The organism is Klebsiella michiganensis, assembly GCF_002925905.1.
In the GTDB taxonomy this organism is placed as follows: Bacteria; Pseudomonadota; Gammaproteobacteria; order Enterobacterales; family Enterobacteriaceae; genus Klebsiella; species Klebsiella michiganensis.
In genome coordinates this window covers 285,593-343,263 of the sequence record NZ_PRDB01000004.1, presented here as the reverse complement: position 1 = coordinate 343,263, position 57,671 = coordinate 285,593, and the positions used below count along the sequence as shown (strand labels likewise).

The 57,671-nt window shown below is 54.1% G+C and carries 49 protein-coding genes, 2 tRNA genes, 4 rRNA genes and 3 pseudogenes (2 of these 58 running past the window's edge); 36 read left to right on the top strand and 22 right to left on the bottom strand.

The features are described 5' to 3' along the window. The 3 genes in view from rsmB to def are tightly spaced (at most 51 nt apart) and all read right to left on the bottom strand, a layout consistent with a single transcriptional unit that may run on beyond the window. Positions 1–465, bottom strand: the 5' end (the start) of a protein-coding gene (gene rsmB, locus CDA56_RS12590) for a 16S rRNA (cytosine(967)-C(5))-methyltransferase RsmB (RefSeq protein WP_032751524.1). 825 nt of this gene lie to the left of the window's left edge; only the first 465 of its 1,290 coding nucleotides appear in the window; the start codon lies at positions 463–465; its stop codon lies off the left edge, out of view. Between the two features lie 51 nt (positions 466–516). Continuing rightward, complete coding sequence (gene fmt, locus CDA56_RS12585; protein WP_048263815.1) at positions 517–1,464, bottom strand: methionyl-tRNA formyltransferase; 948 nt, start codon at positions 1,462–1,464, stop codon at positions 517–519. Between the two features lie 14 nt (positions 1,465–1,478). After that, positions 1,479–1,988 (bottom strand): peptide deformylase, encoded by a 510-nt coding sequence (def, locus tag CDA56_RS12580; protein ID WP_004854751.1) that lies wholly within the window; start codon positions 1,986–1,988, stop codon positions 1,479–1,481. A 129-nt stretch (positions 1,989–2,117) separates the two neighbouring features. Between def and dprA the strand changes: the two genes are divergently transcribed. From dprA to CDA56_RS12550, 6 genes are read left to right on the top strand one after another with little or no spacing between them, the layout of a single operon-like run. Further along, positions 2,118–3,242, top strand: a complete 1,125-nt coding sequence (gene dprA / locus CDA56_RS12575; protein ID WP_014227031.1) for a DNA-protecting protein DprA — start codon at positions 2,118–2,120, stop codon at positions 3,240–3,242. Next, on the top strand, positions 3,214–3,687 hold the full coding sequence (gene smg, locus CDA56_RS12570) for a DUF494 family protein Smg (RefSeq protein ID WP_004125874.1): 474 nt from the start codon (positions 3,214–3,216) through the stop codon (positions 3,685–3,687). Before dprA ends, smg begins: the two co-directional genes overlap by 29 nt. A gap of 27 nt (positions 3,688–3,714) precedes the next feature. After that, a complete protein-coding gene (locus tag CDA56_RS12565; protein WP_014227029.1) occupies positions 3,715–4,257 on the top strand; it encodes a DNA topoisomerase family protein in 543 nt (180 codons plus the stop codon). A gap of 4 nt (positions 4,258–4,261) precedes the next feature. Beyond that, positions 4,262–4,834, top strand: coding sequence for an L-threonylcarbamoyladenylate synthase type 1 TsaC (gene tsaC, locus CDA56_RS12560; RefSeq protein ID WP_103815524.1), 573 nt, complete (start codon positions 4,262–4,264; stop codon positions 4,832–4,834). A gap of 3 nt (positions 4,835–4,837) precedes the next feature. Further along, on the top strand, positions 4,838–5,656 hold the full coding sequence (aroE, locus tag CDA56_RS12555) for a shikimate dehydrogenase (RefSeq protein WP_014227028.1): 819 nt from the start codon (positions 4,838–4,840) through the stop codon (positions 5,654–5,656). After that, on the top strand, positions 5,653–5,910 hold the full coding sequence (locus tag CDA56_RS12550; protein WP_102804053.1) for a DUF1488 family protein: 258 nt from the start codon (positions 5,653–5,655) through the stop codon (positions 5,908–5,910). Before aroE ends, CDA56_RS12550 begins: the two co-directional genes overlap by 4 nt. On the opposite strand, the gene CDA56_RS12545 is transcribed toward CDA56_RS12550, so the two are convergent. Beyond that, a complete protein-coding gene (locus tag CDA56_RS12545; RefSeq protein ID WP_014839658.1) occupies positions 5,886–6,440 on the bottom strand; it encodes a gamma carbonic anhydrase family protein in 555 nt (184 codons plus the stop codon). The two genes, CDA56_RS12550 and CDA56_RS12545, sit on opposite strands and share 25 nt — an antisense overlap. A 471-nt stretch (positions 6,441–6,911) precedes the next feature. On the opposite strand from CDA56_RS12545, the gene CDA56_RS12535 reads away from it, so the two are divergent. From CDA56_RS12535 to rrf (CDA56_RS12510), 6 genes are all read left to right on the top strand, one after another. After that, positions 6,912–8,451, top strand: a 16S ribosomal RNA gene (locus CDA56_RS12535). An 85-nt stretch (positions 8,452–8,536) separates the two neighbouring features. Further along, positions 8,537–8,612: transfer RNA gene (locus tag CDA56_RS12530), tRNA-Glu, on the top strand. A 190-nt stretch (positions 8,613–8,802) separates the two neighbouring features. Further along, positions 8,803–11,708 (top strand): 23S ribosomal RNA (locus CDA56_RS12525). 200 nt (positions 11,709–11,908) lie between these two features. Then, positions 11,909–12,024 (top strand): 5S ribosomal RNA (rrf, locus tag CDA56_RS12520). 14 nt (positions 12,025–12,038) lie between these two features. Then, positions 12,039–12,114, top strand: a tRNA-Thr gene (locus CDA56_RS12515). 38 nt (positions 12,115–12,152) lie between these two features. Continuing rightward, positions 12,153–12,268, top strand: a 5S ribosomal RNA gene (gene rrf / locus CDA56_RS12510). The 16S, 23S and 5S rRNA genes sit together here with 2 tRNA genes alongside, the layout of an rRNA operon. A 236-nt stretch (positions 12,269–12,504) precedes the next feature. On the opposite strand, the gene CDA56_RS12505 is transcribed toward rrf (CDA56_RS12510), so the two are convergent. From CDA56_RS12505 to CDA56_RS12495, 3 genes and pseudogenes are all read right to left on the bottom strand, one after another. Further along, the gene (locus CDA56_RS12505; RefSeq protein WP_032751522.1) at positions 12,505–12,726 is read right to left on the bottom strand and encodes a hypothetical protein; all 222 of its coding nucleotides are present in this window, start codon (positions 12,724–12,726) and stop codon (positions 12,505–12,507) included. A gap of 268 nt (positions 12,727–12,994) precedes the next feature. After that, positions 12,995–16,104, bottom strand: a pseudogene (locus tag CDA56_RS12500) (efflux RND transporter permease subunit). A gap of 13 nt (positions 16,105–16,117) precedes the next feature. Beyond that, positions 16,118–17,257 (bottom strand): efflux RND transporter periplasmic adaptor subunit, encoded by a 1,140-nt coding sequence (locus tag CDA56_RS12495; RefSeq protein WP_032751519.1) that lies wholly within the window; start codon positions 17,255–17,257, stop codon positions 16,118–16,120. A 378-nt stretch (positions 17,258–17,635) separates the two neighbouring features. Between CDA56_RS12495 and envR the strand changes: the two are divergent. After that, a pseudogene (gene envR, locus CDA56_RS12490) lies at positions 17,636–18,276 on the top strand (acrEF/envCD operon transcriptional regulator). A gap of 73 nt (positions 18,277–18,349) precedes the next feature. Here envR and fis read toward each other — a convergent pair. From fis to acuI, 11 genes and pseudogenes are all read right to left on the bottom strand, one after another. After that, complete coding sequence (fis, locus tag CDA56_RS12485; RefSeq protein WP_000462905.1) at positions 18,350–18,646, bottom strand: DNA-binding transcriptional regulator Fis; 297 nt, start codon at positions 18,644–18,646, stop codon at positions 18,350–18,352. Positions 18,647–18,670: 24 nt separating this feature from the next. Next, complete coding sequence (gene dusB, locus CDA56_RS12480) at positions 18,671–19,636, bottom strand: tRNA dihydrouridine synthase DusB (RefSeq protein ID WP_014227023.1); 966 nt, start codon at positions 19,634–19,636, stop codon at positions 18,671–18,673. 328 nt (positions 19,637–19,964) lie between these two features. Continuing rightward, entirely contained in the window at positions 19,965–20,705 is a 741-nt protein-coding gene (locus tag CDA56_RS12475) for a carbonic anhydrase (protein ID WP_004854712.1), read from the bottom strand. 136 nt (positions 20,706–20,841) lie between these two features. Continuing rightward, the gene (gene prmA / locus CDA56_RS12470) at positions 20,842–21,723 is read right to left on the bottom strand and encodes a 50S ribosomal protein L11 methyltransferase (protein WP_014227021.1); all 882 of its coding nucleotides are present in this window, start codon (positions 21,721–21,723) and stop codon (positions 20,842–20,844) included. Between the two features lie 11 nt (positions 21,724–21,734). Next, positions 21,735–23,186: a sodium/pantothenate symporter gene (gene panF, locus CDA56_RS12465; RefSeq protein ID WP_032751512.1), complete on the bottom strand. Its 1,452-nt coding sequence runs from the start codon at positions 23,184–23,186 to the stop codon at positions 21,735–21,737. Then, the gene (locus CDA56_RS12460; protein WP_064358922.1) at positions 23,176–23,418 is read right to left on the bottom strand and encodes a YhdT family protein; all 243 of its coding nucleotides are present in this window, start codon (positions 23,416–23,418) and stop codon (positions 23,176–23,178) included. Before CDA56_RS12460 ends, panF begins: the two co-directional genes overlap by 11 nt. Before the next feature lie 110 nt (positions 23,419–23,528). Further along, positions 23,529–24,878 carry an acetyl-CoA carboxylase biotin carboxylase subunit gene (gene accC, locus CDA56_RS12455; RefSeq protein ID WP_004125846.1) on the bottom strand — a complete coding sequence of 450 codons (1,350 nt, stop codon included), beginning with the start codon at positions 24,876–24,878 and terminating at the stop codon, positions 23,529–23,531. Between the two features lie 10 nt (positions 24,879–24,888). Continuing rightward, positions 24,889–25,362: an acetyl-CoA carboxylase biotin carboxyl carrier protein gene (gene accB / locus CDA56_RS12450; RefSeq protein WP_004125844.1), complete on the bottom strand. Its 474-nt coding sequence runs from the start codon at positions 25,360–25,362 to the stop codon at positions 24,889–24,891. A 393-nt stretch (positions 25,363–25,755) separates the two neighbouring features. Continuing rightward, a pseudogene (gene msrQ, locus CDA56_RS12435) lies at positions 25,756–26,354 on the bottom strand (protein-methionine-sulfoxide reductase heme-binding subunit MsrQ). Then, positions 26,354–27,355, bottom strand: coding sequence for a protein-methionine-sulfoxide reductase catalytic subunit MsrP (msrP, locus tag CDA56_RS12430; RefSeq protein ID WP_102803994.1), 1,002 nt, complete (start codon positions 27,353–27,355; stop codon positions 26,354–26,356). The pseudogene msrQ and the gene msrP overlap by 1 nt, the downstream one beginning before the upstream one ends. Positions 27,356–27,432: 77 nt before the next feature. After that, positions 27,433–28,407, bottom strand: coding sequence for an acrylyl-CoA reductase (NADPH) (acuI, locus tag CDA56_RS12425; RefSeq protein WP_048263765.1), 975 nt, complete (start codon positions 28,405–28,407; stop codon positions 27,433–27,435). Between the two features lie 219 nt (positions 28,408–28,626). Here acuI and csrD point away from each other — a divergent pair, with 219 nt between their 5' ends. The 9 genes from csrD (at position 28,627) to fucR (ending at position 41,738) form a co-directional block, all read left to right on the top strand. After that, positions 28,627–30,567, top strand: coding sequence for an RNase E specificity factor CsrD (gene csrD / locus CDA56_RS12420; RefSeq protein WP_103815442.1), 1,941 nt, complete (start codon positions 28,627–28,629; stop codon positions 30,565–30,567). Positions 30,568–30,872: 305 nt separating this feature from the next. Then, complete coding sequence (gene mreB / locus CDA56_RS12415; RefSeq protein WP_002918653.1) at positions 30,873–31,916, top strand: rod shape-determining protein MreB; 1,044 nt, start codon at positions 30,873–30,875, stop codon at positions 31,914–31,916. Between the two features lie 70 nt (positions 31,917–31,986). Beyond that, positions 31,987–32,973, top strand: coding sequence for a rod shape-determining protein MreC (mreC, locus tag CDA56_RS12410; protein WP_004106252.1), 987 nt, complete (start codon positions 31,987–31,989; stop codon positions 32,971–32,973). Further along, positions 32,973–33,461: a rod shape-determining protein MreD gene (gene mreD, locus CDA56_RS12405; RefSeq protein WP_004125830.1), complete on the top strand. Its 489-nt coding sequence runs from the start codon at positions 32,973–32,975 to the stop codon at positions 33,459–33,461. Before mreC ends, mreD begins: the two co-directional genes overlap by 1 nt. Before the next feature lie 7 nt (positions 33,462–33,468). Then, on the top strand, positions 33,469–34,050 hold the full coding sequence (locus CDA56_RS12400) for a Maf family protein (RefSeq protein ID WP_014839653.1): 582 nt from the start codon (positions 33,469–33,471) through the stop codon (positions 34,048–34,050). Between the two features lie 2 nt (positions 34,051–34,052). Next, positions 34,053–35,522: a ribonuclease G gene (gene rng, locus CDA56_RS12395; RefSeq protein WP_004125826.1), complete on the top strand. Its 1,470-nt coding sequence runs from the start codon at positions 34,053–34,055 to the stop codon at positions 35,520–35,522. Positions 35,523–35,601: 79 nt separating this feature from the next. Continuing rightward, on the top strand, positions 35,602–39,399 hold the full coding sequence (gene yhdP / locus CDA56_RS12390; protein WP_009651883.1) for an AsmA2 domain-containing protein YhdP: 3,798 nt from the start codon (positions 35,602–35,604) through the stop codon (positions 39,397–39,399). Positions 39,400–39,487: 88 nt separating this feature from the next. After that, complete coding sequence (gene tldD, locus CDA56_RS12385) at positions 39,488–40,933, top strand: metalloprotease TldD (RefSeq protein WP_004854666.1); 1,446 nt, start codon at positions 39,488–39,490, stop codon at positions 40,931–40,933. A 58-nt stretch (positions 40,934–40,991) separates the two neighbouring features. After that, positions 40,992–41,738 carry an L-fucose operon activator gene (gene fucR, locus CDA56_RS12380; protein WP_025108485.1) on the top strand — a complete coding sequence of 249 codons (747 nt, stop codon included), beginning with the start codon at positions 40,992–40,994 and terminating at the stop codon, positions 41,736–41,738. Here fucR and aaeR read toward each other — a convergent pair. Continuing rightward, positions 41,735–42,664, bottom strand: a complete 930-nt coding sequence (gene aaeR, locus CDA56_RS12375; protein WP_004854659.1) for an HTH-type transcriptional activator AaeR — start codon at positions 42,662–42,664, stop codon at positions 41,735–41,737. The genes fucR and aaeR overlap by 4 nt on opposite strands. Before the next feature lie 131 nt (positions 42,665–42,795). Here aaeR and aaeX point away from each other — a divergent pair, with 131 nt between their 5' ends. The 4 genes from aaeX to CDA56_RS12355 all read left to right on the top strand — a co-directional run bounded on the left by aaeX (position 42,796) and on the right by CDA56_RS12355 (position 46,327). After that, on the top strand, positions 42,796–42,999 hold the full coding sequence (aaeX, locus tag CDA56_RS12370; RefSeq protein ID WP_002918640.1) for a p-hydroxybenzoic acid efflux pump operon protein AaeX: 204 nt from the start codon (positions 42,796–42,798) through the stop codon (positions 42,997–42,999). 7 nt (positions 43,000–43,006) lie between these two features. Then, a complete protein-coding gene (aaeA, locus tag CDA56_RS12365; RefSeq protein ID WP_004854657.1) occupies positions 43,007–43,939 on the top strand; it encodes a p-hydroxybenzoic acid efflux pump subunit AaeA in 933 nt (310 codons plus the stop codon). Between the two features lie 5 nt (positions 43,940–43,944). Beyond that, on the top strand, positions 43,945–45,912 hold the full coding sequence (aaeB, locus tag CDA56_RS12360; RefSeq protein ID WP_032720724.1) for a p-hydroxybenzoic acid efflux pump subunit AaeB: 1,968 nt from the start codon (positions 43,945–43,947) through the stop codon (positions 45,910–45,912). A 139-nt stretch (positions 45,913–46,051) separates the two neighbouring features. After that, a complete protein-coding gene (locus tag CDA56_RS12355) occupies positions 46,052–46,327 on the top strand; it encodes a barstar family protein (protein WP_004854654.1) in 276 nt (91 codons plus the stop codon). 50 nt (positions 46,328–46,377) lie between these two features. Here CDA56_RS12355 and yhcN-B read toward each other — a convergent pair whose 3' ends face one another. From yhcN-B to argR, 3 genes are all read right to left on the bottom strand, one after another. Next, positions 46,378–46,644, bottom strand: coding sequence for a DUF1471 family stress response protein YhcN-B (yhcN-B, locus tag CDA56_RS12350; protein WP_004106229.1), 267 nt, complete (start codon positions 46,642–46,644; stop codon positions 46,378–46,380). Positions 46,645–46,746: 102 nt separating this feature from the next. Continuing rightward, a complete protein-coding gene (gene yhcN / locus CDA56_RS12345) occupies positions 46,747–47,010 on the bottom strand; it encodes a peroxide/acid stress response protein YhcN (protein WP_004106226.1) in 264 nt (87 codons plus the stop codon). Positions 47,011–47,364: 354 nt separating this feature from the next. Further along, positions 47,365–47,835 carry a transcriptional regulator ArgR gene (gene argR, locus CDA56_RS12340; protein WP_004106225.1) on the bottom strand — a complete coding sequence of 157 codons (471 nt, stop codon included), beginning with the start codon at positions 47,833–47,835 and terminating at the stop codon, positions 47,365–47,367. A 413-nt stretch (positions 47,836–48,248) separates the two neighbouring features. Between argR and mdh the strand changes: the two genes are divergently transcribed. The 10 genes from mdh to CDA56_RS12280 form a co-directional block, all read left to right on the top strand. Beyond that, positions 48,249–49,187, top strand: a complete 939-nt coding sequence (mdh, locus tag CDA56_RS12335; RefSeq protein WP_004854646.1) for a malate dehydrogenase — start codon at positions 48,249–48,251, stop codon at positions 49,185–49,187. A 131-nt stretch (positions 49,188–49,318) separates the two neighbouring features. Continuing rightward, positions 49,319–49,963 (top strand): GntR family transcriptional regulator, encoded by a 645-nt coding sequence (locus CDA56_RS12330; protein WP_025108483.1) that lies wholly within the window; start codon positions 49,319–49,321, stop codon positions 49,961–49,963. Continuing rightward, entirely contained in the window at positions 49,935–50,600 is a 666-nt protein-coding gene (locus CDA56_RS12325) for a GntR family transcriptional regulator (RefSeq protein WP_014227009.1), read from the top strand. The genes CDA56_RS12330 and CDA56_RS12325 overlap by 29 nt, the downstream gene beginning before the upstream one ends. A 210-nt stretch (positions 50,601–50,810) precedes the next feature. Further along, positions 50,811–52,079 (top strand): SLC13 family permease, encoded by a 1,269-nt coding sequence (locus tag CDA56_RS12320; protein ID WP_025108482.1) that lies wholly within the window; start codon positions 50,811–50,813, stop codon positions 52,077–52,079. Between the two features lie 32 nt (positions 52,080–52,111). Then, a complete protein-coding gene (ttdA, locus tag CDA56_RS12315; protein ID WP_025108481.1) occupies positions 52,112–53,011 on the top strand; it encodes a L(+)-tartrate dehydratase subunit alpha in 900 nt (299 codons plus the stop codon). Beyond that, positions 53,011–53,628, top strand: a complete 618-nt coding sequence (gene ttdB / locus CDA56_RS12310; protein WP_014227006.1) for a L(+)-tartrate dehydratase subunit beta — start codon at positions 53,011–53,013, stop codon at positions 53,626–53,628. The genes ttdA and ttdB overlap by 1 nt, the downstream gene beginning before the upstream one ends. A gap of 346 nt (positions 53,629–53,974) precedes the next feature. Continuing rightward, a complete protein-coding gene (locus tag CDA56_RS12295) occupies positions 53,975–54,226 on the top strand; it encodes an oxaloacetate decarboxylase subunit gamma (protein ID WP_104011368.1) in 252 nt (83 codons plus the stop codon). Positions 54,227–54,241: 15 nt separating this feature from the next. Then, entirely contained in the window at positions 54,242–56,011 is a 1,770-nt protein-coding gene (gene oadA, locus CDA56_RS12290) for a sodium-extruding oxaloacetate decarboxylase subunit alpha (protein ID WP_103815606.1), read from the top strand. A 15-nt stretch (positions 56,012–56,026) separates the two neighbouring features. Continuing rightward, positions 56,027–57,328 carry an oxaloacetate decarboxylase subunit beta gene (locus CDA56_RS12285; protein WP_014839646.1) on the top strand — a complete coding sequence of 434 codons (1,302 nt, stop codon included), beginning with the start codon at positions 56,027–56,029 and terminating at the stop codon, positions 57,326–57,328. 213 nt (positions 57,329–57,541) lie between these two features. Next, a protein-coding gene (locus CDA56_RS12280; RefSeq protein WP_103814299.1) for a triphosphoribosyl-dephospho-CoA synthase crosses the window boundary here: on the top strand, positions 57,542–57,671 show its start. It continues 575 nt past the right edge of the window; only the first 130 of its 705 coding nucleotides appear in the window; the start codon lies at positions 57,542–57,544; its stop codon lies off the right edge, out of view.

The window sequence follows — 57,671 nt, the reverse complement described above, 5'->3', positions numbered from 1 at the left end:
TTTCTGCAGACGTTTCAACAACCAGGACGGATGTAAAAAGCGAATTTCGCTACGAGAAAATTCAGATAACAGTTCTTCCTGCTGGCGCTGAAACTGGCGCAATACGCCGTTAATCAACCCTTTGAGCTGCGGGCGCTTAATCGCTACTGCGCCTTCAACCGTTTCCGCCAATGCAGCATGAGGAGGAATCCGTGTGTACAGCAGTTGGTAAATGCCGACCATAATGAGGTAGTGCACAACACGCTGTTTACCCGTCATCGGCCGGGACATGAGCTTGCCGATCAGCCAATCTAACTGGGAAAGGGTACGTAGCACGCCAAAGCAGAGTTCCTGAAGCAGCGCTTTGTCTTTATCGGATACTTTTTGTTGCAGCGGGGGCAGAACGTTGCTCAGGGATTGCCCTTTTTCGAGGACCTGTTCAACGGCCTGCGCTGCCAGGCTGCGTAAATTGAGTTGTTTTTTCATAAGCACAAAATAAAAATGCCCGGCAACACCGGGCGTATTAAGAAGGGCGCGTCAGACCAGACGGTTGCCAGGAGCGAACCATTCCCGCCGCGAGTTTAATAGATCCTGAGCACTCATTGCTTTTTTCCCGGCAGGCTGTAGCGAGAGTAAATTCAGCACGCCGTCGCTGGTCGCCACCTGAATCCCCTGTTTTGTCGCTTCAATGATGGTCCCCGGTTCGGCTGTAGTGGTCACATCGATAACCGACGCCTGCCAGACTTTTACCGGCTGGCCATCAATTTCTATCCAGCTCATTGGCCACGGGTTAAAGGCGCGAATGCAGCGTTCTAACTGAGCGGCTGGAAGAGACCAGTCGATACGCGCTTCTTCTTTGCTGAGTTTTTGCGCATGGGTAACCAGCGCTTCATCCTGTGCAACCGGTTTCGCGGTACCTGCAGCAAGCTGCTTGAGGGTTTCGATCAGCCCCTGCGGCCCCAGGTTAGCCAGCTTGTCGTACAGCGTTCCGCTGGTGTCTTCGGCCGTGATTGGGCACGCAAGTTTATAGAGCATATCACCCGTATCGAGACCGACATCCATCTGCATGATGGTGACACCGGTCTCGGTATCGCCAGCCCACAGCGAACGCTGAATGGGCGCCGCGCCGCGCCAGCGCGGAAGCAACGAACCGTGAACGTTAATGCAGCCCAGGCGCGGCATATCCAGCACGGCTTTTGGTAGAAGGAGCCCATAGGCTACGACGACCATGACGTCTGCACGCAGATCGGAGACGAGCTGCTGATTTTCCTGCGGACGTAGTGAAGCTGGCTGGAATACCGGTATGCCTTTTTCTTCAGCAAGAACTTTCACCGGGCTGGGCATGAGTTTTTTACCACGACCTGCCGGACGGTCCGGTTGGGTGAAGACGCCAACAACGTTGTGTCCAGAGGACAGCAGCGCGTCGAGATGACGTGCTGCAAAGTCAGGGGTGCCGGCAAAAATAATACGTAGTGAGTCTGACACGTTTATTCTCGTCCTTAAGCTCGAGCATTCAGGCGGTCAAGTTTCTCAACTTTTTGACGAATGCGTTGTTGCTTGAGCGGTGACAGGTAATCGATGAACAGCTTACCGACGAGGTGATCCATCTCGTGCTGAATGCAGATGGCCAGCAGACCGTCGGCTTCAAGCTCAAAAGGTTTGCCTTCGCGATCGAGCGCGCGGATTTTCACTTTTTCTGCACGCGGCACTAAAGCACGCTGTTCAGGAATAGAGAGGCAGCCCTCTTCAATGCCTGTTTCTCCGCTTTTTTCCAGCAGCTCAGGGTTAATTAATACCAGCTGCTCTTCACGATTTTCTGATACATCAATAACAATAATTCGCTGGTGAATATCCACCTGCGTTGCGGCCAGACCGATACCTTCTTCAGCATACATCGTCTCGAACATATCATCGACGATACGCTGAATTTCTGCATTTACTTCTTCTACCGGCTTTGCGACTTTGCGAAGGCGCTCGTCCGGAATATGTAACACTTGCAAAACTGACATAGTTATCCAGAGTTGTGTTCAGGAGTTGGAAAGATTATTACCTCTATTCTAGACAAAACCCCCTGCAATTGACAGTCTCGCTGTCCAATCGCAAAGATTGTTAAAGTCGCTTGTGGCAGGGGGATAGGGATGACGCCCAGGGAAATTTGGTTACGTTTGATGAGGGTGAGCAGCCTGTATGGCGAGAGTGCTATCAGTGCCGCCCGTCAGCTATGTGCATCTGCGACGTTAGGTCGAGAAGATTTGCGAGCCTGTGGCTTGAGTCTGGCGCAATCGAAGCATTTCCTCAGCGTTAACCAATGCGAGATAGATGCCACGCTGCAATGGCTGGAGCGACCAAATTGCTATCTACTGACTGCCGAAGATCCGCTTTACCCACCCCAGCTGCGGGCGATTGTCGACTTTCCTTGCGCTCTTTTAGTATGTGGAGACCCTGCGCTACTGAGCAGCCGGCAGCTGTCCGTCATTGGGAGCCGGGCGCATTCATGGTATGGCGCTCGTTGGGGGAAACTCTTTAGCGAAGCTTTAGCACGTTATGGTATTACGATCACGAGCGGCCTGGCCCTTGGCATTGATGGAATTGCTCATCGTGGTGCGCTGGAAGGGAAAGGTAAAACGGTTGCTGTTTTAGGGAATGGCTTAAGAGAGATCTATCCTCGCCGTCATCAGGCGCTAGCGGAGCAGATTACAAACAGCTGCGGAGCCATCATTTCTGAGTTTCCGCTGTTTACCCCGCCCCTGCCGGGCAACTTTCCTCGCCGTAACCGGATTATCAGTGGGCTAAGTGCCGGCGTGTTGGTTATTGAGGCGGCCCTGAAAAGCGGCTCATTAGTGACGGTTCGTTATGCTCTGGAGCAGGGAAGGGATGTGTTTGCCCTGCCAGGGCCGATTGGCAGCCCGGGTTCAGAAGGTCCCCACTGGCTTATCAAGCAGGGCGCGATTCCCGTGACAGCCCCGGAAGACATCGTCGAATACTGGCGGGATGAGCTGCCATATGTTCTTCCTGAACCAGATGACGCAAATAATTGCGGTAATCGGCCTTCTGTAGCATTGCCATTTCCAGAGCTCCTGGCTAACGTAGGAGATGAGGTAACACCTGTTGACGTTGTCGCTGAACGTGCCGGCCAATCTGTGCCAGTAACCGTAGCCCAGCTACTAGAACTGGAGTTAGCAGGCTGGATCGCAGCTGTACCCGGCGGCTATGTCCGATTAAGGAGGGCAAGCCATGTTCGACGTACTGATGTATCTGTTTGAAACTTACATCCATAACGAAGCAGAAATGCGCGTGGATCAGGACAAGCTGACTCGGGATCTGACCGATGCCGGTTTTGAACGAGAAGATATCTATAACGCCCTGATGTGGCTGGAGAAACTGGCTGATTACCAGGAGGGGCTTGTTGCGCCAATGCAGCTTGCTTCTGACCCACTCTCGTTACGAGTCTACACCGACGAGGAGTGCCAGCGTCTTGATGCAAGCTGCCGGGGATTCTTATTATTCCTTGAGCAAATTCAGGTGTTGAACCTCGAAACACGGGAAATGGTGATTGAGCGTGTACTGGCGCTGGATACGGCAGAGTTCGATCTGGAAGATCTCAAATGGGTGATCCTGATGGTGCTGTTCAATATTCCCGGTTGCGAAAATGCCTACCAGCAAATGGAAGAATTACTCTTTGAAGTAAATGAAGGTATGCTGCACTAACTTTTTTGCTGCGACATTAGAATTGTTATGACCAAAACAGCGCTGTTCTCGGTGCGTAAAAACGAACCCTGCCCGCAGTGTGGGGCTGAACTGGTAATACGCTCCGGGAAACACGGGCCTTTTCTCGGCTGCTCGCATTATCCTGACTGTGACTATGTCCGGCCCCTGAAAAATCAGGCGGACGGACATATTGTCAAAGTTCTGGAGGGGCAAACGTGCCCGTCTTGCGGCGCAGTGCTGGTACTACGCCAGGGGCGTTTTGGTATGTTTATCGGTTGTAGCAGCTATCCAGATTGCGAACATACTGAACTTATCGATAAGCCGGATGAAACCGCAATTGCCTGCCCACAGTGCGGGCAAGGGCATTTGGTTCAGCGCCGCTCACGTTTTGGAAAAAACTTCCATTCCTGCGATCGTTACCCCGATTGCCAGTTCGTCATAAACTTCAGGCCAGTGGCGGGCGAGTGTCCAGAGTGTCATTACCCGTTGCTAATCGAAAAGAAAACGGCGCAGGGCGTTAAACGCTTCTGTGCCAGCAAACAATGTGGAAAGCCGATACCGGCGGAATAAATCTGTGAATAATAACCTGCCCTCAGAAGCCATCGCACGTGCTGTGGCGCTTCTGAATAATGAACATGTCATCGCCTATCCAACAGAAGCCGTTTTTGGCGTCGGTTGCGATCCCGATAGCGAAAAGGCCGTCATGAGCCTGCTTGCACTTAAACAGCGTCCCGTTGAAAAGGGGCTGATCCTGATTGCGGCGAACTTCGAGCAACTCAAACCCTATATTGACGATACGCAACTTAGCGATGAGCAGCTGGAGACGATTTTTTCTTGCTGGCCAGGGCCTGTGACATTTGTCTTCCCCGCTTGCGCTTCAACGCCGCGTTGGTTGACGGGGCGCTTCAATTCACTGGCTGTGCGAGTCACGGACCATCCGCTGGTGGTCGAACTGTGTAATGCTTACGGAAAACCGCTGGTTTCAACCAGCGCAAATTTGTCTGGCCAGCCTCCTTGCCGCACGACGGCAGAAGTTTATGCGCAGTTTGGCGCTGATTTCCCGGTCGTTGACGGGGCTACGGGAGGGCGTCAAAACCCATCTGAAATACGTGATGCCTTGACGGGCGAACTCTTCCGCCAGGGGTAACTCATGGAAACTTATGCCGTCTTCGGACACCCTATTGCCCATAGCAAGTCGCCATCTATTCATCGGCTTTTTGCTCAGCAGTTGCAAATTACGCATCCCTATGGCCGTATCCTGGCTCCGCTCGATGATTTCGTTACGACGCTCGATACCTTCTTTAATGAAGGCGGTAAGGGAGCGAACGTCACCGTGCCTTTTAAAGAAGAGGCCTTCGCGCGAGCAGATGAGCTAACCGAACGCGCAGCGCTGGCCGGTGCGGTCAATACGCTTAAACGGTTGGAGGATGGCCGCCTGCTGGGGGACAATACCGATGGTATTGGACTACTGAGCGATCTGGAACGGCTGGGTTTTATTAAACCAGGATTCCGGGTATTGCTTATTGGCGCAGGTGGGGCTTCACGCGGCGTTTTGCTTCCTCTCCTGTCGCTGGATTGTGCCGTGACTATTGTTAATCGTACCTATTCTCGCGCCCATGAACTGGCTACGCTTTTTGCTCATACCGGCAGCGTCCGCGCTTTGGATATAGAAGCATTAGGCGGTCAGGAATTTGATCTCATTATTAATGCGACATCCAGCGGTATTGACGGCGGTGTTCCCGCGATCCCTGTTACCTTAATAAATCCCCATGTCTGTTGTTATGACATGTTTTACCAGAAAGGTAGTACGCCATTTTTATCCTTATGCCAGCAACACGGTGCGACAAAATGCGCTGATGGGTTGGGAATGCTGGTGGCGCAGGCTGCTCATGCGGTGCTGTTGTGGCACGGCGTTCTGCCAGAAATTACGCCAGTCATTGCGGCTTTGCAGAAGGAACTGAATGCATGAACCAGGCAATTCAGTTTCCAGACAGAGAGGTATGGGATGAAGCGCATCAATGTATCGCTTTTCCTGCATTAGTTAACGGCATGCAGCTTACCTGCGCCTTAACGCTAACGGTGCTCAAGAAGCGTTTTGGCGGTGAAGAGCCGGCGCAATGGCTGGCCGCTTTTCGTGAACATCGCTGGGATCTGGAAGATGAAGCCCAGGATCTCATTCTCGACCAGCAAGAAGATGCTCAAGGTTGGATCTGGTTTTCCTGAGCCAGGTAATCACCTTTCCACTTTACATAGTTGTTCGCTGAATATTGTAGCCCGGCAATTTCCGCTTCTGTCAGGGGGCGTATCTGTTTTACCGGGTTACCAAAGTAAAGATAGCCACTCTTGAGACGTTTGTTCTGAGGCACCAGACTGCCAGCCCCAATCATTATATCGTCTTCAACAATCACGCCATCCAACAAAATCGAACCCATACCGACCAGGACCCGGTTACCAATAGTGCAGCCGTGTAGCATCACCTTATGACCGACGGTAACATCATCGCCAATGATAAGTGGATTGCCGTGTGGATTAGATGAAGACTTATGCGTGACATGTAAGACGCTACCGTCCTGAATGTTAGTGCGGGCGCCTATTTCCACATAGTTCACATCACCGCGAATGGCGACCAAAGGCCAGATACTGACATCGTCAGCTATTCTGACATCGCCGATCACCACGCTGCTGCTGTCGATCATCACGCGTAGGCCCGTTTTAGGGAATAAATCTTTATAACGACGCAAGCTGGTGGTCATGGTTACCTCAATAAAAGAAGGGAGTGCAGAGACTTTGGTTGCTTTTCTGGCCGTCTGCAACCCCTTATTGTGGTAAAAATTGAGCGGATTGAGCAAGAACGCCGCGAAGCGGCTGAAAAACCATCATTTGGAAAAAAAGATCGAAAAAAGGCTTGTGCAAAAAAATGGGATCCCTATAATGCGCTCCCACTGACACGGCAGATGTGAATCACTTCACAAACAACCGGGTCGGTTGAAGAGAAAAAATCCTGAAATAACGGGTTGACTCTGAAAGAGGAAAGCGTAATATACGCCACCTCGCAACGGTGAGCGAAAGCCGCGTTGCACTGCTCTTTAACAATTTATCAGACAATCTGTGTGGGCACTCAAAGTGACATGGATTCTTAACGTCCTCGGACGAAAAATGAATACCAAGTCTCTGAGTGAACATACGTAATTCATTACGAAGTTTAATTCACGAGCATCAAACTTAAATTGAAGAGTTTGATCATGGCTCAGATTGAACGCTGGCGGCAGGCCTAACACATGCAAGTCGAACGGTAGCACAGAGAGCTTGCTCTCGGGTGACGAGTGGCGGACGGGTGAGTAATGTCTGGGAAACTGCCTGATGGAGGGGGATAACTACTGGAAACGATAGCTAATACCGCATAACGTCGCAAGACCAAAGAGGGGGACCTTCGGGCCTCTTGCCATCAGATGTGCCCAGATGGGATTAGCTAGTAGGTGGGGTAACGGCTCACCTAGGCGACGATCCCTAGCTGGTCTGAGAGGATGACCAGCCACACTGGAACTGAGACACGGTCCAGACTCCTACGGGAGGCAGCAGTGGGGAATATTGCACAATGGGCGCAAGCCTGATGCAGCCATGCCGCGTGTATGAAGAAGGCCTTCGGGTTGTAAAGTACTTTCAGCGGGGAGGAAGGCGATAAGGTTAATAACCTTGTCGATTGACGTTACCCGCAGAAGAAGCACCGGCTAACTCCGTGCCAGCAGCCGCGGTAATACGGAGGGTGCAAGCGTTAATCGGAATTACTGGGCGTAAAGCGCACGCAGGCGGTCTGTCAAGTCGGATGTGAAATCCCCGGGCTCAACCTGGGAACTGCATTCGAAACTGGCAGGCTGGAGTCTTGTAGAGGGGGGTAGAATTCCAGGTGTAGCGGTGAAATGCGTAGAGATCTGGAGGAATACCGGTGGCGAAGGCGGCCCCCTGGACAAAGACTGACGCTCAGGTGCGAAAGCGTGGGGAGCAAACAGGATTAGATACCCTGGTAGTCCACGCTGTAAACGATGTCGACTTGGAGGTTGTTCCCTTGAGGAGTGGCTTCCGGAGCTAACGCGTTAAGTCGACCGCCTGGGGAGTACGGCCGCAAGGTTAAAACTCAAATGAATTGACGGGGGCCCGCACAAGCGGTGGAGCATGTGGTTTAATTCGATGCAACGCGAAGAACCTTACCTACTCTTGACATCCAGAGAACTTAGCAGAGATGCTTTGGTGCCTTCGGGAACTCTGAGACAGGTGCTGCATGGCTGTCGTCAGCTCGTGTTGTGAAATGTTGGGTTAAGTCCCGCAACGAGCGCAACCCTTATCCTTTGTTGCCAGCGGTCCGGCCGGGAACTCAAAGGAGACTGCCAGTGATAAACTGGAGGAAGGTGGGGATGACGTCAAGTCATCATGGCCCTTACGAGTAGGGCTACACACGTGCTACAATGGCATATACAAAGAGAAGCGACCTCGCGAGAGCAAGCGGACCTCATAAAGTATGTCGTAGTCCGGATTGGAGTCTGCAACTCGACTCCATGAAGTCGGAATCGCTAGTAATCGTGGATCAGAATGCCACGGTGAATACGTTCCCGGGCCTTGTACACACCGCCCGTCACACCATGGGAGTGGGTTGCAAAAGAAGTAGGTAGCTTAACCTTCGGGAGGGCGCTTACCACTTTGTGATTCATGACTGGGGTGAAGTCGTAACAAGGTAACCGTAGGGGAACCTGCGGTTGGATCACCTCCTTACCTTAAAGAACCTGCCTTTGTAGTGTCCACACAGATTGTCTGATGAAAAGTAAATAGCAAGGCGTCTTGCGATTGAGACTTCAGTGTCCCCTTCGTCTAGAGGCCCAGGACACCGCCCTTTCACGGCGGTAACAGGGGTTCGAATCCCCTAGGGGACGCCACTTGCTGGTTGGTGAGTGAAAGTCACCTGCCTTAATATCTCAAAACTCATCTTCGGGTGACGTTTGAGATATTTGCTCTTTAAAAATCTGGATCAAGCTGAAAATTGAAACGACACACTGTTTAAGTGTGTTCGAGTCTCTCAAATTTTCGCGACACGACGATGTTTTACGAAACATCTTCGGGTTGTGAGGTTAAGCGACTAAGCGTACACGGTGGATGCCCTGGCAGTCAGAGGCGATGAAGGACGTGCTAATCTGCGAAAAGCGTCGGTAAGGTGATATGAACCGTTATAGCCGGCGATGTCCGAATGGGGAAACCCAGTGCAATTCGTTGCACTATCGTTTGATGAATACATAGTCAAACGAGGCGAACCGGGGGAACTGAAACATCTAAGTACCCCGAGGAAAAGAAATCAACCGAGATTCCCCCAGTAGCGGCGAGCGAACGGGGAGCAGCCCGGAGTCTGAATCAGCTTGTGTGTTAGTGGAAGCGTCTGGAAAGTCGCAGGGTACAGGGTGATACTCCCGTACACTAAAACGCACAGGTTGTGAACTCGAAGAGTAGGGCGGGACACGTGGTATCCTGTCTGAATATGGGGGGACCATCCTCCAAGGCTAAATACTCCTGACTGACCGATAGTGAACCAGTACCGTGAGGGAAAGGCGAAAAGAACCCCGGCGAGGGGAGTGAAAAAGAACCTGAAACCGTGTACGTACAAGCAGTAGGAGCCCACTTGTTGGGTGACTGCGTACCTTTTGTATAATGGGTCAGCGACTTATATTCTGTAGCAAGGTTAACCGTATAGGGGAGCCGCAGGGAAACCGAGTCTTAACTGGGCGTTAAGTTGCAGGGTATAGACCCGAAACCCGGTGATCTAGCCATGGGCAGGTTGAAGGTTGGGTAACACTAACTGGAGGACCGAACCGACTAATGTTGAAAAATTAGCGGATGACTTGTGGCTGGGGGTGAAAGGCCAATCAAACCGGGAGATAGCTGGTTCTCCCCGAAAGCTATTTAGGTAGCGCCTCGTGAACTCATCTTCGGGGGTAGAGCACTGTTTCGGCTAGGGGGTCATCCCGACTTACCAACCCGATGCAAACTACGAATACCGAAGAATGTTATCACGGGAGACACACGGCGGGTGCTAACGTCCGTCGTGAAGAGGGAAACAACCCAGACCGCCAGCTAAGGTCCCAAAGTCATGGTTAAGTGGGAAACGATGTGGGAAGGCCCAGACAGCCAGGATGTTGGCTTAGAAGCAGCCATCATTTAAAGAAAGCGTAATAGCTCACTGGTCGAGTCGGCCTGCGCGGAAGATGTAACGGGGCTAAACCATGCACCGAAGCTGCGGCAGCGACACTATGTGTTGTTGGGTAGGGGAGCGTTCTGTAAGCCGTTGAAGGTGGCCTGTGAGGGTTGCTGGAGGTATCAGAAGTGCGAATGCTGACATAAGTAACGATAATGCGGGTGAAAAACCCGCACGCCGGAAGACCAAGGGTTCCTGTCCAACGTTAATCGGGGCAGGGTGAGTCGACCCCTAAGGCGAGGCCGAGAGGCGTAGTCGATGGGAAACAGGTTAATATTCCTGTACTCGGTGTTACTGCGAAGGGGGGACGGAGAAGGCTATGTTGGCCGGGCGACGGTTGTCCCGGTTTAAGCATGTAGGCGGATGTTCCAGGTAAATCCGGAACGTCACTAACGCTGAGGTGTGATGACGAGGCACTACGGTGCTGAAGTGACAAATGCCCTGCTTCCAGGAAAAGCCTCTAAGCATCAGGTAACATCAAATCGTACCCCAAACCGACACAGGTGGTCAGGTAGAGAATACCAAGGCGCTTGAGAGAACTCGGGTGAAGGAACTAGGCAAAATGGTGCCGTAACTTCGGGAGAAGGCACGCTGATGGTAGGTGAAGCGACTTGCTCGTGGAGCTGAAATCAGTCGAAGATACCAGCTGGCTGCAACTGTTTATTAAAAACACAGCACTGTGCAAACACGAAAGTGGACGTATACGGTGTGACGCCTGCCCGGTGCCGGAAGGTTAATTGATGGGGTTATCCGTAAGGAGAAGCTCTTGATCGAAGCCCCGGTAAACGGCGGCCGTAACTATAACGGTCCTAAGGTAGCGAAATTCCTTGTCGGGTAAGTTCCGACCTGCACGAATGGCGTAATGATGGCCAGGCTGTCTCCACCCGAGACTCAGTGAAATTGAACTCGCTGTGAAGATGCAGTGTACCCGCGGCAAGACGGAAAGACCCCGTGAACCTTTACTATAGCTTGACACTGAACACTGGTCCTTGATGTGTAGGATAGGTGGGAGGCTTTGAAGTGTGGACGCCAGTCTGCATGGAGCCATCCTTGAAATACCACCCTTTAATGGCTGGTGTTCTAACGTGGGCCCCTGATCGGGGTTGCGGACAGTGTCTGGTGGGTAGTTTGACTGGGGCGGTCTCCTCCTAAAGAGTAACGGAGGAGCACGAAGGTCAGCTAATCCTGGTCGGACATCAGGAGGTTAGTGCAATGGCATAAGCTGGCTTGACTGCGAGCGTGACGGCGCGAGCAGGTGCGAAAGCAGGTCATAGTGATCCGGTGGTTCTGAATGGAAGGGCCATCGCTCAACGGATAAAAGGTACTCCGGGGATAACAGGCTGATACCGCCCAAGAGTTCATATCGACGGCGGTGTTTGGCACCTCGATGTCGGCTCATCACATCCTGGGGCTGAAGTAGGTCCCAAGGGTATGGCTGTTCGCCATTTAAAGTGGTACGCGAGCTGGGTTTAGAACGTCGTGAGACAGTTCGGTCCCTATCTGCCGTGGGCGCTGGAGAATTGAGGGGGGCTGCTCCTAGTACGAGAGGACCGGAGTGGACGCATCACTGGTGTTCGGGTTGTCATGCCAATGGCATTGCCCGGTAGCTAAATGCGGAAGAGATAAGTGCTGAAAGCATCTAAGCACGAAACTTGCCCCGAGATGAGTTCTCCCTGACTCCTTGAGAGTCCTGAAGGAACGTTGAAGACGACGACGTTGATAGGCCGGGTGTGTAAGCGCAGCGATGCGTTGAGCTAACCGGTACTAATGAACCGTGAGGCTTAACCTTACAACGCCGAAGATGTTTTGGCGGACTGAGAAGACAACAATTTCAGCTTAGATTCAGAGTTGAGTACGCAATAATTTGCGCAGCAGCAAGGCGACAAGCGAAGGAAAGGAAGGAGCATACTGAAGTATGTGACTGACTTTGCGAGCGCGGGCAACGCAGCTGATGCGATAAAGAATTGCGTACTGAGCACAAAGAATTTGCCTGGCGGCACTAGCGCGGTGGTCCCACCTGACCCCATGCCGAACTCAGAAGTGAAACGCCGTAGCGCCGATGGTAGTGTGGGGTCTCCCCATGTGAGAGTAGGGAACTGCCAGGCATCAAATTAAGTGTGCTGATATGGCTCAGTTGGTAGAGCGCACCCTTGGTAAGGGTGAGGTCCCCAGTTCGACTCTGGGTATCAGCACCAGTTTTTAGGTTAAAGTTCGGCGATTTGAAAAGAATTTGCCTGGCAACGATAGCGCGGTGGTCCCACCTGACCCCATGCCGAACTCAGAAGTGAAACGCCGTAGCGCCGATGGTAGTGTGGGGTCTCCCCATGTGAGAGTAGGGCATTGCCAGGCATCAAATAAGTGAAAAGCCCATCCGTCAGGATGGGCTTTTTGCGTTTATGCGGCTGAGAAAATATCCATTTATACCAGACCTGGCAATGACAATTTGCCCATTTGATCTTATCTAAAGGATCGTTTCCCGAGCTTCAGCTGCCGGTATTGCAGTTTAAGCATTGTGGAGCTTACCTTCGGGAAAAGCGGTGCCGGAGCTCGCTCCGGCACCTGTCATGGCAGAGAAAAGAAAGGAATTAACGAGTCAACGCCACGATGCCGAGCGTCAGGCCAGCGACGGCAGCTGCGCCCCCGGCAATCGCGCCGGCGGTTTCCCAGTTATCCTGGGTCGTTCCTTTCATACAGGTATTGGTGTGCACTAATCTGCCTTCAGAATCATAGACCGGTACACACGGAGAGTCATGTGCACAGCCGGCGAGTAGCGTTGCCAGCAATGCCACTAGAATAACTTTATTCATGATATTACCTCTAAATAATCCGCTTCGCTGTATTGGAGAACCCATACCTGCGCGGAACGGTTTATTTTATCATCAGCAATATGGGGTGCCGCTAGAGTAAATAATCTCAATTTATGAGTAACGTAAATATCATGAAGAAAACCAGATAACTATGGGGAAATAATGTGTATTGGTTACCGCAGCAATAAATATATTTAATATCATCAGGATAGTTATCGAAACGCAGACGAAAAAAAGGCACCTGAAAGGTGCCTTTAGAAAAACATATTTACTCTGCGTGTTTCGTAAAGCGGCGTCTTACCACGGCGAAGAAGACAGGAACAAAGAAGATCGCCAGTAATGTTGCCGTCAGCATTCCGCCCATAACGCCGGTACCGACCGCGTTTTGGGCGCCGCTGCCGGCTCCATGGCTAATAACCAGAGGCAGAACCCCGAGGATAAAGGCCAGCGAAGTCATCAGGATAGGGCGTAAACGCATACGCGATGCTTCAAGTGTGGCTTCGATAATTCCTTTGCCTTCTTTATCCATCAGGTCTTTCGCAAACTCCACGATAAGAATCGCGTTTTTCGCAGAGAGGCCGATAGTTGTTAATAAGCCCACCTGGAAATAAACGTCATTATTAAGCCCGCGTAACGACGCCGCCAGTAATGCACCAACTACCCCTAATGGAACGACGAGCATGACGGAGAAGGGAATAGACCAACTTTCATAAAGCGCCGCAAGACACAGAAAGACAACAATAAGCGAAATGGCGTAGAGCGCGGGCGCCTGATTACCGGATAAACGTTCTTGATAGGACATTCCCGTCCAGTCGTAACCAATACCGGCAGGAAGCTTGCTGGCTAACTGCTCCATTAAAATCATCGCATCGCCGGTACTTTTCCCCGGAGCAGCTTCACCCAAAACTTCCATAGAGGGTAAGCCATTATAGCGCTCCAGGCGCGGTGAACCATAAACCCAGCGTGAGGTGACAAAGGCGGAGAACGGAACCATTTCGCCATTCGCGCTGCGGACGTACATATTATTGATATCGCTCGGCAGCATACGGAATTTTGCATCGGCCTGAACGTAGACTTTTTTCACTCGTCCATGGTCAATAAAGTCGTTGACGTAGTAACCCCCTAGCGCCGCGGAAATGGTTTCATTGATATCGGATAGCGAAATCCCCAGAGCCTGAGCTTTCTCCTGATCAACATCCAGCTTGAATTGCGGCGTGTCTTCGAGCCCGTTGGGGCGAACGCGTACCAGCTGGCCGGGATGCTCTCTCACCATACCCAGAAGTTGATTACGGGCCAGGGTTAACGCGCTATGGCCAAGGTTACCCTGATCGATAAGCTCAAAGTCAAAACCGGTCGCCGTACCCAGTTCGATAATTGCCGGCAGATTGAAAGGAAAGACCATAGCATCTTTAATCTGACTGAAGGCAACGGTCGCACGTTTGATGATTGCCTCAACGCCATTCTCTGCGCCACTGCGTTCTTCCCATGGCTTCAGGCTGACAAACGCCATACCGGAGTTTTGACCCTGACCGCTAAAGCTAAAGCCGTTAACGGTAAAGACGCTTTCAACATTCGCCTTCTCTTTATGCAGATAGTAATCGGTAACCGTATCAAGAACCTTTTGCGTGCGTTCCTGCGTTGTGCCTGAAGGAAGCTGGATCATGGTCATAAATACCCCCTGATCCTCATCCGGCAAGAAGGAGGTGGGCAGGCGCATAAACAGGACGGCCATACCCACAACGATCAGCAAATAGATGATCAGGTAGCGTCCGGTACAGCGCAGGATCCCGCTAACGCTGTTAGTGTAGTGGTTCACGCTACGATCGAATTTCGCATTAAACCACCCAAAAAATCCTTTTTTCTCATGATGATCGGCTGATGCGGGTTTCAGTAATGTGGCACAAAGCGCGGGGGTCAGGATCAGCGCGACCAGGACGGACAGCGCCATGGCGGAGACGATGGTGATAGAAAATTGCCGATAGATCGCCCCCGTAGAGCCGCCAAAGAAGGCCATCGGGACAAACACTGCCGATAGCACCATGGCAATGCCGACCAGCGCCCCCTGAATTTGCGACATTGATTTTTCCGTCGCTTCTTTGGGGGAAGCTTCTCTTCTACCATGACGCGTTCGACGTTTTCCACCACCACGATAGCATCGTCGACCAGAAGGCCTATTGCCAGCACCATACCAAACATCGTTAGCGTATTGATGGAGTAACCGAACATTGCCAGTACGGCAAAGGTCCCGAGCAGGACGACCGGAACCGCAATGGTGGGGATCAGCGTGGCCCGGATATTCTGTAAGAACAGATACATCACCAGGAAGACGAGGATAATCGCTTCAAACAGCGTCTTCACAACCTCATGAATAGAGATTTTCACAAACGGCGTAGTGTCGTAGGGATAGACGACCTTCATCCCCTGCGGGAAGTACGGCTGCAGTTCGGCAAGCTTCGCTTTAATCGCGGCGGCGGTATCAAGGGCATTGGCGCCGGTAGCGAGCTTAATTCCCAGTCCTGAAGCCGGTTTTCCATTGATTTTTGCGACAACGTTGTAGTTTTCACCTCCCAGCTCAATACGTGCCACATCTTTCAGGTGCACCACTGAGCCATCCGCGTTCACGCGCAAAGTCACTTTGCCAAACTCTGCCGGATCCTTCAGTCGCGTCTGAGCAATAATGGATGCATTTAGCTGCTGGCCTTTAAGGGCCGGCGTACCGCCAAGCTGGCCTGCTGCAATCTGATCGTTCTGTACCTGCAGCTGGTTAATGACGTCGACAGGCGTGAGGTTGTACTTATTCAGGAGATTACCGTCCAGCCAGACGCGCATGGCATACTGCGCGCCGAAGAGCTGTACATCGCCGACGCCGTTAAGGCGGCTGATGGTATCTTTGACGTTCGATGCAACGTAGTCGGATATATCATCCTGAGTGGTGCTCGTGTTATCGGAGATGAATCCGGCAACCATCAGGAAACTACTGCTTGATTTCTCGACGCTAATCCCCTGCTGCTGTACTTCCTGAGGAAGAAGCGGCGTCGCCAGCTGCAGTTTATTCTGCACCTGAACTTGCGCAATATCCGGATCCGTACCTGATTTAAAGGTCAGGGTGATGGTAACGCCGCCTGCGGAATCGCTGGTTGAGGACATGTACATCAGATTATCGATACCGTTCATGTTCTGTTCGATAACCTGAGTCACCGTATCCTGAACGGTTTGTGCGTCCGCACCTGGATAGGTTGCGGAGATGGCCACCGCTGGCGGCGCGATAGTCGGGTATTGTGCAATCGGTAGCTGCATAATTGCGAGGCCACCGGCAATCATCATGATGATCGCCAGCACCCAGGCGAAGACCGGTCGATGGATAAAAAACTTAGACATAGGGATTCGTACCTTATTGCGCGACGGACGTCGCGGTATCCTCTTCGGCCTTCACGGTGACGCCGGGACGTACTTTCTGCAGACCGCTGACGATAACCTTTTCACCGGCTTTCAGACCGCTCGTGATTAACCACTTATCGCCAATCGCCTGTGAGGCTGTGACGGCTCGCGTTTCCACCTGGTTTTTATCATTAACGAGCATCACGCTGGCATCGCCGCGCGGCGTTCGGGTGACTCCCTGCTGAGGAACGAGAATGGCATCCGGTGAAACGCCCTCATCAATACGGGCGCGAACAAACATCCCTGGCAGCAGAGCGTGCTGTGGGTTGGGGAAGATGGCGCGAAGCGTAATAGAGCCGGTGCTCTCATCTACCGTGACGTCAGAGAACTGCAGCGTGCCCTGAAGCGCATAAGGTTTTCCGTTTTCCATAATCAACTGCACGCTTTTGGTGTCACTGCCGTGCTGCAGGCTTTCCTGTTTCAGGCGCATGAAATCATTACTGGATTCAGTGACATCCACATAAATGGGATCGAGCTGCTGTACCGTCGCCATCGCGTCAGCCTGACCATTTGTCACCAGGGCACCTTCGGTCACGCTGGATTTGCCGATGCGGCCGCTGATTGGCGACGTCACTTTTGTGTACGCCAGGTTAATACGCGCGCTTTCCACGGCTGCCTTTGCGGCAATAACATCGGCATCGGCCTGGCGCGCGGTCGCCACCGCCTGATCGTATTCTTGCTGGCTGATATATTTTGTGCCGAGAAGAGGCGCGTAGCGTTTTACCGTTAAGTGGGCGATAGCCGCCGCGGCTTCTGCTTTCGCTTCATCACCTTTTGTGCTGTTGTAAGCCGCCTGATAGGTCGCCGGATCGATTTGATAAAGAGACTGTCCAGCGGTGACATCGCTACCTTCGACAAAGTTACGTTGCAGGATAATCCCGCTGACCTGCGGGCGGACTTCCGCGACGCGGTAGGCAGATGTGCGGCCAGGTAGCTCCGTGGTGACGGACAGCGGCGCGCTGTGTACGACATAAACGGAGACCTGAGGTATCTGCGCATGCGGTTGCCGATCGCCTGAATTATCGCAACCGCTGAGCAGGATGGCCGGGATGATAAGGCTGGATAAAAGTGTAACCCTGACATGAGGTGTCATTGCTGTTCCTTATAGATTATGAGCCAGGCATGGCCACGAATCTGTGCAAGAAATAATGAATTAAAATGCGGTTTGTTATCCTACAAATAAAAAACGATGGATGTAAGACATAGTTATTTTTTAGCCATCAGCAAGGCACGTAAAAACAAAATATCAGGAATAATGTTTTTAGAATGAACTTAAATTAAAATTTGCTTACATTGATATTTAATATATGAATGTATTTATCTTAATTATTCTCGCGGTGTATTTATTGGAGAGCGTTTGAGATTTAACTCATCTGTATTTTTGCTAAACAATATTGATTGTCAGATGTTAGGTTTATAGGTATCCAGCGATTTCCCCACACTCTCAATCTGGCATTGAGTGGAGCACCGTATGCCCAGAAGAACGAAAGAAGATGCGTTAAAGACGCGGCAGCTTCTGATTGAGTCTGCCATTCAGCAGTTTGCCTTACGTGGCGTGACCAGCACGACCTTAGCCGATATCGCTGATGCTGCTGGCGTGACGCGCGGAGCGGTGTACTGGCACTTTGCAAGCAAAGCTGAGCTATTTAATGAAATGTGGCAACAGCAGCTGCCGCTACGCGACCTGCTTCAGCATGAATTTAACCTTAAAGACGATCAGGATCCGCTCAGCACGCTACGAGAGAAATTTATTATTGGCTTACAATATATCGCTAATAATCCCGTCAACGTGCCTTAATGCAAATTCTGTATCAGAAGTGTGAGTTTTCCAGCGACATGATGCCGGAAGCTGAGATTCGCAAGAGAATTGGTTTTAGCTATCCGGTTATTCGCAGCATTTTGCAGCTATGTATTCGTAACGGATTATTGCCAGTGGAAACCAATGTTGAAATTTCATTAATTGTATTACACAGCGCATTTACCGGTATTATTAAAAACTGGCTGGTGGAGCCCGGGCAATTCGATCTGTATCGCCAGGCACCCGCCCTGGTTGATAATATTATGTCGATCCTTTGCGGGGCTAATGGGCGGCAGACGATAGCCAGCCATTAAAATTCATGTAATAAAAAAGGCGCTTCCCCATGCCGAAGAGCGCCTTTTATATCAAACATTTAACTGATTAGTATCAGTTCATGCCGTATTTTTTCAATTTTTTACGCAGAGTACCACGGTTGATGCCCATCATCAGGGCAGCACGGGTCTGGTTACCGCGGGTGTATTGCATCACCATGTCCAACAGGGGCTGTTCTACTTCAGCCAGTACCAGCTCATACAGGTCATTAACATCCTGACCGTTCAGTTGAGCAAAATAGTTCTTCAGTGCCTGTTTAACCGAGTCACGCAGGGGCTTTTGAGTTACCTGATCCTGAGAGTTAACGGTAGAAACGGTCAGTACGTCAGAATTTACGCGTTGTTCGAACATAGTTCTGTCAGCTCTTTATTTCTATTACGCAAAATTTTCGAAGTATGCCTCCAACGCCTCCAGCTGTTCGCTGGAATCTTCTATGGCGTTGAATGTGCGCCGAAACTGGTCATCTGGAGCGTGTTCCTGCAGATACCAGGATACGTGTTTGCGTGCGATTCGGTACCCTTTTGCCTGGCCATAAAAGCCATGCAGTTCCCGAACGTGTGCACAAAGCAAGCGCTTAACCTCTGCCAACGGCAGCGGCGGCAGCAGCTCTCCAGTGTCCAGATAGTGCTGGATTTCCCGAAAGATCCAGGGTCTTCCCTGAGCTGCGCGGCCTATCATAAGGGCATCTGCCCCCGTATAGTCGAGCACAGCTCTGGCTTTAAGCGGGTCAGTAATGTCACCATTCGCGATAACCGGAATGGAAACTTTCTGCTTAACTGCCCGAATACTGTCGTACTCAGCATCTCCGTTAAACAAACAGGCGCGCGTGCGTCCGTGAATAGTCAGAGCCTGAATGCCACATTCTTCAGCCAGTTGGGCAATTTCTACACAGTTACGGTGTTCCGGTTCCCAACCGGTGCGAATCTTGAGAGTTACGGGAACGTCCACTGCTTTGACGACCGCCGTCAGGATAGACTTCACCTGCTCGGGGTACTGCAAGAGGGCTGAACCTGCAAGCTTTCGATTCACTTTTTTAGCCGGGCATCCCATATTGATATCAATAATTTGGGCGCCGCTTTCCACGTTAATACGGGCGGCTGCAGCCATCTCTTCCGGTACGCTACCGGCGATTTGCACGGTACGAATACCGGGCTCATCAACGTGCACCATCCGTAAGCGTGACTTGTCGCTCTCCCAAACCTGCGGGTTAGAGGACATCATCTCGGATACGGTCAATCCTGCTCCCATCTCGTAACACAACGTGCGGAATGGTCTGTCAGTAATGCCAGCCATAGGCGCTGCGATGAGTCGATTCCTGAGCTGGTAGTGTCCGATGCGCATGAGTTAAGAAATGACCATACTGTGACTGCAAGGCGGCGTATATTACGCATTTTTTGCACGAGATGAAAGGCCAAACTTTGAGCAATCCTCTGCGGTGGATCAAAGAATCGCCTTGCAGGTCAGTGTGCATGAATAATTAGCTATATAAATCATTGCATTAAAAACATGTGATGAATTTATCTACACATATAATTTTGTCTAACTTCTCATTTTTTCTTCCCGGCACAGGGAACGGGCAAGATAATCTGCTGAAGAAATCAGCAAATTACCTTGGCTTTATGTGAGTTGGCTCTCATTTCAGAACATCATCGTGAAGCACAGCTGATGTTTATTCTATGACCACGCGACCATTCAGCGGCTGTATCGGACGATTGTTATCGTGATGCATAGCGTGGCTAAATTTTGCCAGCTGCGCTGATGAAAGTGTCAGGGGATGTTTAAGCACAATCCAGGTTACCCCCTCGGAGCAAGGCGGCGTGGTCAGGGAGCCGCTGAAACGCCAGTATGTCTTGTCTGCGGGAAGAAGGGCGTTGAGATCCATTTGGGTGACGATTTTAGCCGTCTGATCGGCTTTCTCGGGCATGGTGGCCCACAGTTTGTTCAGTTCGCTATTTTCCGCGCCCTGGTCGAACATCACCGCCACGACGGCAACGGCGCCTTGAGCGCTTTTATGTACCAGATGCATCTCCATCGCATAGTGCTTACCGTGAACGGTGTTTTCGCTCGGGGCATGAAAATGGAACTGCTGAAGGGTAAATGGCGTACCGTCAATCGTAACGGTATCCGCTGTTGTGGTCTTTAACCCCGCCTGGATAGTGTGACCATTGTTGATGAGCGTAATGGGGCCATCAATGTAGTGCGTATCCAGCGGTGAAAGGTGTGTCTTAAACGTGGTATCGATGTTGATAGGGGATTGATTCATACCATTTTGACAGGTTTTGTACTCCTCGTTGAGCGCCCCCCAGTGTTCCGGCGAACCTTCGCCTTCATAGCTCCAGTGGGAAGCGAAAACCGTCACGGGCATCATGCTTAACGCCAGTAATGCCGCCTTGCCTAAAGTTGTTTTCATATCATTCGTCCAATGAATAAATTTATGATTTTATTGGTAACTACAATACGTTACCGCATCATCTTATTCTCATTGAGCGAATGATTTTGTACAGAAAACGCGAAAAGCGGTGGCCTGCGATGAGGCCACAGGGAGATTACTTTTTATAACCGGTGATCCGGCACCACTCCTCTTTCTCCACGACGGGATCGAGGTTAAAGAGATCGGCGTACGCTTCACAAACGCTTTCCGCCTGGCTGGCAAGGATGCCGGAAAGCCCCAGCAGACCGCCTGTAACCGGCAGCACGCTGATAAGCGGAGCCAGTTCGCGTAATGGGCCTGCCAGAATGTTTGCGACCACCACATCGGCTTTCATCGCCTCTGGCTGATCTTTAGGCAGATAGAGTTCCAGGCGTTCAGAAACCCCGTTACGCTCGGCATTATCGCGGCTGGCCTGAATGGCCTGCGGGTCGATATCAATACCGATAGCTTTCGCGGCGCCCAGCTTTAATGCCGCAATGGCCAGAATGCCTGAGCCGCAGCCAAAATCGATAATCGTTTTGCCCGCGAGATCGAGGCCATCCAGCCACTGCAGGCACATTGCCGTGGTGGGATGTGTACCGGTACCAAACGCCAGGCCCGGGTCGAGCATCACGTTAACGGCGTTTTCATCCGGCACATCGCGCCAGCTCGGGCAGATCCACAGGCGTTTACCGAAGCACATAGGGTGGAAGTTATCCATCCATTCGCGCTCCCAGTCCTTGTCTTCCAGTTGTTCGATTTTATGCACGAAACCGGCGCCCAGCAGCGGATTCTGCTCCAGCATCGCAATCACTTCTTTCATATCGGTCTCGGCGTCAAACAGGCCGATAACGTCAGTATCGCCCCACAGACGGGTTTCGCCCGGCAGAGGTTCGAATACCGGCGTGTCGTGCGTATCCTGGAAAGTAATGGAAACGGAACCCGCTTCCATTAACGCATCGCTCAGCTCTTCCGCGTTCGCGCCGGTAGTGTTCAGTTTCAGTTGGATCCATGGCATGGCAAAACTCTTTATTTATCAGTAGTCAATACGGCGGCTTGCGGGGCGGAGGTACCGAACCGGTTTCCGACCAGGAAAGCCAATAAGCTTAACAGCAACGCGGGCACTATCGGATGGAAGCCCAGGTACTGCAGATTAAAAGTGGCGAGTATGGCATAGAGTACGCCGCCGACGATCATCGCGCTCAACGCCCCTTTCGCGTTCGCGCGTTCCCAGTACAGGCCCAGCACCAGCGGCCATAAGAACACGGCCTCCAGGCCGCCGAACGCCAGCAGGTTGAGCCAGATAATCATCTCAGGCGGACGCCAGGCTGCCAGCAGCAGTAAAGCGCCCAGCAGCAAGGTGATCGTTGCCGACATCCGCTTCAACCGGGCTTCATTTGTTATCTGCTCGGGGCGCAGATTCAGATACAGATCTTTAATGATCGTAGCGGAACTTTGCAGCAGCTGGGCGTTGATCGTCGACATAATGGCGGCCATCGGCGCGGCGAGGAAGATCCCGGCGGCAAAGGGCGGCAAGACTTTCACCATGAGCGTCGGGATGACCAGATCCGGCACCGTCAGATCCGGGATCACCGCCCGGCCTAACGCACCCGCAAGATGCATCCCAAACATCAGGATCGCCACCACGATGGTGCCAATGATAATTCCCCGGTGCACCGCTTTGCTGTCTTTATAGGAGATGCAGCGAACGGCGGTGTGCGGGAGGCCAATCACCCCGAAGCAGACCAGCACCCAGAAGGAGGTCATAAAGGTGGGGGAAAGAATGTCATCAGCCCCCTGCGGGGAAACCAGCTTAGGATCGATGGTTTGCAGGGTTTCTACCGCATTATGTAGCCCGCCCGCCGCATGAACGACGCCAACCAGCAGGACGATAGTGCCGACCAGCATCACCATTCCCTGGAGCGTGTCGTTGAGGACGCTGGCACGAAAACCGCCGAACGCGGTATAGAGCGCGATACTCACGCCAAAAATCAGCAGACCGGTTTCGTAGGGAATACCCGCTGCGGTTTCCAGCAACCGCGCCCCGCCGATGAACTGCACCGTCATTGCCCCGACAAACGCCACCAGAAGGCTCAGGCTCGCGAGCCAGACCAGCAGACGGCTTTGGTAGCGGGCAAAGAGCATATCGTTCAGGGTTACGGCATTATAGCGGCGCGCCAGAATGGCGAATTTCTTACCCAAAATCCCCAAAGAAAGCCAGATCGCCGGAAGTTGGATCATCGCCAGAAGCACCCAGCCGAGGCCATATTTATAGGCCGCGCCGGGGCCGCCTATAAACGAACTGGCGCTGATATAGGTAGCGGTAAGCGTCATGGCTAATACAATGCCGCCCATCGAGCGGCTGCCGAGAAAATATTCGTTCAGGAAGGAACCCGTTGCGCGCTTACGCATTGCATAGATGGAGAGAGCAAACACCACCAGCAGGTAGGCGATAAGCGGCAGTATGACTTCAAGCTGCATCGTCATCCTCCAGAGGAATATCGCGATAGATAACTTTTACCATCGCCCAGCACAGCAGAATAAACACCAGCGGTACCAGCAGGCAGGCCATTTCGAACCAGTACGGCAGGCCGGTTAGGCCAATACCGACACCCGGCAGATAGGCGGCAGCCAGCCAGGCCGCAAGATAGAGAAGGGTTAGCCACAGCGCCCAGCGCGCCTCTTTATGGGCCTGAACAAAGCGTTTGTCCATTTTTTGTCCCTTGAGGATAAAGAAAGCGGGGATTGTACCGCATGGAAAAGAGGAGAGGAGAGAAAAAGAAAAAAGGCCGGATTATCCGGCCTTTTGCAGCGATGGCAGAATTACTTCTCCTGCAATCCGAGTTTTTTCTCCAGATAGTGGATATTGGTGCCACCATTCTGGAAATGCTCGTCGTTCATGATGCGAATCTGCAGATCAACGTTGGTTTTGATGCCATCGATAATCAGCTCCTGCAGCGCATTTTTCATGCGGGCAATCGCGACATCACGGTTTTCGCCATAGCAGATCAGCTTACCGATCATTGAGTCATAGTACGGAGGCACGGTGTAGCCCGCGTAGATATGAGACTCCCAGCGCACGCCAAAACCGCCCGGCGCGTGGAAGCGGGTAATTTTACCCGGGCTCGGCAGGAAGGTGTTCGGGTCTTCGGCGTTGATACGGCATTCCACCGCATGGCCTTTAACCACAACTTCTTCCTGCTTGATGGACAGCGGCTGGCCGGCTGCGATGCGCAGCTGCTCTTTAATCAGGTCGACGCCGGTGATCATTTCGGTTACCGGGTGTTCAACCTGAATACGGGTGTTCATTTCGATGAAATAGAACTCGCCGTTTTCGAACAGGAACTCAAAAGTACCCGCGCCGCGATAGCCGATATCGACGCACGCTTTGGAGCAACGCTCGCCGATATAGCGACGCAGTTCCGGCGTAATGCCCGGCGCTGGCGCCTCTTCGACCACTTTCTGGTGACGACGCTGCATGGAGCAGTCGCGCTCAGCCAGATAGATAGCGTTACCCTGACCGTCAGCCAGTACCTGGATCTCGATGTGACGAGGATTCTCCAGGTATTTCTCCATATACACCATGTCGTTGTTAAACGCGGCTTTGGCTTCCGCTTTGGTCATGGAGATGGATTGCGCCAGCTCAGCATCGCTGCGCACAACGCGCATACCGCGACCGCCGCCGCCGCCGGAGGCTTTGATAATCACCGGGTAGCCAATGCGTTTTGCATGGGCGCGGTTAACGTCCATATCTTCGCCCAGCGGGCCATCAGAGCCCGGTACGGTCGGAACGCCCGCTTTCTTCATCGCGGTGATCGCAGACACTTTGTCGCCCATCAGGCGGATTGTGTCAGCTTTCGGGCCGATAAAGATAAAGCCGGAACGCTCAACCTGCTCAGCGAAGTTTGCGTTTTCGGACAAAAATCCGTAACCCGGGTGAATAGCCACCGCGCCGGTGATTTCAGCAGCGCTGATAATCGCCGGGATATTGAGGTAGCTTTTTACGGACGGAGCCGGGCCGATACAGACCGTCTCATCCGCTAACAATACGTGTTTTAAATCGCGATCCGCCGTTGAGTGCACAGCAACGGTCTTGATGCCCAGTTCTTTACAGGCACGCAGGATACGCAATGCAATCTCGCCGCGGTTGGCGATAACAATTTTATCCAGCATGTTCGCCTCGTTATTCGATGACGACCAGTGGCTCGTCAAATTCTACCGGTTGACCACTTTCGACCAGAATGGCTTTCACCACGCCGGATTTATCGGCTTCGATCTGGTTCATCATTTTCATGGCTTCAACGATGCACAGGGTATCGCCCGCGTTAACTTTCTGACCGATTTCGATGAAGGCTTTCGCGTCCGGGCTCGGGGTGCGGTAGAAAGTACCAACCATTGGGGAACGTACGATGTGGCCACTGATTTCCGCTGCCGCAGGGGCTTCCATTGCTGGCGTTGCCGCAGAGGCGACTGCGTTAGACAGCGCTGGCTGTTGCTGCATCATCGGTGCGGCGTAAGCCTGTTGCATCACCGGGAAACCTGCGTTTGGCGCGGCACGGCTGATGCGTACAGACTCTTCGCCTTCAGAAATTTCCAGTTCGGAGATGCCTGATTCTTCAACCAGCTCGATCAGTTTTTTAATCTTACGAATATCCATGAGTGGGTTCCGTACTCTTTGTTTAGTGTGATTGTGACAGGCGTGTTAGCACCGTCTGTAAAGCATATGAATTACTGCTGTTGCAAGACGCCGCGCTTCTTCAGAAGCCGACAGGTTAAGCCTCCGATGCTCGAAAGCAAAAAACGAAACTTATCGGCCAATATGCGGCTATCTTCTGCCATTCTCGGGTAAAAAACAAAATATACCTTCGATGCGCGATTGTCACCTTTTCGGGACTCAAAAAGCCCGTCAGGAAAACCAAAGTCGCACATTATAACGATTTCGTAGCATTTGGCAGCTAAATACTGGTCTTATCAGGGAAGATTATCAACCGCTATCGTGTAAAGAGTGGCGGTTGATAAAAGAACTGCGGGAAACTGCACATATCCGGAATTAGCGCCACCACTGGCGGAACTTCTTATATCGCCATGCTAAAAGCAGGATCGCCAGCAGCGCATAAATGAGCGGTTGGGGGATAAAATCTTCACCGACCACAGGTAGTGAATGGGGGCGAGGATCGCGACAACATAGACGAAGTTATGCAATGTTTGCCAGCGACGACCCAATCTTCGCTGCATCGCTTGCGTTGACGTCGCCGCCAGCGCCAGCAGAATCAGCCAGCTGATTAACCCCAGCGTCAGATAAGGGCGGGTGAGGACTTCTGTACCCAATAGCGCCAGATTGTTAATCCCAAGTTCGAGCAGCGTATAGCTGGTCAAATGCAGCGTAGCCCAGGCAAAGCACCATAAACCAAGTAAGCGCCGGGTGCGTATCAATAACAGCTGTTTAGCGTAGCGCGCCAGCGGCGAAACAAGCAAGGTAGCCAGCAGGAATTTAAGAGCCATCCTACCGGTAAAGTGCTGGATATCCTTTGCCGGGTCGGCGCTGAAATACCCCTGATGTCCGGCCCAGAAGAGCCAGACAAAAGGCAAAAATCCGGCCAGATGGAGAAACACTTTCAGCCAGGTAATCTGCTTTACAGTCAGGCGCACTAGTAATTCTCCCGCAAATTCAGGCCCCGGTAGAGCGAAGCCACTTCGTCAGCATAGCCGTTGAAGAGCAGTGTTGGCTGGCGTTTGACGTCGAGTACGCCGCCTGCGCCGATAAAGCGCTCAGTTGCCTGCGACCAGCGGGGGTGATCGACGTGCGGATTGACGTTGGCGTAGAAGCCATACTCCTCAGGTCCGGCGAGGTTCCAGGTCGTGGGGGGACGTTCACGCGTCAGTTCGATACTGACGATAGACTTAATCCCTTTGAAACCGTACTTCCAGGGCACGGTGAGTCGGACCGGCGCACCGTTTTGCGGAGGTAGCGCTTTGCCATACACGCCTACGCTAAGCAGCGTCAGAGGATGCATGGCCTCGTCAAGCCGCAGCCCTTCGACATAGGGATACGCCAGCCCGCCGCCGATAAAACGGTCTTTTTGACCCGGCATCTGCTCAGGCGCATAAAGCGTTTTAAACGCGACGTAGTGCGCATTGCTGGTGGGCTCGACCAGCGATAACAATTTATGCAGCGGGAAGCCGACCCAGGGAATCACCATCGACCAGGCTTCGACGCAGCGCATCCGGTAAATTCGCTCTTCCAGCGGAAATCGGCTGGTCAGGTCGTCATGATCGAGCGTAAGGGGTTTTGCCACTTCGCCGCCAATCGTCAGCGTCCAGGGATCAGTGCGCAGGCTTCCGGCATTGGCCGCCGGATCGGCTTTATCCAGGCCGAACTCATAAAAGTTGTTGTAGCCTGATACCTTATCTTCCGGCGTGAGCGTGAGAGTGTTTTGCCATTGCGCCGGTTTATCGAACGTCAGCGCTTTACCTGCCGGCGCCGGCGGGCGGTCGTTGCCTTTAAACCAATCCAGCAGGTCAGCTTGCGCGGAGGGTGAGAGGGAAAGGGCGGTGGCGCTAATTCCCAACATTTTCAGGATCTGGCGACGCTGCAGCATAAAAACGGATTCTGCCGTTACGTCGGCTTCCGTCAGTTTTTTGGATTTCATGGCATCCTCCGTCGTGCGTTTTTCTTAGCATGACGGAGGCGGAGCGTTATTGCGAATATGTCACGAAAAATTGCAGATTAGGCGATTTTAACCAGCGTGCGCCCCTGAATCTTATTGGTCATGATCTTATCGGCAAATTCAGGGGCTTCGGCGAGGGAGATTTCCGTCGCGCTTTGCGCATAGAAGGATTCCGGCAGATCGCGCACCAGACGCTGCCAGGCCTCGGCCCGGCGCGCGGCTGGCGTCATTACCGAATCAACGCCCTGCAGGCGCACGTTACGCAGAATAAACGGCATCACGGTCGTGGGCAGGGCAAAGCCGCCTGCCAGACCGCAGGCCGCCACGCAGCCGCCGTAGTTCATCTGCGCCAGCACTTTTGCCAGCACCTTATCGCCAACGGTATCAACGGCACCGGCCCACAGCTGTTTTTCCAGCGGGCGGGTTTCGGCGAACTCATCGCGGCTAAGAATGCGCTGCGCGCCGAGGTTTTTAAGATATTCATGGGTGCTTTCGCGCCCGGAAACCGCCGCCACCTTGTACCCGAGATGATGCAGCAAAGCGACCGCGGTGCTGCCGACGCCGCCGCTGGCCCCGGTGACCACGACTTCGCCATCTTCCGGACTAACCCCGGCGTCTTCCAGCGCCATCACGCACAGCATCGCGGTGAAACCAGCGGTCCCAATGACCATGGCTTTACGACCATCCAGGCCTTGCGGCATCGCCACCAGCCAGTCGCCTTTAACGCGAGCGCGCTCCGCCAGTCCGCCCCAGTGGTTTTCCCCCACGCCCCATCCGGTCAGCAGGACTTGCTGGCCGGCGTGGAAACGCGGATCCTCGCTGCTGTGGACAAAACCAGCAAAATCGATGCCAGGAATCATCGGAAAGTTGCGGATAATTTTTCCTTTACCGGTGATGGCCAGCGCATCTTTATAGTTAAGGCTGGACCAGTGGATATCCACTGTCACATCCCCCTGCGGCAGCTGGCTGGCGTCAATGGTTTGCACCGAAGAGAGAGTTTTGCCATCCTGCTGTTCTAAGATTAAAGCCTGCATGCGCCGGTCCTCATAGGTTGGATGATTGGAAAATTTTTTCTGCAGACTATACTCGCTAACGGCATTATTACACCGATGTAACGCAATAAATTGCCAGATGCGCCAGCTTTGATAGTATGCGTCGCTCTTTAGAAAGTTAGTGCTTACTTTAGTTTAGGCGCCAGCACAGGAGCCCGGATGTTTATCGGGTAGTCATTCACACGCGGAGTTAACACAGGGATGCGATTAACGACGAAATTCTCAGCGTTTGTCACGTTACTCACCAGCCTGACGATCTTTGTCACGCTGATTGGCGCTTCGCTGAGTTTTTACAACGGCATTCAGCTAAAAATGACCAACCGCGTTCAGGCGGTGGCGACCATGCTGGATAACCGTCTGGTCTCTATGTCTTTTGACCAGATTGAACCGCAGATGGATGAGCTGATGACGCCGATCGACGCGACGCGCGTTGACTTTCAGCTTAATGGCAAATCGGTCTATAGCCATTCCCGCACCGATAACTATCGTCCTTTAGGTAGCAGCAATCAGTTTCGCGATATCACGGTACCGTCGCTCAAGCAGCCCGGTATGGCAATCCATCTGGTGTACCTGGATCCGATGGCCAATTACTTCCGTTCACTGCACATCACCGCGCCGCTCTCCATCGCCATTGGTTTTATGGTGCTGATTATCTTTTTTTCCGTACGCTGGATCCGTCGCCAGCTGGCGGGCCAGGAGCTACTGGAACTCCGCACTGCGCGTATTCTTAATGGCGAACGCGGACCGCAGGTGCGAGGGTCGGTACACGAGTGGCCAGCGAATACCAGTAGCGCGCTGGATATGCTGCTATCCGAACTTCAGTTCGCCAGCGATCAGCGAAGCCGTATGGATACTCTGATCCGTTCCTATGTCGCGCAGGATTCAAAAACCGGGCTGAGTAACCGATTATTTTTTGATAATCAGCTGTCGACGCTGCTTGAAGATCAGGAGAAAGTGGGGTCATACGGCATCGTAATGATGATCCGCCTGCCGGATTTCGACCTGCTGCGCGATAACTGGGGACGCGCAGCGACCGAAGAGCACTACTTTACGCTGATCAATATGCTTTCCACTTTTATTATGCGCTACCCTGGCGCACTGCTGGCTCGCTACCACCGCAGCGATTTTGCCGTCCTGCTTCCGCATCGCACGTTGAAAGAGGCGGACAGCATTGCCGGGTTACTCCTGAAAGCCATGGATGCCCTGCCGCCGACGCGAATTCTCGATCGTGACGATATGATGCATATCGGGATCTGCGCTTTCCGCAGCGGACAAACGGCGGCCCAGGTAATGGGGCATGCGGAAGCGGCCACGCGTAATGCGGTGCTGCAGGGCAGCAACAGCTGGGCCGTCTATGACGATTCTCTGCCGGAGAAAGGGCGTGGCAACGTGCGCTGGCGTACGCTTATCGAGCAAATGCTTAGCCGCGGCGGCCCGCGACTTTACCAGAAACCCGCCGTCACTCGTGATGGTCGCGTACATCATCGTGAGCTAATGTGCCGTCTTTATGATGGTAAGGAAGAGGTGATTGCGGCCGAATATATGCCGATGGTGCTGCAGTTTGGCCTGGCGGAGGAGTATGACCGTTTGCAAATTACGCGATTTCTGCCGTTTTTAGGCTTTTGGCCGGAAGAAAACCTCGCGCTGCAGGTGACGGTCGAGTCCTTGATCCGCCCTCGATTCCAGCGCTGGCTGCGCGATACTTTGATGCAATGCGAAAAATCGCACCGTCGACGTATTATTTTTGAACTTGCAGAGGCGGATGTTTGTCAATATATCGGCCGCCTGCAGCCGGTTATGCGGTTGGTTAACGCTTTAGGTATTCGAATTGCCGTGGTTCAGGCCGGTTTGACGCTGGTTGGAACCAGCTGGATCAAGCAGCTCGATGTTGAAGTGATTAAGCTGCATTCGGGGTTATCGCGCAATATAGAAAAACGCAGTGAAAATCAGCTGCTGGTGCAGAGCCTGGTAGAAGCCTGTAAAGGAATGCCGGTTCAGGTTTTCGCAACCGGCGTACTCAGCCGAAGCGAGTGGCAGGTGCTGTCTCAATGCGGTGTTACCGGTGGCCAGGGGGAATTTTTTGCCGCCTCACAGCCACTTGACACAAATGTGAAAAAATATTCGCAAAGATACTCTGTTTGATCTGCCGTTTAGCGTGATTTCACGTAGAATAATGCGCGCCATAGTGATGGGGGTGTGCTTGTCTACCTGCCGGATTGTCGCAATGTAAATGCCAGTGAATGACCTTTGACAGGTTGCAGATTCAAGCGCGGAGCGCTGCTGAAGATTTCTGCGTTGGACGGACTCAGTCAAATTTGTAACAAAGGTAACGAACTGCACTAATTTTCACCGCAGCAGATGATTTTTGCGCCTTGTCGCTGCTGCGCGTGGTTGGTAAAGTAAGCGGATTTTGTTTTCCGCCCCAGCTTTCAGGATTATCCCTTAGTATGTTAAAAAAATTTCGTGGCATGTTTTCCAATGACCTGTCCATTGACCTGGGTACCGCGAATACCCTGATTTATGTAAAAGGACAAGGCATCGTATTGAATGAGCCTTCCGTTGTGGCCATTCGTCAGGATCGTGCCGGATCGCCGAAAAGCGTCGCCGCTGTGGGTCATGAAGCGAAGCAGATGCTTGGGCGTACACCGGGCAACATTGCAGCTATTCGCCCAATGAAAGACGGCGTTATCGCCGACTTCTTCGTTACCGAAAAAATGCTCCAGCACTTTATTAAACAGGTGCACAGCAATAGCTTTATGCGTCCGAGTCCGCGCGTGCTGGTCTGCGTGCCGGTTGGTGCGACCCAGGTTGAACGTCGCGCGATTCGTGAGTCCGCACAGGGCGCTGGCGCCCGTGAAGTCTTCCTGATTGAAGAGCCGATGGCGGCTGCGATCGGCGCAGGCCTGCCGGTCTCCGAAGCAACCGGTTCAATGGTTGTGGACATCGGCGGCGGTACCACTGAAGTGGCGGTCATCTCCCTTAACGGCGTGGTTTACTCCTCTTCTGTCCGTATCGGCGGCGACCGTTTTGACGAAGCCGTCATTAATTATGTCCGTCGTAACTATGGCTCCCTGATCGGCGAAGCGACCGCAGAACGCATTAAGCATGAAATCGGCTCCGCTTATCCGGGTGATGAAGTCCGCGAAATCGAAGTTCGCGGGCGTAACCTTGCTGAAGGCGTTCCGCGCGGCTTTACTCTGAACTCCAACGAAATCCTCGAAGCGCTGCAGGAACCGTTGACCGGTATCGTCAGCGCGGTGATGGTCGCGCTGGAACAGTGCCCACCGGAGCTGGCTTCCGATATCTCCGAACGCGGGATGGTTCTGACCGGCGGCGGTGCTCTGCTTCGCAACCTTGACCGTCTGTTAATGGAAGAGACAGGAATCCCTGTCGTAGTTGCAGAAGATCCACTGACCTGCGTCGCTCGTGGCGGCGGTAAGGCACTGGAAATGATCGATATGCACGGCGGCGACTTGTTCAGCGAAGAGTAGTCAGCCTGAGATCCGGGTAGCTGGCCTACGGCTGCCCCGATCTTAACTGACACGAGAATACGCATAGCCTATGAAGCCAATTTTTAGCCGTGGCCCGTCGCTACAGATTCGCCTTATTCTGGCGGTTTTGGTGGCGCTTGGCGTGATAATCGCCGACAGCCGCCTGGGTACGTTCAGCCAAATTCGAACGTATATGGATACAGCCGTCAGCCCTTTCTACTTTGTCTCTAATGGTCCCCGGGAGCTGCTGGATAGCGTTTCGCAAACGCTGGCCACCCGCGATCAGCTCGAACTGGAAAATCGCGCGCTGCGTCAGGAGTTGCTGCTCAAGAACAGCGACTTACTGATGCTGGGTCAGTACAAACAGGAGAACGCGCGTCTGCGCGAGCTGCTGGGCTCTCCGCTGCGCCAGGACGAGCAAAAAATGGTGACCCAGGTCATCTCAACGGTTAACGACCCCTATAGCGATCAGGTGGTTATCGATAAAGGCAGCGTTAACGGCGTCTATGAAGGCCAGCCGGTTATCAGCGATAAAGGCGTTGTGGGTCAGGTGGTCGCGGTCGCGAAACTGACCAGCCGCGTGCTGCTGATTTGCGATGCCACGCATGCGTTACCGATTCAGGTACTGCGTAACGATATTCGCGTCATTGCCGCAGGCAACGGTTGTACTGACGATTTACAGCTGGAACATCTGCCGGCCAATACCGATATTCGCGTCGGCGACGTGCTGGTCACTTCGGGTCTCGGCGGCCGCTTCCCTGAAGGGTATCCGGTCGGGGTGGTTTCGTCCGTTAAGCTGGATACGCAGCGTGCGTATACGGTGATTCAGGCGCGTCCGACTGCCGGTCTGCAGCGCTTGCGTTATCTGCTGCTGCTGTGGGGAGCCGATCGCAACGGCGCGAATCCGATGACGCCGGAAGAGGTTCATCGCGTAGCGAATGAACGCCTGATGCAGATGATGCCGCAGGTTCTGCCTGCGCCGGATGCGATGGGGCCGCAGATGCCCGCGCCGGCAACCGGTATGCCACAGCAGCCTCTGCCAGCAGGAGGGCAATAGTGGCAAGTTACCGTAGCCAGGGACGCTGGGTTATCTGGCTCTCGTTTCTTATCGCACTATTGCTGCAGATTATGCCCTGGCCGGCGGACATTAGCGTCTACCGGCCAAACTGGGTATTGCTTATCCTGTTGTACTGGATCCTCGCGCTACCCCACCGGGTTAACGTTGGCACAGGCTTTGTGATGGGCGCGATCCTCGATCTCATCAGCGGGTCGACGCTTGGCGTTCGCGCACTATCATTAAGTATTGTGGCTTATCTGGTTGCGCTGAAGTATCAACTGTTCCGCAACCTGGCGCTTTGGCAACAGGCGCTGGTGGTGGTCATGTTATCCCTCTCCGTGGATATCATTGTTTTCTGGGCAGAGTTTTTAGTGATCAACGTCTCTTTCCGTCCGGAAGTGTTCTGGAGTAGTGTAGTAAACGGTGTGCTCTGGCCATGGATTTTCCTGCTGATGCGTAAAGTGCGCCAGCAGTTTGCGGTGCAATAAGGTTGATATGACGACTCTGTATCTTGCTTCAGGTTCTCCGCGTCGGCAGGAACTGCTGACACAGCTTGGCCTCGCTTTTGAGCGCGTGGTTCCCGGTATTGAGGAACAGCGCCGCCCGCAGGAGAGCGCCCAGCAGTATGTGGTCCGGCTGGCGCGCGAAAAGGCCCAGGCTGGCGTCGCGCTGGCACCGCGCGATCTCCCGGTTTTAGGCGCGGATACCATTGTCATCCTTAACGGTGAAGTGCTGGAAAAACCGCGCGATGGCGGGCACGCCGCCGAGATGCTACGCATGCTTTCCGGAAAGACTCATCAGGTGATGACCGCCGTGGCGCTGGCTGATAAGCGGCAGACGCTGGATTGTCTGGTGGTCACGGAGGTCACTTTCCGCGTGCTCTCAGGGCAGGATATCGCCGATTATGTCGCCAGCGGCGAACCTTTAGATAAAGCAGGTGCATACGGTATTCAGGGGTTGGGTGGCTGTTTCGTCAGGAAGATAAATGGCAGCTATCACGCCGTCGTTGGCTTACCGCTGGTGGAAACGTATGAGTTGCTAAGTAACTTTAACTCACTGCGTGAAGAAAAGGGATAAAGATGACTGCTGAATTATTAGTTAACGTAACGCCATCAGAAACGCGCGTCGCTTACATTGATGGCGGTATTCTTCAGGAAATTCATATTGAGCGTGAAGCGCGACGCGGAATAGTAGGCAATATCTACAAGGGTCGTGTCAGTCGGGTGCTGCCGGGAATGCAGGCGGCTTTTGTAGATATTGGCCTGGATAAGGCCGCGTTTCTGCACGCTTCCGATATTATGCCGCACACCGAGTGCGTGGCGGGCGAAGAGCAAAAGCAGTTCGCCGTCCGCGATATCTCAGAGCTGGTGCGTCAGGGGCAGGATTTAATGGTGCAGGTGGTGAAAGATCCCCTCGGCACCAAAGGCGCCCGCCTGACCACCGATATCACCATTCCCTCTCGCTATCTGGTCTTTATGCCCGGCGCTTCGCACGTCGGCGTCTCTCAGCGTATTGAAAGCGAAGCGGAACGTGAACGCCTGAAAAAAGTGGTCTCTGAATACTGTGACGAGCAGGGCGGATTCATTATCCGTACCGCGGCGGAAGGCGTTCATGAGCAGGAGATGGCAGCAGATGCCGCCTATCTCAAGCGCGTCTGGACAAAAGTGATGGAACGCAAAAAGCGCCAGCAGACCCGATATCAAATGTACGGCGAACTGGCGCTGGCGCAGCGCGTGCTGCGTGATTTCGCCGATGCGCATCTTGACCGGATTCGCGTTGACTCTCGTCTGACTTACGAATCGCTGCTGGAGTTTACCGCCGAATATATTCCGGAGATGACCAGCAAGCTGGAGCACTACAGCGGCCGTCAGCCGATTTTCGATCTCTTTGACGTGGAAAATGAAATCCAGCGCGCTCTGGAACGCAAAGTTGAGCTGAAATCAGGTGGTTATCTGATCATTGACCAAACGGAAGCGATGACCACCGTTGATATCAACACCGGGGCATTCGTCGGTCACCGTAATCTTGACGATACTATCTTTAATACCAATATTGAGGCGACCCAGGCGATTGCCCGCCAGCTGCGGCTGCGCAATCTCGGTGGGATTATCATCATCGATTTCATTGATATGAACAATGAAGATCACCGCCGTCGGGTGCTGCACTCTCTTGAGCAGGCGCTGAGCAAAGACCGGGTTAAAACCAGCATCAACGGCTTCTCCCAGCTTGGGCTGGTAGAGATGACCCGCAAGCGTACTCGCGAAAGCGTGGAGCATGTGCTGTGTAATGAGTGCCCTACCTGCCACGGTCGCGGTACGGTGAAAACGGTGGAAACGGTGTGCTATGAAATCATGCGCGAAATCGTGCGCGTGCACCATGCCTACGATTCCGACCGGTTCCTGGTCTATGCTTCTCCTGCGGTAGCGGAAACGCTGAAAGGGGAAGAGTCGCACGCGCTGGCAGAAGTCGAGATCTTTGTCGGTAAGCAGGTCAAAGTGCAAATTGAACCGCTCTATAATCAAGAGCAGTTTGATGTAGTAATGATGTAATCATCCGTTTTGCTTGCTGATGTCGGGATAAAGAGGCGGGCAAAAGGATGACGCGTAACAGGCTGACAAGGAGAGATGCGTGAGGCGACTGCCCGGGATATTACTGCTCACCGTGGCAACATTGATTGTTGTCGTCGCACTGCTGGTGAGCGGTCTGCGTCTCGTTCTGCCGCAGTTAAACAGCTGGCGTCCGCAGGTGCTGGAAAAAGTCTCCGCGATGGCCGGCGTACCGGTCGATGCTTCAAATATTGTCGCCAGCTGGCAGACTTTTGGCCCGACGCTTGATGTCCGCGATGTTAAGGCCGGCCTGAATGATGGCGGCGAGCTTTCCGCTAAACGCGTCACCCTGGCGCTCGACGTCTGGCAAAGCCTGCTGCATATGCGCTGGCAGTTTCGCGATCTGACCTTCTGGCAGCTGCAGGTTCATACCAATACCCCCATTCAAACGAATAATAGCGGTGAAGGGCTGAAAACCGACCGTATCAGCGATCTTTTCCTCCGCCAGTTCGATCACTTTATTCTTCGCGATAGCCATCTGAGCTTTCTGACCATCTCCGGCCAGCGTGCGGAGCTCACCATTCCGCAGCTTACCTGGCTGAACGGTAAAAATCGCCATCGCGCGGAGGGGCAGCTTAGTCTCAGCAGCCTGACCGGCCAGCACGGCGTGATGCAGGTGCGAATGGACCTGCGCGATGAAGACGGCCTGCTCAATAAGGGGCGCGTCTGGCTTCAGGCGGATGATATCGACGTTAAGCCGTGGCTTGGGCGCTGGATGCAGGACAACATCGCCCTGCAGAGCGCGCGGTTTAGCCTGGAAGGCTGGATGACTATCGACAAAGGCGATGTCGCCAGCGGCGATGTATGGCTTAAAAAAGGCGGCGCCAGCTGGCAGGGCGATAAAGAGAAGCACCATCTGTCGGTTGATAATCTGACGGCTCACATCTATCGCGATAATCAAAGCTGGGGCTTTCACATCCCTGATACGCGCATCTCGATGGATGACAAACCCTGGCCGCGCGGCGCGCTGTCGATGGCGTGGATCCCGGCTCAGGATGTGGGCGGAAAAAATGGTCAACGCAGCGATGAGCTGCGCATTCGCGCCAGCAACCTTAACCTTAGCGGTCTGACCGGGCTGCAGCCGATGGCGGATAAACTGGCTCCGTCGCTGGGCGAAATCTGGCGTACGACGCAGCCGGACGGCAAAATCAATCTTCTGGCGCTGGATATTCCACTGCAAATGGCGGAAAAAACGCGCTTCCGGGCGGACTGGAGCGACATGTCCTGGAAGCAGTGGAAGCTGCTGCCAGGGGCTGAGCATTTCTCCGGCAACATTGCCGGGAGCGTAGAAAACGGTACTCTGCATGCCAGCATGACGCAGGCGAAAATGCCCTATGAAACGGTCTTTCGTGCGCCGCTGGAGATCGCCAAAGGCGATGCGACCCTCAGTTGGGTGAAGAATGACAAGGGTTTTATGCTCGATGGTCGCGATATTGATGTACAGGCTACCGGCGTTCGCGCTCGCGGTGGGTTCCGCTATCTGCAGCCGCAGGGCGACGAACCCTGGCTCGGTATTCTGGCCGGTATCAGTACCAACGATGGCGGACAGGCCTGGCGCTACTTCCCGGAAAATCTGATGGGCAAAGCGCTGGTGGATTACCTCAGCGGAGCCATTAAAGGCGGTCAGGCCACCGATGCTACGCTGGCTTATGGCGGTAACCCGCATCTTTTCCCGTACAAGCATAATGAGGGGCAATTCCAGGTCACGGTGCCGCTCAAGAACGCCACCTTTGCCTTTCAGCCTGACTGGCCCGCGCTTACCGGGCTTAATATCGACCTTAACTTTATCAATGATGGGCTATGGATGAAGGCCGATAAGGCGATGCTCGGCAACGTGACCGCCAGCAATCTCGATGCGGTGATTCCCGACTATTCGCGAGAAAAGCTGCTGATTGATGCCGACGTTAACGGCCCGGGTAAAGAGGTTGGCCCTTATTTTAACGAGACGCCGCTGAAAGAGACGCTGGGCGCGGCGCTGGATGAGCTCCAGCTGGACGGTAATGTTAGCGCTCGCTTACATCTTGATATCCCCCTGGATGGCGAGATGACCACCGCTAAAGGTGATGTCCGGTTGAACAATAACAGCTTGTTTATCAAGCCTATCGATACCACATTGCAGAACCTGAGCGGTAAATTCAGCTTTGTAAACGGCGACCTGAAAAGCGAACCGATGAGCGCGAGCTGGTTTAATCAGCCGCTGAATCTTGATTTCTCGACCACCGAAGGCGCGAAAGCATTTCTCGTGAACGTCGGGATGAACGCCAGCTGGCAGCCTGCGCGTACCGGTTTATTGCCGAAATCCCTGGACGGCACCCTGAGCGGCAGCGTGCCCTGGGACGGAAAAGTCGCGATTGAGCTTCCGTATCGCGGTAGCGCGGCCTATAAGGTTGACCTCAACGCTGACCTGAAGAGTGTAAGTAGTCACTTACCTGCACCGTTAGATAAGCAGGCCGGGGAGCCGTTGCCGGTAAAAATTAAGGTCGATGGCGGCTTAAGCAGTTTTAATCTGGCCGGCTCCATGGGGGCGAAGAACCATATTAATAGCCGCTGGCTGCTGGGTCATAAGCTGACCCTGGACCGCGCTATTTTAACCACGGACAGTAAAGCCGTTTCTCCGCTTCCCGAGCAGCCAGGCGTGGAGCTGAATATGCCGCCGATGGATGGCGCGCAGTGGCTGGCGCTGTTCCAGGGCGGAGCGGCGAATGACGTCAGCAGTAATCTCGTCTTCCCGGAGCAGGTCACGCTGCGAACGCCAGCGTTAACGATGGCGGGGCAGAGCTGGAATAACGTTAGCCTTGTCTCCCGGCCCGATGCCGGGGGAACGAAGATCGAAGCCCAGGGGCGTGAAGTCAACGCAACCCTGACGATGCGGAAGAACGCCCCGTGGCTGGCGGCCATTCGCTATCTCTACTACAACCCAACGGCGGCGAAAAGCCGCGGTACAGAAAAAAGCAGCGCCCCGCTGGCCGATACCAACATTGATTTCCACGGCTGGCCGGACCTTCAGCTTCGCTGCGCCGAGTGCTGGCTGTGGGGGCAAAAATATGGCCGTATCGAAGGGGATTTTGATATTCGCGGCGATACCCTGACGCTGGCGAACGGACTGGTCGATACCGGTTTTGGCCGTCTGACGACCGATGGCGTATGGGTGAGCGCGCCGGCGGGCGTACGAACCTCTTTGAAAGGTAAGCTGCACGGCAATAAAACCGACGATTTCGTGAACTTCTTCGGCGTCTCCACGCCGGTAAAAGGTTCGTCGTTTGATATTGATTATGACCTGCACTGGCGTGCGCCGCCGTGGCAGCCAGACGTTGCCTCGCTTAACGGGATCCTCAAAAGCCGTCTTGGAAAAGGCGAATTTACCGACCTCAGCACCGGTCATGCCGGCCAGCTTCTGCGTTTGTTGAGCGTTGACGCGCTGCTGCGCAAGCTGCGCTTCGACTTTAGCGATACGTTCAGCGAAGGGTTCTACTTTGATTCCATTCGCAGTACGGCGTGGATTAAAGACGGCGTTCTGCATACCGACGATACGCTGGTCGATGGTCTGGAAGCGGATATCGCCATGAAGGGGTCGGTGGATCTCGTGCGTCGTCAGCTGGATATGCAGGCCGTGGTCGCGCCGGAGATTTCTGCGACCGTGGGCGTCGCCGCGGCCTTTGCCGTTAACCCGATTATCGGCGCCGCGGTCTTTGCTGCCAGTAAGGTACTGGGGCCGCTGTGGAACAAGGTCTCTATTTTGCGCTATCGCATCACCGGTCCTATCGATCAGCCGCAAATTAACGAAGTGCTGCGCCAGGCGCGGAGCGACAAAAAGCAATGATTTGACGATTGTGCGTAATTACCGCACTCTCAATAGATAGCCTTTTTTATTTCCGCCCCTGAGGCGGCAACAAACGAGTAGCAAAACGATGAGTCTGAACCTGGTAAGTGAACAATTACTGTCGGCAAACGGCCTGAATCATCAGGATCTGTTTACCATTCTTGGCCAGCTGGCCGAGCGCCGTCTGGATTACGGCGATCTCTATTTTCAGTCGAGCTATCACGAGTCCTGGGTTCTTGAAGACAGCATCATTAAAGATGGTTCGTACAATATCGACCAGGGCGTTGGCGTCCGCGCGGTGAGCGGGGAAAAAACCGGCTTTGCCTATGCTGACCAGATTAGTCGACTGGCGCTGGAACAGAGCGCACAGGCGGCCCGCACCATTGTACGCGACCATGGGGATGGTAAAGTGCATACCCTTGGCGGGGTGGAACATCGTTCCCTCTATACCAGCATCGATCCGCTGCAAAGTATGAGCCGGGAAGAGAAGCTGGATATTCTGCGCCGGGTAGATAAAACCGCCCGCGCGGCCGATAAGCGGGTGCAGGAAGTTTCCGCCAGCCTGACCGGCGTCTACGAGTTAATTCTTGTCGCCGCCACCGACGGCACGCTGGCGGCGGACGTTCGCCCGCTGGTTCGCCTTTCCGTCAGCGTGCTGGTGGAAGAGGATGGCAAACGCGAGCGCGGCGCCAGCGGCGGCGGCGGCCGCTTTGGCTACGACTATTTCCTGGACTCGCAGGATGGCGACGTTCGCGCGGATGTTTGGGCGAGAGAAGCCGTGCGTATGGCGCTGGTCAACCTGACCGCCGTCGCGGCGCCTGCCGGGATGCTGCCGGTTGTGCTGGGCGCGGGCTGGCCTGGCGTCCTGCTGCATGAAGCCGTCGGTCACGGCCTGGAAGGTGACTTTAACCGTCGCGGGACGTCGGTATTCAGCGGCCATATGGGCGAACTGGTGGCCTCTGAGCTGTGCACCGTAGTGGATGATGGCACCATTGCTCACCGTCGCGGCTCCCTTGCCATTGATGATGAAGGCACGCCGGGCCAGTATAACGTTTTGATCGAAAACGGCATTCTCAAAGGCTATATGCAGGACAAGCTCAACGCCAGGCTGATGGGCGTGGCGCCAACCGGTAACGGTCGTCGCGAATCCTACGCGCACCTGCCTATGCCGCGTATGACCAACACCTACATGCTGGCGGGGAAATCTACGCCGCAGGAGATTATCGAATCGGTCGATTACGGCATCTACGCGCCGAACTTCGGCGGCGGTCAGGTGGATATCACCTCCGGGAAATTTGTCTTCTCCACGTCTGAAGCCTACCTGATTGAAAAAGGTAAAGTGACCAAAGCGGTGAAGGGCGCGACGCTTATCGGTTCAGGTATCGAAGCGATGCAGCAGATTTCGATGGTGGGGAACGATCTTAAGCTGGACAGCGGCGTCGGCGTTTGCGGCAAAGAGGGCCAGAGCGTACCGGTTGGCGTCGGTCAGCCAACGCTCAAAGTGGATAAACTCACCGTCGGCGGTACCGCCTGATACTTCTCAAGGCGCTTTCGCCCGCGGCGAAAGCGCAAATCACCTCCGCGGAGTCGCGATGAAAGCCGCGCGTCAGCAGCAGATAGTCGAACTACTCAACCAGCATCACACCTTAACCACCGAAGCGTTGTCCCATCTGCTGCAGGTCAGTATCGAGACCATTCGTCGCGATTTGAGCGAGCTGCAGAAGCAGGGGCGTCTTCAGCGTAGCCACGGGCAGGCGCGCGTTCTCCAGCGTAACAATCACAACGGCGAGAAGCCTTTTCATAGCCGCGTGAAAAGCCATTATGCCCATAAATCTGATATCGCGCGTACGGCGCTGGCGTGGATTGATGAAGGAATGACGATCGCCCTGGATGCCAGCTCAACCTGCTGGTTTCTGGCGCGTCAGCTACCGAATATGACCCTGACGGTGTTTACCAATAGCCATCCGGTCTGCGTAGAGCTGGGCCGCCGTGAGCGGATCCAGCTGATCAGCGCCGGGGGGCAGCTCCTGCGTCAGTATGGTTATTACGTTAATCCGGCGCTGTTCTCTCAGGTCAAATCGCTGGAGATCGATCTGTTTATTTTTTCCTGCGAGGGGATCGATAACGATGGCGTACTCTGGGATTCCAGCGCCAATAATGCCGCCTACAAATCGCTGCTTCTGAAACGGGCGGCACAGTCGCTATTATTAATCGACAAAAGCAAATTTGATCGTTCCGGCGAGGTGCGTATCGGCAATCTCCGCGACGTAACGCAGATTATTTCCGATGCCGGGCCCGATAATCTGTTCTTACCCTCTGTGGCGGGCTCGGGCCGCTAGCGGGCAATCCCCCGGCCGTGCATCCCCTGGTAAATCTTCGCCACCCCGACGAAATACTCAGTCAGGTAATTAATGCATACCTGTACCTTAAGCGGCAGCTTATCTTTCTCGGTATACAGCGCGTATACCGGTCGCGGATCGGACTGGTAGCTCGGCAGCAGGATCTCCAGTTCGCCGCGGTTGATCTCTTCGATCGCCCACATCAGCGGAACGTAAGCCACGCCGACGCCTGCCGTCAGCCAGCGCACCAGCGTCATCGGATCGTTGGTGACGAATCTGCCCTGAGGGATCAGCTTGGTTGAAATCCCTTCCGGAGCGATGATTTCAAATTCGTTATCCGGCCGGACGCTGTATTCCAGCCACGAGTGGCTGGCGAGATCCGCCGGTTTTTCCGGACATCCGGCGTGCTGAAGGTAGCTTTTTGCCGCGCAGAGCACCATCGGCATGGAGCCCAGGCGGCGGGAAAAGAGGCTGGAATCCTGCAGCGCTCCCACGCGAATAACCACATCCAGGCCGTCCGCAATCAGGTCCGGCGCGGGAATGCCTGTGACCAGATTGATTGAGAGACCGGGGTGCTCTTTGAGCATATCGGCGGTTATGCGAGCCAGGACATTCTGTGCCATAGTTGAAGAACAGCCGATGCGCAGCGTACCGATGGGCGTATTGTTAAACGCGTACAGCTGCTCATGGACATCCTGGACTTCGAACAGCATTCGCCGACAGCCTTGATAATATATTTTTCCCGCTTCTGTTAAGCCAAGGCTGCGCGTACTGCGGTTGAGTAGCTTAACCTGCAGTTCATCTTCCAGTTTGGCTACCGTCTGGCTGATGGAAGAAACGCTCATCTGGAGCTGGCGGGCCGCGGCGGTGAATGAACCTAATTCGACCACTCTGGCAAAAACGGACATGCGTTTTAATCGTTCCATTATTCACTCTGGCTTAAAAGTGATTTAGATCACACATTATAGATAAGACCGCAATTGTTACGTTACTATATAGTTAGCTTAATAATAAACGCATCGCGCATATCACCTGTACGCTTCTTATCAAGGTCATCATGAGTCTGTTTCCTGTCATTGTGATTTTCGGCTTGTCGTTTCCGCCGATCTTCTTTGAATTGCTATTGTCGCTAGCCATCTTCTGGCTGGTGCACCGCCTGCTGGTTCCAACGGGCATCTATGATTTTGTCTGGCACCCGGCACTGTTTAATACCGCGCTATATTGCTGCCTGTTTTATCTGATATCACGTTTGTTCGTTTGAGGTTGATGTGAAAACACTAACAAGAAATATCCTCCGTACCGCAATCACTGTGATACTGGTTATCCTTGCATTTATGGCGATTTTTCGCGCATGGGTGTATTACACCGCCTCGCCCTGGACGCGCGATGCGCGTTTTAGTGCGGATATTGTGGCCATCGCTCCCGATGTCTCCGGCCTGATTTCGCAGGTGAATATCAAGGATAACCAACTGGTTAAGAAAGACCAGGTTTTGTTCGTCATTGACCAGCCGCGTTACCAGAAGGCGTTAGCCGAGGCTGAAGCCGATGTCTCCTACTATCAGACTCTGGCGCAGGAGAAGCGCGTCGAAGCCGGCCGTCGTAACCGCCTTGGCGTCCAGGCCATGTCCCGGGAAGAGATAGACCAGGCGAATAACGTTCTGCAAACCGTTGAGCATCAATTAGCCAAAGCGACGGCAAGTCGCGACCTGGCGAAGCTTGACCTTGAACGTACGGTGATTCGCGCCCCGGCCGACGGCTGGGTGACCAACCTGAACGTTTACCGCGGCGAGTTTATCACCCGAGGCTCCACCGCGGTTGCGCTGGTGAAGCAGAATACCTTCTACGTTATGGCCTATCTTGAAGAGACCAAGCTTGAGGGCGTGCGCCCCGGTTTTCGTGCTGAAATTACCCCGCTGGGAAGCGTACACACCCTCAGGGGCACCGTCGACAGCATTGCTGCAGGCGTCACCAATGCCAGCAGCAGCAGCGATTCAAAAGGGCTGGCCTCTATTGATTCTAACCTTGAATGGGTACGTCTGGCACAGCGGGTGCCGGTACGTATTCGCCTCGATCAACAGCAGGGCAATCTCTGGCCTGCGGGTACCACCGCGACGGTGGTGATTACCGGTAAAGAGGATCGCGATACTCGCCAGGCAAACTTCTTCCAGAAACTGGCGATGCGCCTGCGTGAGTTCGGTTAATCGCCATGGGGATCTTCACCATCGAACTCCGGCATCTCCGCTTCGCCGTTAAGTTAGCCTGCGCGGTGGTGCTGGCGTTATTCGTCGGTTTTCATTTTCAGCTGGAAACGCCGCGCTGGGCGGTGCTTACCGCCGCCATCGTTGCTGCCGGCCCGGCGTTTGCCGCAGGCGGGGAGCCTTACTCCGGGGCGATCCGCTATCGCGGGATGCTGCGTATCGCCGGCACCTTTATCGGCTGTATCGCCGCGCTGGCGATCATCATCCTGATGATCCGCGCCCCGCTGCTGATGGTGCTGGTATGCTGCCTGTGGGCCGGATTCTGCACCTGGATCTCCTCGCTGGTGCGGGTTGAGAACTCCTATGCCTGGGGCCTGGCGGGCTATACCGCGCTTATCATTATTATCACTATTCATGAAGAGCCGATGCTGGCGCCGCAGTTCGCCGTTGAGCGATGCAGTGAGATTGTCATCGGTATCGTCAGCGCCATTGTGGCCGACCTGCTGTTTTCTCCGCGTTCGATTAAAAAAGAGATCGACCTTGAACTGGATAATCTGCTGATCGATCACTATCGCCTGATGCAGCTTTGCGTGGCGCATGGTGATAAAGATGACGTCGATAAGGCCTGGAGCGCGCTGGTGCGTCGTACCAACGCGCTGGAAGGGATGCGCGGCAACTTGATCATGGAGTCATCGCGCTGGGCAAAAGTGAATCAGCGGCTGAAGGCGATCAATACCCTCTCTCTGACCTTAATTACTCAGGCCTGTGAAACATATTTGATTCAGAATACCCGGCCTGAGATGGTGACGGATGATTACCGCGAGCTGTTTGCTGAACCGGTCGAGACCGTGCAGGACGTGCACCGCCAGCTAAAGCGGATGCGCCGCTTCTTGACCTGGAAGGGAGAGCACAATACGCCGGTAACAATCTACAGCTGGGTAGGCGCTGCGACGCGCTATCTGCTTTTGAAGCGGGGCGTGGTCGGCAATACCAAAATCAGCCGTATTGAAGAAGAAGTGCTGCAAGGCGAAGTGGTGGTGAAGGCGGAATCCGCCGAGCGGCACCATGCGATGGTCAACTTTTGGCGTACGTCTATCTCCTGTATCCTCGGTACGCTGTTCTGGCTGTGGACCGGCTGGACTTCAGGAAGCGGGGCGATGGTCATGATTGCGGTTGTCACGGCCTTAGCGATGCGTTTACCTAATCCGCGGATGGTAGCTATCGATTTCCTCTACGGCACGCTGGCGGCGTTACCGCTGGGGGCGCTGTTTTTCCTCGTGATTATGCCCGCGACGCAGCAAAGTATGCTGCTGCTGTGTATCAGCCTGGCGGTGATGGCCTTTTTTATCGGCATCGAGGTACAAAAGCGGCGGCTCGGTTCGCTGGGGGCGCTGGCCAGCACCATTAATATTCTGGTGCTCGACAATCCGATGAAGTTTGAATTCAACCAGTTTCTTGATAGTGCCCTGGGCCAGATTGTCGGATGCTTCCTTGCGCTGATGGTGATCCTGCTGGTGCGTGATAATTCGCAGGCCCGCACCGGCCGCGTGCTGCTCAACCAGTTTGTCTCGGCGGCGGTATCATCGCTGACCACCAATATGGCGCGACGTAAAGAGAACCACTTGCCGGCCCTGTATCGTCAGCTCTTTTTGTTGCTGAATAAATTCCCTGGCGATATCGCCCGCTTTCGTCTGGCGCTGACCCTGATTATCGCGCATCAGCGTCTGCGCGATGCGCCGGTACCGATAAATGACGATCTGTCGGCCTTTCACCGGCAGCTGCGACGTACCGCGGATCGCGTCATTTCAGCCAGTAGTGATGATAAGCGCCGCTACTATTTTGCCCGCTTGCTTGATGAACTGGATATCTACCAGCAAAAATTACAGCACTGGGAAGCCTCTCCGCAGGTGACCGAGCCGGTACGAAGGCTGGTGGAGATGCTGCATAAGTACCAGCATGTGTTAACCAACAGCTAACCGCCAGAACCGACGCCGAAGCGTCGGTTTTTTTATCGCTATACTTAACGCTCAGAGTATGAATTCCTCCGTCAGAGTGGAACTACACGCCGGGATGACCGGGCTATGAAAAGTTGCAGGTGTGGACGGGATGCGGGCAATGACTACCTATACCTTTGATTTTGATGAAATAGCTGAGCAGCAGGATTTTTATCGTGAGTTTTCTCGTACCTTTGCTTTAGCGCGTGAGAAAGTGAATAACCTGGATTCTCTGTGGGAAGCCGTGACCGCCGGGCTGTTACCCTTACCGCTGGAGATTGAGTTTATTCATTTAAGCGATAATCAGCGCCGGCGTTTCGGCGCGTTAATTCTGCTCTTTGATGAGGCGGAAGAGGAGCTGGAAGGGGAGCTGCGTTTTAATGTGCGGCAGTCATAAAAAAGCCCCCGACGGAGCGGGGGCAAGTCGTCGGATAAGACGACGAGGGTTTATTTGTACAGCTCAGCCGTAGCGTGCCAGTTATCGCCGGTACGGGCCTCAATAATACGGTAGCTGCTGGCGCCTTCTTTCTCAGCTTTAGCCGCCAGTTCCTGACGCATATCCATCGGCGCGCTGCCTACCTGAGAAACGGAAACGGTGCCCATGGACTGCAGATTTTGCGCCTGTTCGGCGTTCACTTGATTAACGGCGGCGTTTGCGCCGAAAGAGAGAACGGAAGCCAGACCCAGGGATGCGATGATAATTGCGCTTTTCATAATTTTTTCTCCAACCTTAATATTTGCAGCGGCGGGAGGCTTAATGAACCTGGGGCCGCTGGAGAGATTCTGTTTCAGTTAATGACCGACAATCGTTAAATCTTATTTATAAAGTTCAGCCGTTGCGTGCCAGTGGTCACCGGTACGTGCTTCAATAATGCGGTATGAAGAAGCACCTTCTTCTTGTGCTTTTTTGTTCAGCATTTCGTGCATATCCATCGGGGAAGAACTTACCGCGCCGACGGAAACGGTGCCGATTGCCTGACGGCCTTGAGCCTGTTCGCTGTTGATAGAGTCAGCGGCGAAGGCGCCGAAAGACAGAACGGAAAGGATGCTCAATGCTGCTACAGTGGTTTTGATTTTCATGATGTTCACCTCGTCGAATCTTTTTGTTGGGGGTCTTTGTTTCGTGACCCTCATCACAAAATCAAGTATACACTAATCACTGAAAATATTAATACCTTGCTAATTGTTTTTCATGTAAATAATTACAAAGAAATGTCTTTTTTATAACATATAAGAATTAGAAATGTCTTTTCTTCGCCATGCTTGGTCATTATGGCTAATAAAATCATAAGGATAGGTGAATTTGATCTTTTGTGCGCTTAAGCCGGTTTCATCACGTAAATGAATGTATAGAAGCGGAAAAACACACAAAATGTTAAAGAAATGATAATTTTTTGAAGGGATACCCTCCGGCGCTAACCAGAGGGAAGGGCATCAGAGTTCCTGCTCAAACAGGACGAGAATGGCGTCATGCAGCTCTTTAACGGTAAAACCTCTGGCCGGGGTGGTAAAGATAGTGTCATCACCCGCAATGCTGCCGAGAATCCCTTCGGCTTTGCCAAGGGAGTCCAGAAGCCGGGCGATCAGCTGCGCTGCGCCTGGGCTGGTATGAATAACCACGACCGAATCGTTATAATCGATATCCAGCACCAGGTTTTTTAGCGGGCTGGAGGTCGTCGGGACGCCAAGCTCGGCGGGCAGGCAGTAAACCATTTCCATTTTGGCGTTACGCGTGCGTACGGCGCCAAACTTGGTGAGCATACGTGAGACTTTCGATTGGTTGATATTATCGAAGCCTTCCTCTTGCAGGGCCTGAACGATTTCACCTTGAGAGCTGAATTTCTCTTCTTTAAGCAGCGCTTTAAACGCTTTAACCAGTTCTTCTTGTTTTGCCGAACTACGCATAAGTCACCCAATTATGGTGGTAAAAACAACATCATTATGCATAAACATGCATTTTTATGCAAATAATCCGCAGGGGAGAAGCGTAAATAATGTTATGAAGGGCGCATATTTTAGCAAAAAACCCTAATAAGGAACATGCTTTCGTCACGGCGCGCAAATTGCCACAAAAGTAAATGAAATGTTATTAAATGATGTTGTTCTGCTCAATGTGCTGGGTGTATTGTAACCAACAGTCGATCCGGTACTACGCTTTGCTGGATGGTCAGTCTCAGGGAGGAAAATGCGAAGCTGCTGCATCGCTGCGCACGACCACGCATTCTTCAGCCATAATTATTGTAATTGTTCATCTTGTGAATTAAGGTCCAGGCGACGGAGTAACGAAAGACTATTTTAACCATAATAAGGAGTTTAGGATGAAAGTTGCAGTCCTCGGCGCCGCTGGTGGAATTGGCCAGGCGCTTGCCCTACTACTTAAGACCCAACTGCCTTCAGGTTCAGAACTCTCGTTGTACGACATTGCTCCGGTAACCCCGGGCGTGGCGGTTGATCTAAGCCATATCCCTACCGATGTAAAAATCAAAGGTTTTTCCGGCGAAGACGCCACCCCTGCGCTGGAAGGCGCTGATGTGGTGCTGATATCCGCGGGCGTAGCGCGTAAGCCCGGCATGGATCGCTCCGATTTATTCAATGTTAATGCCGGTATTGTGAAAAATCTGGTACAGCAAATCGCCAAAACCTGTCCGCAGGCCTGCGTCGGGGTGATTACCAACCCGGTGAACACCACCGTGGCGATTGCCGCAGAAGTGCTGAAAAAAGCCGGTGTTTACGATAAGAACAAGCTCTTTGGCGTCACAACGCTGGATATTATCCGCTCGAATACCTTTGTTGCCGAACTGAAAGGCAAATCTTCATCAGATGTTGAGGTTCCGGTGATTGGCGGCCACTCAGGCGTGACTATCCTTCCTTTATTGTCACAAATTCCGGGCGTCAGCTTCAGCGAGCAGGAAGTGGCCGATTTGACTAAGCGCATTCAAAACGCCGGTACTGAAGTTGTGGAAGCAAAAGCCGGTGGCGGCTCAGCAACGCTCTCGATGGGACAGGCCGCCGCGCGATTCGGTCTCTCCTTGGTTCGTGCCATGCAGGGAGAGAAAGGGGTAGTGGAATGCGCCTACGTTGAAGGTGATGGTCAATATGCCCGTTTCTTCTCACAGCCGCTGCTGTTAGGCAAAAATGGCGTAGAGCAGCGTCAGTCTATCGGCACGCTGAGCGCGTTTGAGCAGCAGGCGCTGGAGGGGATGCTGGATACGCTGAAGAAAGATATCGCCCTTGGCGAAGACTTTGTGAATAAATAACGTTTCATGAAAAGAAAAGCCGGAGCCTGGGTTCCGGCTTTTTTATGGCTTTCTCCCACCCCTGAATGACTCAACCTGCTGGTAAATCTGCTAAACTCCCCGCGTCTTGAGCGGTAATAAACGAGGACGTTGTGAAAAAAATCGAAAGAAAGCAGACCAGGGACCACATTACGCAAATGCTCCGTTACGAGATCCTTTCCGGTAGCATGAAACCGGGGGATGAACTCGCGCAGGAGAGTATTGCCGAACAGCTGGGGCTTTCTCGTATGCCGGTTCGGGAAGCGCTACAGGCCCTTGAGCAGGAAGGGTTTCTGGTGCGTTTGCCAAACCGCCATATGCAGGTCGCAAGGCTGGCGCCTGACCACGTCAGCCATATTTTCCGGGCCATTGCGGTGATGGCAACGGAGCTTTTTTCATTGGTACCCGCAGCGGCGGGCGAATCGCTGGCGGCCAGCGCGCGCGCGCTGGGGCATCCCGGTGAGCGAGCGCGAGAGCTGGCGTTCCACGAGACGCTCATTTCTTATATTGATAATCGCTATCTGGAAAAAATTTATCAGCAGTTTTTGGATGGTTATATCGGTTATGTCATTCTGTATCTGAAAGAGGATAATCAAGAGTCGGCGCAAATACTCAGCTCTCTGATGGAGGCTATTCGTCAGGGCGATCGCGCCGAGATCGCGCAGGAAACGCAGCGTTATTTCCTCTCTCTGGCAGAAATAATGCGTCAACACATGAAGGATTGGGAAAGTGCAGAAGCCTCGATTAGGGAAAATTAAGCTTCTTTCAGCGAAAGAGCAGGTCGCGGCAGTATTACGTAAAGCTATACTGTCGCGAGATTTAGTTGAAGGGCAAGAAATTACCCTTGAAGGGATCGCCACCATGGTCGGCGTGTCCAGTATGCCCGTGCGTGAAGCGTTTCAGATACTGGCTGCGGATGGGCTGATTAAAGTCCGGCCCAATAAAGGGGCGGTCGTGCTGGGAATTAACGAACAAACGATCCGCGAGCATTATGAGATTCGCGCGCTGCTGGAGAGTGAAGCAGTCGCTAAAGCGTGTCGTCCCGGGACGGACATTTCGCGCATTGCCGAAGTGCATTACTCTGCGGAAAAAGCGCTGGCGGAAAATAACTCAGCTGAATATTCAGACCTGAACCAGGCGTTTCATATGGAGATATGGAACGCGGCGGGAAATGGCAAAATGAAGCTGCTGCTCAGCAATATGTGGAACGGGCTTTCGATGGGGCATAAGGTCACTGAGGAAGAGTACGCGATCATTTCCATCCGCGAGCACAAGGGGATTTTACAGGCCCTGGAGCAGCATAATGAAGCGCTGGCGCGCCAGCGAATGCGCGAGCATATCATCCGTTCGATGGAGAACATGCTAACGCGCTACGTCGAAGAACCTTCCGCTTGATCGCATCGCCTGTAGGACCGCTGCAGGCGCCTTACTTATTCATTTCATAAATAAGTTTCGATAAGTGACTGCTTTCGCAAGATTTTGATAAAGATCTCAATCCTGAAGCTTTCGAAAAAAACGCGTTGACTTACTCTTTGTATGGGAATAATTTCCCTCCCGTCAATATTGGATACAATATCATATATCATTGATGGGATAACTATAAATATGGAACCGATTACCATTACCCTATGTTTGCTGGTGTTTGCTATCGCCATGTTCGTGTGGGAAAAAATCCCCCTCGCGGTCACATCTATGGTGGTTTGCGTCGCGCTGGTGCTTACCGGCGTGCTCAATCTCAAGCAGGCTTTCGCCGGCTTTATCGACACCAACGTTATTCTCTTCGTCGCCATGTTTATCGTCGGCGGGGCGCTATTTGAAACCGGGATGGCGAATAAGGTGGGGGGCGTGATTACGCGCTTCGCGAAAACGGAAAAACAGCTGATTTTTACCATTATGGTCGTGGTTGGCGTGATGTCCGGTTTTCTCTCCAATACCGGTACCGCAGCCGTACTGATCCCGGTCGTTATCGGTGTGGCGGCGAAATCAGGCTTTGCCCGTTCCCGGTTGCTGATGCCGCTGGTTTTTGCCGCCGCGCTCGGCGGTAATCTGTCGTTGATTGGCGCGCCGGGCAACCTGATTGCGCAGTCAGCTTTGCAGAATATTGGCAGCGGTTTTGGCTTTTTTGAATATGCCAAAGTCGGTTTACCGATGCTGATTTGCGGCGTTATTTACTTCCTGACCATCGGCTATAAATTCCTGCCCAATCACCCGAACAGCGGTGCAGTTGGCAGCATCGGTGAACAGCGCGATTACAGCCACGTTCCGCGCTGGAAGCAGATCCTCTCTTTGGTTGTTCTGATCGCCACGATCCTCGGCATGATTTTCGAAAAGCAGACCGGTGTGAGTCTGGCGGTAGCGGGCTGTATCGGCGCGCTAGTGCTGGTGGTTACCGGCGTACTTACAGAAAGGCAGGCCTATAAAGCCATTGATTCTCAGACCATTTTTATCTTCGGCGGCACGCTGGCGCTGGCGAAAGCGCTGGAAATGACCGGGGCGGGAAAACTGGTGGCGGATCACGTGATTGGCATGCTGGGGCAAAACTCTTCGCCGTTTATGCTGCTGGTGGTGGTCTTTGCGCTGTCCATCATTATGACTAACTTCATGTCCAACACCGCGACCGTCGCGCTGTTAGTACCGGTGAGCCTGTCGATTGCCGCGGGCATGGGCGCCGATCCTCGTGCGGTGCTAATGGCGACGGTTATCGGCAGTTCTTGCGCCTACGCTACGCCAATCGGTATGCCTGCCAACATGATGGTGCTGTCGGCAGGTGGCTATAAGTTTGTCGACTACGCCAAATCCGGCATCCCTCTGATTATCGTTTCCACCATTGTCAGCCTGATTCTGCTGCCAATCCTTTTCCCTTTTCATCCGTAATGAACGGAAGCTGTCCTGACTAAGGAGCCTGTATGAGCAAAAGTGAACAGATATCCCATATGACCAATGTGATGGCCAAATTTGTGGGGTATACCGGCAAAGTCTTACCTGATGACGTCACTGCAAAACTGGAAGATTTGCATAAAAAAGAGACCAGTAAACTGGCTGACGTCATCTTTATGACCATGATTGAGAACCAGCGTCTGGCAAAGGAGCTGGATCGCCCTTCCTGCCAGGATACCGGCGTGATTCAGTTTCTGGTGGAGTGCGGGGCGAACTTCCCGCTGATCGGCGAGCTGGAAGCGCTGCTGCGTGAAGCGGTGATTAAAGCGACCGTGGATTCCCCGCTGCGCCACAACAGCGTTGAGACTTTTGATGAATACAATACCGGCAAAAACGTGGGTAAAGGCACGCCGACGGTGTTCTGGGAGATTGTCCCCAATTCTGACCAGTGCAGCATTTATACCTATATGGCTGGCGGCGGCTGTTCCCTGCCGGGGAAAGCGATGGTGCTGATGCCGGGCGCGGGTTATGAAGGCGTTACCCGCTTTGTTCTCGACGTGATGACCAGCTACGGTTTGAACGCGTGTCCGCCGCTGCTGGTCGGCGTGGGCGTGGCGACCTCCGTTGAAACGGCGGCGCTGCTGTCGAAAAAAGCGCTGATGCGCCCGATCGGTTCGCATAATGAAAATGAACGTGCGGCCTCGCTGGAAAAAATGCTGGAAGACGGTATTAACAAAATTGGCCTTGGGCCGCAGGGGATGTCCGGTAATACCTCCGTTATGGGCGTGAATATTGAAAACACCGCGCGTCATCCTTCCACCATTGGGGTGGCGGTGAACGTGGGCTGCTGGTCACACCGGAAAGGGCATATCGTTTTTGATAAAGACTTGAACTACACCATTATGTCTCACAGCGGAGTGAATTTCTGATGACGAAAAAAATCCTTACTACGCCAATTAAAGATGAAGATTTAGCCGATATTAAGGCTGGCGATATTATTTATCTCAATGGCCATATTGTTACCTGTCGTGATGTGGCGCACCGTCGCTTAATTGAAGGTGGCCGTGAATTACCCGTTGATGTTAGCGGCGGCGCTATTTTACACGCCGGGCCTATTGTCCGTCCGATTAAAGGCGAAGACGATAAGTTTGAAATGGTCTCCGTCGGACCAACGACCAGCATGCGCATGGAAAAATTCGAAAAAGAATTTATTGCAAAGACCGGCGTGAAATTAATTGTTGGTAAAGGCGGTATGGGCAAGGGCACTGAAGAGGGCTGCGCGGAGCATAAAGCGCTGCACTGCGTATTCCCGGCCGGCTGCGCGGTAGTGGCCGCGGTGTGCGTGGAAGAAATTGAAGATGCGCAGTGGCGCGATCTCGGTATGCCGGAAACGCTGTGGGTATGTCGGGTGAAAGAGTTTGGCCCGTTAATTGTTTCTATTGATACTCATGGTAATAACCTGTTTGAACAGAACAAAGTTATTTTCAATCAGCGTAAAGAGATAGTCGCTGATGAAATATGCCAGAACGTAAGCTTTATCAAATAATCTGGATGATATCATTCGCACGATAATGATGGCGTGATGTTTATGACGATAATAAACAGGGGCTCTGACCGGGCGGTCCAGGGAAATCCACCCTTATTATTTTCGTTATATACCCAAAAGATTTCGAGTTGCTTTGAGGCGGCAAGGGAGAGACAAATTCGTCTGGAACGAATTTGAACAGCCAAAGGCTGCCTCTGGTGAGGGACATGGATGTCCCTCATTACATCCCCGGGAGCTTACGCAAGTAAGTGACTGGGGGGAACGAAGCTGGCCAACAAAGAAGCAATTTGAAAGATGACGGGGATAAATAACATCATTATCGTGCCTCCTGCCCGAAGGCTATTTTATGACTGATGCAGCACTGCTATTAGGTGAAGGCTTCACCCTGATGTTTCTCGGCATGGGGTTCGTGCTGGCGTTTCTGTTTCTGCTGATTTTCGCCATCCGCGGCATGTCCGCCGCCGTCAACCGCTTCTTCCCCGAACCGGCTACCGCGCCGAAGGCCGCACCCGCCGCCGTAGCGCCCGCTGACGACTTCGCCCGCCTGGCGCCGGTGATTGCCGCCGCTATTCACCACCATCGCCGACTTAACCCTTAATTCACGGAGGAATCCATGACCGTTGCCATTACCGATGTCGTCCTGCGCGACGCCCACCAGTCCCTTTTCGCCACCCGCCTGCGCCTCGACGATATGCTCCCCGTTGCGGCCGCCCTCGATGACGCGGGCTACTGGTCCCTTGAATGCTGGGGCGGCGCCACCTTTGACGCCTGCATCCGCTTCCTCGGCGAGGACCCCTGGGTCCGCCTGCGCGAGCTCAAAAAGGCCATGCCGAAGACCCCGCTACAGATGCTGCTCCGCGGCCAGAACCTGCTCGGCTACCGCCACTACGCCGATGACGTGGTGCAGCGCTTCGTCGAGCGCGCCGTCAAAAACGGCATGGACGTGTTCCGCGTCTTCGACGCCATGAACGACCCGCGCAATATGCAGGCCGCCCTGCAGGCGGTGCGCAGCCACGGCGCCCACGCCCAGGGCACGCTCTCCTACACCACCAGTCCGGCCCACACCCTGCAGACCTGGCTCGACCTGACCGAACAGTTGCTGGAGACCGGCGTCGATTCCATCGCGATTAAGGACATGTCCGGCATTCTCACCCCGATGGCGGCCTTCGAGCTGGTGAGCGAAATCAAAAAACGCTATGACGTCAGGCTGCACCTGCATGCTCATGCCACCACCGGGATGGCGGAGATGGCCCTGCTGAAGGCCATCGAGGCCGGCGTCGACGGCGTCGATACCGCCATCTCTTCCATGAGCGCCACCTACGGCCACCCGGCCACCGAGGCGCTGGTGGCGACGCTGGCAGGCACAAAACATGACACCGGCCTGGATATCCTGAAGCTTGAGAACATCGCGGCGTACTTCCGCGAGGTGCGCAGGAAATATCACGCCTTTGAAGGCCAGCTGAAGGGCACCGACAGCCGTATCCTCGTGGCCCAGGTGCCGGGCGGGATGCTCACCAACCTTGAGGGCCAGCTGAAGCAGCAGAACGCCGCCCACCGTCTGGATGAGGTGCTGGCGGAAATCCCCCGGGTGCGCGAGGACCTCGGCTTTATCCCGCTGGTCACTCCGACCTCGCAGATTGTCGGCACCCAGGCGGTGCTTAACGTGCTGACCGGCGAACGCTACAGAACCATCGCGAAGGAGACCGCCGGGATACTGAAGGGCGAGTACGGCCACACCCCGGTGCCGGTGAACGCGGCATTACAGGCGCGCGTGCTGGACGGAGCAGAGGCCATCACCTGCCGTCCGGCGGACCTGCTGAAGCCGGAGCTGGCGCAGCTGGAAGCCGACGTGAAGCGCCAGGCGCAGGAGAAGAATATTCAGCTTGCCGACAACGCCATCGACGACGTGCTCACCGTGGCCCTGTTCCCGCAGGTCGGCCTGAAGTTCCTTGAGAACCGCCACAACCCGGCGGCCTTTGAGCCGGTACCGCAGGCTGAAGAGGTCAAACCTGCTGTGAAAGCAGAGAAACCGGCCGCCTCCGGCGTCTACACCGTGGAAGTGGAAGGCAAGGCCTTTGTGGTGAAGGTCAGCGACGGCGGCGATATCAGCCCGCTGACGGCAGCGGCCCCCGTTCAGGCCACGGCCCCCGCAGCCGCCCCGGCAGGCGCCGGCACCCCGGTGACCGCGCCGCTGGCGGGCACCATCTGGAAGGTCATTGCTACGGAAGGCCAGGCGGTGGCCGAGGGCGACGTGCTGCTGATTCTGGAAGCCATGAAGATGGAAACCGAAATCCGCGCCGCGCAGGCCGGGACCGTGCGCGGTATCGCGGTGAAATCCGGGGACGCGGTGGCGGTGGGCGACACCCTGCTGAGCCTGGCGTAAGGAAGAGGAACGGAAATGGAAAGTCTGAACGCCCTGATTCAGGGCATGGGGCTGATGCACCTCGGCGCCGGCCAGGCCGTCATGCTGCTGGTGAGCCTGCTGCTGCTGTGGCTGGCCATCGCGAGGAAGTTCGAGCCGCTGCTGCTGCTGCCGATTGGCTTCGGCGGCCTGCTGTCGAATATCCCGGAGGCCGGGCTGGCGCTGACCGCCCTGGAGAGCCTGCTGGCCCACCACGACGCCGGGCAGCTGGCGGTGATTGCCGCGAAGCTCCACTGTACGCCGGATGTCCACGCCATCAGGGAGGCGCTGGCGCTGGCGCTGCCGTCGGTGCAGGGGCAGATGGAGGACCTCGCCGTGGATATGGGCTACTCCGCCGGGGTGCTGGCCATCTTCTATAAGGTCGCCATCGGCTCGGGTATCGCCCCGCTGGTGATTTTTATGGGCGTCGGGGCGATGACCGACTTCGGCCCGCTGCTGGCCAACCCGCGGACCCTGCTGCTGGGGGCGGCGGCGCAGTTCGGCATCTTCGCCACGGTACTGGGGGCGCTGACGCTGAACTACTTCGGCATCATCAGCTTCACCCTGCCGCAGGCGGCGGCCATCGGCATCATCGGCGGCGCGGACGGCCCGACGGCGATTTATCTGTCGGGCAAGCTGGCGCCGGAATTACTCGGGGCCATCGCGGTGGCGGCGTACTCGTATATGGCGCTGGTGCCGTTAATCCAGCCGCCGATTATGAAGGCGCTGACCAGCGAGAAGGAGCGGAAAATCCGCATGGTGCAGCTGCGCACGGTGAGTAAGCGGGAAAAAATCCTCTTTCCGGCGGTGCTGCTGCTGCTGGTGGCGCTGCTGCTGCCGGACGCGGCGCCGCTGCTGGGGATGTTCTGCTTCGGCAACCTGATGCGCGAGAGCGGGGTGGTGGAGCGCCTGAGCGACACGGTGCAGAACGGGCTGATAAATATCGTGACCATTTTCCTCGGGCTGTCGGTGGGGGCCAAGCTGGTGGCGGACAAGTTCCTGCAGCCGCAGACCCTGGGCATTCTGGTGCTGGGGGTGATTGCGTTCTGCGTGGGGACGGCGGCGGGGGTGCTGATGGCGAAGCTGCTGAACCTGTGCAGCCGGAACAAAATCAACCCGCTGATTGGCTCGGCCGGGGTGTCGGCGGTGCCGATGGCGGCCAGGGTGTCAAACAAGGTGGGTCTGGAGTCGGACGCGCAGAACTTCCTGCTGATGCACGCGATGGGCCCGAACGTGGCGGGGGTGATTGGCTCGGCGATTGCTGCCGGGGTGATGCTCAAGTACGTGCTGGCGATGTAAATCGTTACCTTTCCCGGAGGCGGCGCGCTGCGCCTGTCCGGGCTACCGGATCGCAGACGGCTGTAAACCCGTAGCCCGGGTAAGGCGTCAGCCGCGACCCGGGGATTATCCCGGAGGCGGCGCTTAACGCGCCTTGTCCGGACTACCAGACTGCACGGACCCGTAGCCCGGTCAGCGCAGCGCCACCGGGAGATTTCCTATAAGGAGGCTTTGATGAATGAAACCATAACATTACGCCCCGAAAGCAGGGCATCGATATCGACAAAGGGTGTGGTCGTGGATGACATGCTGGCGTCGCTCAACGAGCTCGAGCAACTGCATCCGGCGCTGAATCTGCTGGCGC

Coding starts and splice junctions, on each gene's coding strand:
- def (WP_004854751.1), bottom strand. CDS start 1,988: ATGTCAGTTTTGCAAGTGTTACATATTCCGGACGAGCGCCTTCGCAAA.
- dprA (WP_014227031.1), top strand. CDS start 2,118: ATGACGCCCAGGGAAATTTGGTTACGTTTGATGAGGGTGAGCAGCCTG.
- smg (WP_004125874.1), top strand. CDS start 3,214: ATGTTCGACGTACTGATGTATCTGTTTGAAACTTACATCCATAACGAA.
- CDA56_RS12565 (WP_014227029.1), top strand. CDS start 3,715: ATGACCAAAACAGCGCTGTTCTCGGTGCGTAAAAACGAACCCTGCCCG.
- aroE (WP_014227028.1), top strand. CDS start 4,838: ATGGAAACTTATGCCGTCTTCGGACACCCTATTGCCCATAGCAAGTCG.
- CDA56_RS12550 (WP_102804053.1), top strand. CDS start 5,653: ATGAACCAGGCAATTCAGTTTCCAGACAGAGAGGTATGGGATGAAGCG.
- CDA56_RS12545 (WP_014839658.1), bottom strand. CDS start 6,440: ATGACCACCAGCTTGCGTCGTTATAAAGATTTATTCCCTAAAACGGGC.
- CDA56_RS12505 (WP_032751522.1), bottom strand. CDS start 12,726: ATGAATAAAGTTATTCTAGTGGCATTGCTGGCAACGCTACTCGCCGGC.
- CDA56_RS12495 (WP_032751519.1), bottom strand. CDS start 17,257: ATGACACCTCATGTCAGGGTTACACTTTTATCCAGCCTTATCATCCCG.
- fis (WP_000462905.1), bottom strand. CDS start 18,646: ATGTTCGAACAACGCGTAAATTCTGACGTACTGACCGTTTCTACCGTT.
- dusB (WP_014227023.1), bottom strand. CDS start 19,636: ATGCGCATCGGACACTACCAGCTCAGGAATCGACTCATCGCAGCGCCT.
- CDA56_RS12475 (WP_004854712.1), bottom strand. CDS start 20,705: ATGAAAACAACTTTAGGCAAGGCGGCATTACTGGCGTTAAGCATGATG.
- prmA (WP_014227021.1), bottom strand. CDS start 21,723: ATGCCATGGATCCAACTGAAACTGAACACTACCGGCGCGAACGCGGAA.
- panF (WP_032751512.1), bottom strand. CDS start 23,186: ATGCAGCTTGAAGTCATACTGCCGCTTATCGCCTACCTGCTGGTGGTG.
- CDA56_RS12460 (WP_064358922.1), bottom strand. CDS start 23,418: ATGGACAAACGCTTTGTTCAGGCCCATAAAGAGGCGCGCTGGGCGCTG.
- accC (WP_004125846.1), bottom strand. CDS start 24,878: ATGCTGGATAAAATTGTTATCGCCAACCGCGGCGAGATTGCATTGCGT.
- accB (WP_004125844.1), bottom strand. CDS start 25,362: ATGGATATTCGTAAGATTAAAAAACTGATCGAGCTGGTTGAAGAATCA.
- msrP (WP_102803994.1), bottom strand. CDS start 27,355: ATGAAATCCAAAAAACTGACGGAAGCCGACGTAACGGCAGAATCCGTT.
- acuI (WP_048263765.1), bottom strand. CDS start 28,407: ATGCAGGCTTTAATCTTAGAACAGCAGGATGGCAAAACTCTCTCTTCG.
- csrD (WP_103815442.1), top strand. CDS start 28,627: ATGCGATTAACGACGAAATTCTCAGCGTTTGTCACGTTACTCACCAGC.
- mreB (WP_002918653.1), top strand. CDS start 30,873: ATGTTAAAAAAATTTCGTGGCATGTTTTCCAATGACCTGTCCATTGAC.
- mreC (WP_004106252.1), top strand. CDS start 31,987: ATGAAGCCAATTTTTAGCCGTGGCCCGTCGCTACAGATTCGCCTTATT.
- CDA56_RS12400 (WP_014839653.1), top strand. CDS start 33,469: ATGACGACTCTGTATCTTGCTTCAGGTTCTCCGCGTCGGCAGGAACTG.
- rng (WP_004125826.1), top strand. CDS start 34,053: ATGACTGCTGAATTATTAGTTAACGTAACGCCATCAGAAACGCGCGTC.
- tldD (WP_004854666.1), top strand. CDS start 39,488: ATGAGTCTGAACCTGGTAAGTGAACAATTACTGTCGGCAAACGGCCTG.
- fucR (WP_025108485.1), top strand. CDS start 40,992: ATGAAAGCCGCGCGTCAGCAGCAGATAGTCGAACTACTCAACCAGCAT.
- aaeR (WP_004854659.1), bottom strand. CDS start 42,664: ATGGAACGATTAAAACGCATGTCCGTTTTTGCCAGAGTGGTCGAATTA.
- aaeX (WP_002918640.1), top strand. CDS start 42,796: ATGAGTCTGTTTCCTGTCATTGTGATTTTCGGCTTGTCGTTTCCGCCG.
- aaeB (WP_032720724.1), top strand. CDS start 43,945: ATGGGGATCTTCACCATCGAACTCCGGCATCTCCGCTTCGCCGTTAAG.
- CDA56_RS12355 (WP_004854654.1), top strand. CDS start 46,052: ATGACTACCTATACCTTTGATTTTGATGAAATAGCTGAGCAGCAGGAT.
- yhcN-B (WP_004106229.1), bottom strand. CDS start 46,644: ATGAAAAGCGCAATTATCATCGCATCCCTGGGTCTGGCTTCCGTTCTC.
- yhcN (WP_004106226.1), bottom strand. CDS start 47,010: ATGAAAATCAAAACCACTGTAGCAGCATTGAGCATCCTTTCCGTTCTG.
- argR (WP_004106225.1), bottom strand. CDS start 47,835: ATGCGTAGTTCGGCAAAACAAGAAGAACTGGTTAAAGCGTTTAAAGCG.
- mdh (WP_004854646.1), top strand. CDS start 48,249: ATGAAAGTTGCAGTCCTCGGCGCCGCTGGTGGAATTGGCCAGGCGCTT.
- CDA56_RS12320 (WP_025108482.1), top strand. CDS start 50,811: ATGGAACCGATTACCATTACCCTATGTTTGCTGGTGTTTGCTATCGCC.
- ttdA (WP_025108481.1), top strand. CDS start 52,112: ATGAGCAAAAGTGAACAGATATCCCATATGACCAATGTGATGGCCAAA.
- ttdB (WP_014227006.1), top strand. CDS start 53,011: ATGACGAAAAAAATCCTTACTACGCCAATTAAAGATGAAGATTTAGCC.
- CDA56_RS12295 (WP_104011368.1), top strand. CDS start 53,975: ATGACTGATGCAGCACTGCTATTAGGTGAAGGCTTCACCCTGATGTTT.
- oadA (WP_103815606.1), top strand. CDS start 54,242: ATGACCGTTGCCATTACCGATGTCGTCCTGCGCGACGCCCACCAGTCC.
- CDA56_RS12285 (WP_014839646.1), top strand. CDS start 56,027: ATGGAAAGTCTGAACGCCCTGATTCAGGGCATGGGGCTGATGCACCTC.